We start from the raw sequence: 57,671 nt of genomic DNA, 5'->3' as shown, positions 1-57,671 counted from the left end.
CTGGGGCTGGAGGACGTCACGCCCGATCTGGAAACCAAGGTCCACATCTGCACGATCCAGGGGTTAGTGAAGCGCGTCCTTTATGCTGCCGACACCGCCGACGCTCCGCCCGTCGATCAGTATGATCTCATGGTCATAGATGAGTGCCATCGCGGTTACCTACTTGACCGGGAGATGTCCGACGCCGAATTGAGCTTCCGGGGCCAAGAGGACTACATCTCCAAGTACCGGCGCGTGCTCGAATACTTCGATGCCGTGAAGATCGGCCTGACAGCCACGCCCGCGCTGCATACCACCGACATTTTTGGCGAGCCGATCTTCCGCTACTCCTATCGGGAGGCAGTGATTGACGGCCACCTGATTGACCACGAGCCACCGATCCGGATCGAAACCGCTCTGGCCCGGTCGGGCATCGGCTTCTCGGAAGGGCAGCAGGTCGAGTATCTCGTCCCGGAGACCGGCGAGATCAACACGGCGACCCTACCCGACGAAATTCATTTCGAGGTGGAGCAGTTCAACAAGCAGGTGATCACGCCGGAGTTCAATCGCGTGGTCGCCGAGGAACTGGCGAAGCACATCGATCCGGCGCTCCCCGGCAAGACGCTGATCTTCGCCGCCACCGATGCCCACGCCGACATGGTGGTTGATGCGATCAAGAAGGCGTTTGGGGATGCCTATGGTGAGATCGACGATGCAGCGGTGAAGAAGATCACCGGCAGCGTCGACAAGGTGCAGAACCTGATCCGGTCCTTCCGCAACGATGCCAATCCACAGATCGTCGTCACGGTTGATCTTTTGACCACCGGCGTTGACGTGCCGAAGATCACCAACCTCGTATTCCTGCGTCGGGTGAACAGCCGCATCCTCTACGAACAGATGATCGGGCGCGCGACGCGACAATGCTCCGGGATCGGCAAGGAGGTGTTCCGTATCTTCGATGCTGTCGATCTCTACCCGCATCTGCAGAACCTGACAGACATGAAGCCGGTCGTCGTTAATCCATCGATCAGCTTCGAGCAGCTTGTCCGCGAGATCGTCGAGGCGACCGATGATCCCCATCGAGAGACCATTCGCGAGCAGATGGCCGTGAAGCTCCGCCGCCGCCTCAAGAGGCTACCGGAGGAAGCGCGGCAGCGGTTCGAGGCAGTCGCGGGCGAAACGCCGGAGGCGATGCTGCAACGGTTGCTGGCTGATGACGCGCCCGCGCTTTCTGCCTGGCTGAAAGTTCGCGTTGGAATAGGTCCGATCCTCGATTGGCAGGGCGATGCCGGCACCCCTCGTATCGTACCGATCTCTCCCCACAGTGATCAGGTCGTTACCGTTACACGAGGTTACGGCGAGGCGCAGAAGCCGGAGGACTTCCTCGATAGCTTCGTGGCCTTCGTCCGCGATAATGTGAACAGCATCGCCGCACTCAAGCTCGTCGTGACACGCCCACGCGATCTCACCCGTGCCGACCTGAAGGAGCTTCGCCTCGCGCTCGACCGCAGGGGCTATTCGGAAGCCAATCTACGCCGTGCCTGGGCGGATGCGAAAAACGAGGAGATCGCGGCCTCGATCATAGGCTTCGTGCGCCAGGCGGCGATTGGCGATCCGCTCACTCCTTACGAAGATCGCGTGAGGTCGGCGATGCGCGTCATTATCGCCAGCCGCCAATGGACCGAGCCGCAAAAGCGTTGGCTGAAGCGGATCGGAGAGCAGATCGAAAAAGAAGTGGTTGTTGATCGCGAAGCCATCGACAAGGAGCCTTTTATTGCCGATGGAGGCTTTAACCGCCTCAACAAGGTGTTCGGCGGGGAGCTTGAAGGCATCCTCGCCGGGATCAATGAAGAAATGTGGAAGAAAACGGCATAGGCATGAGCGTATTTGAGGAAATTTCGGAACCTGCAGACAATTCTACAGATGGAGACGGCTCCGTTTTTGGCGAATGGCTGCGCCATGAGATGCAGCAAAAGGGTCTCACAATCGGGGCTTTGGTGGATAAAACCGGGATCACCTACACCGGGATCTGGAACATCGTTAAGGGGAACACTGTGTCCCCTCGCAAAGAGACCCGTCAGAAGCTGGCAAATGCGTTAAATGAAGTCATCCCGGCGGCCGTAGAAGCTGAGATCGAGAGCCAGTCCATTCCCCTGCCAGGTTTCGAGTGGGTGGACTTTACGCCAACTGATCTAGAGACGGTGCCGCAATCAAGCGGTGTGTATGTCTTCTACGATATCACCGACCGCCCGGTCTATGTCGGGAAATCAAGTAAGAGCGTCCGCATTCGGGTCAAGGATCATCAAACGCGCTTTTGGTTCAAGGCACCTCTCGTTGTCCGAGGCGCCTTTCTTGCTGTGCCGGATGCAGACCTGTGCCTTAAGATCGAAACGATCTTGATCAAATTCCTGGGAAAGCACGCTCTCTTAAACACCAAGGGTGTGGTTCGTGACGGAGACGAAGCATGACCACCACCACTGATATCGTTGCCAAGCTCTGGAGCCTCTGCAACGTCCTGCGCGACGATGGCGTCACCTACAACGAGTATGTGACCGAACTCACCTACCTCCTATTCCTGAAGATGCTGGAGGAAACGGGACGCGAGGAGCGTTTACCTGAGGGCTATCGCTGGAGCGCCCTAGCCGCAGGCGAAGGCATCGAGCAGCTCGACTATTACAAGGCGATGCTGCTCGAATTGGGCAAGGCCAAGGACGGTCTCGTAAGTGCCATCTTCACAGATGCCCAGACACGGCTCAGAAAGCCGACCAACCTCAAGGCGCTGACCTCCAACATCGATCAGCTCGACTGGTTCTCCGCGCGCGAGGAAGGACTGGGCAATCTCTATGAAGGCCTTTTGGAGAAGAATGCCGCCGACAAGAAATCCGGCGCAGGGCAATACTTCACGCCGCGTCCGCTGATCGATTGCATCGTCCGTCTCATGCAGCCGCAACCTGGAGAAGTCGTGCAGGACCCGGCAGCGGGTACGGCTGGCTTCCTCGTCGGCGCTGACCGTTACATCAAGGATCACACCGACGATCTCTATAAACTCTCGCCGGAGGAGGCGCATTTCCAACGCAACAACGCCTTTGTCGGGGCGGAACTCGTCCCCGACACCCATCGCCTTTGCATGATGAACCTGTTGTTGCACGGGATCGAGGGCGGCGTGGTGAACGTCGACACGCTGTCGCCAGATGGCGAGGCGCTGTCAAAGGCCGATCTGATCCTGACCAACCCGCCCTTCGGCACCAAAAAGGGGGGCGGTCGTCCGACCCGTTCCGACTTCTCGGTGACGGCGGACACATCGAACAAGCAGCTTGCCTTTGTCGAGCATATCGTCCGTGCCCTGAAGCCCGGGGGTCGCGCAGCAGTGGTCGTTCCCGACAACGTGCTGTTTGAGGACAACACCGGGCGGCGGCTGCGCACCTGGTTGATGGAGCTTTGCGACCTGCACACGATCCTGCGGCTACCGACCGGCATCTTTTACGCGCAAGGGGTCAAGACCAACGTGCTCTTCTTCCAGCGCGGCAGGACCGACAAAGGCAATACCAGTGCCGTCTGGGTCTATGATTTGCGGGCGAACATGCCTGCTTTCGGTAAGACGCGTCCGCTGACAGTCGCCGACTTCGCTGACTTCGAGGCGGCTTACGGCGCGGACGCGAACGGCGAAGCGGAGCGTCAGGAACGGGGTGAGGATGGACGCTGGCGGTGTTTCAGCCGTGAGACCATCGCGGCTCGCAATGACAATCTCGACATTAGCTGGCTCCGCGACACAGAAGCCGAGGCTGAGGAAGCTTTGACCGAGCCGGAGGACATTGCTGCCGCTATCATCGGCCATCTCTGGGCCGCGCTGGAAGAGATCGAGGCGCTGTCGGAAGAATTGGAGCCGGATAGGGTCACAGAAGCCGCCGCCATCGTAGAGGCTGCGGAATGAGTGAAGAGCGGTGGGAAATTCCTCAAACCTGGTCTTGGGCATCCGTGGGGGAGATTGCCGATGTGGTTGGGGGCGGTACGCCGCCAACCGGAGATGAGAATAACTTCGCGGGCGAGGGAATTGCTTGGCTCACACCTGCTGACTTGACTGGATATTCAGAAACCTACATCGCTCGGGGTCGACGTGATCTGAGCGAAAGAGGCTATCGAGTATCTGCAGCCCGCATTATGCCAGCGGGCACAGTATTGTTTTCGTCTAGAGCACCCATCGGCTATTGCGCTGTTGCCTCGGGCGAAATCACCACCAATCAGGGGTTCAAGAGTTTTGTTCTGAAGGGCGGCATCCGTCCGGAGTATTTGAGGCACTATCTTCTTGCATCGGTGGACTATGCCGAGAGCAAAGCAAGCGGCACCACGTTCAAAGAGCTGTCTGGGAGCCGGGCGGCGGAAATTGCGGCCCCTATAGCCCCACTCCCGGAGCAGCAGCGGATCGTCACGAAAATCGACAGCGTTATCAGCAAAACCAAACGCGCCCGCGATCACCTCAACCACATCCCCCGTCTTGTGGCTAAATACAAACAGGCCGTGCTCGCGGCGGCATTCCGGGGGGATTTGACGAAGGAGTGGCGAACTGAGGGAGGTGGGGAACCGAGTGAGGCTTCGAGCAATCGGATAACTTTGCGCAGTTCCGCAAACACCGGAACGCGCGTACAGAAGACCGGAGATGTTACTCCAGATCAGATCGCCGGGATGTGGAGCGCGCCCGCACATTGGCATTGGCGGCAGGTTGGCGATTGCGCTTTCGTGACAAAGTTGGCGGGGTTCGAGTACACAAAGCACGTCAAGTACAGTCCAAACGGCGATCTTCGGGTAATCAAGGCTGAAAATGCAGGGCCCGAGGGTTTTCGCGAGACGGATTACTCTCGTGTAGCATCCGACGCTGTTGGAGGGTTGACCCGCTCCCGACTTCTTGGGGGCGAACTCCTAGTTGTTTTTGTCGGGGCCGGAACTGGAAATGTGGCAGTCGTGCCAGAAGCAGACGACTTCTTCCTCGGTCCAAACATAGCGATGGCTCGTCCATTCACAGACGTAGCAATTAGCCGCTATCTAGAATTGTTCTTCCGGTCATCGAAGGGAAGAGAACTACTTCTCATGACGTCGAAGGCGGTAGCTCAACCTTCCCTGTCAATGGGCGCCATACGGTCAACGCCTGTGCTGCTTCCTTGCGTGGCTGAGCAAGTGGAAATAGTTCGCCGCGTCGACGCCGCGCTTATATGGATCGACCGCCTAGCCTCCGACGCCACCAGCGCCCGTAAGCTGATCGACCATCTCGACCAGGCCGTACTCGCCAAAGCCTTCCGGGGCGAACTGGTGCCACAAGACCCGACCGACGAGCCCGCCAGTGTATTGCTGGATCGGATTAGGGCTGAACGTGGAACAACCACAAAGGCTGGACGCGGACGAAAGGCGACTACCACATGACCCGGCTCTATCGGCTCTCGGGCAGTGCGCTGGAACCCATCTCGCGCGGAAAACTCGTCAACGAGAACTTGATAGAGGGGTGGATTGAGCGTCAGCCTGATCTACTCGGTCTCGACCTCCTCGTCATCGGCAGGCAGGTCGTGACGGAGTTCGGTGGAAGGATCGACCTCTTGGGCATCGACGCGGATGGCAACCTCGTTATTATCGAACTTAAGCGAGACCGCACGCCGCGAGAGATCATTGCGCAGGTTCTCGATTATGCCAGCTGGGTGTCCGACCTTACAACCCGGCAGGTGCATGATCTCGCGACTGGGTATTTGAACGGGCAACTCGATACGACTTTTCGGGAGCGGTTCGGTGCTGCTCTACCGCAAACTCTCAATGAAACCCACTCCATGGTGATCGTTGCCAGCGCCTTCGACGCCTCTTCCCAGCGTATCGTCCGTTATTTATCGGAGAGGCACGATATTGCGATAAACACGGCCTTCTTTTCGGTCTTCGAGGACGAGGGCCGCACGCTGCTGGCAACGGACTGGTTGCTGGATCAAGCCGAAGTTGCCGAGCGGTCCGAGGCGCGCGTCCAAGCCCCATGGTCGGGCCTCTGGTATGTCAATGTAGGTGAGGGCAGCAACCGAGCATGGGAAGACATGCGTCGGCTGGGCTTCATCTCTGCAGGGGGCGGTGATTGGTACTCAGGCCCGTTGCAGCGACTGCAGATCGGAGATCCGATTTTTGCCTACCAGAAGCAGGCCGGATATGTGGGCTACGGAAAGGTCGCTTCGACTGCCGTCATGGCGCGGGACTTCGAGACACGCCAGGGACCACTTCTGGATCAGGCGCTGGTTCAGCCAAACCTCGCTCATGATCGGGATGATCCAAAGCGGTCGGAATACGTTGTAGGAGTGGAGTGGCTGAGGACGATCCCTCTCCCAGAGGCGAAGTGGGCAGAGGGTCTGTTCGCGAACCAGAACATCGTTTGTAAACTGCGGGATCCAAAGACGGTTGACTTCCTGAAAGAGCAGTTTGGGGTGGTGATCGACTGAAAATGCTAACGTCCTGGGCAGAGAGTTATCTCAGAGGCAAACTTCTCCTCACCCACCTCCTGCAACGTGTTGCAAAGTGCCGTGGCGTCACCGTGGAAGGCGCGCGGGAGCGTGAACCTATTCCCATTTATGCGCTCGGGCTCGATTTTGATGAGCATGGCGTTTCCGTCATAGAGGCCGTGGGAATTCCGGCGTAGACGGTGCCAAATGGTGCCAACTTAGTCCCCAAGTGGGGCACAAACAGGCCACAAACTCACCTCCAATTAGCACCGGCTAGCCCTTGCTGCTATCCCACGGAACACCTCTTATCTGATGATAGGTGATTGTTTTCATTGAATACAGTGGCGCCTTTTCATCTTTAGCAAAAGGCGGGCGGACGGCGGGCACGATTTTGACATCGTAGGGGTCACAAGTTCGATCCTTGTCACGCCCACCATCCCAGTTTCAAAAGGGCTTACGGGAGACCGCAAGCCCTTTTTCAATTCCCCCAGCCTCGCTGATCCGAGCAGAGCATTTTCCGCCCGTAACCGAAGCCCGGTCCGGAACCTCTAAACGGCGGCGATTCTGCCGGCTTGTCGAAAGCGCGCGGGTTTTCGAATCGTTGTCACATGGTCTTCATGTTCGCTTGTTAAGAGATACCCACCTCGCCATTGACCACGGATGTACTGGCATCGGCTGAAGGTGTTGAGGAAGGTCGGGTTCAGCCCGGCCTTTTTTCTTGCGCGGAGCCGAGCCGGTGCGAGCACGCGCCGCCGGAAATAATCTGGCGCGGAAGATGACGCGCGCGCAATTTTGCGCTACTACCCCCCTGCAACGGCGCTCTGCGATCGCCACATCCGCCTAATGACATTCGTCCGTGAAGGAACACGTTCATGCCTGCCTATCGCTCCCGCACCACCACCCACGGCCGCAACATGGCCGGCGCCCGCGGCCTCTGGCGCGCGACGGGCATGAAGGACAGCGACTTCGGCAAGCCTATCATCGCGGTGGTGAACTCGTTCACGCAGTTCGTGCCGGGCCATGTGCATCTGAAGGACCTCGGCCAGCTCGTCGCGCGCGAGATCGAGGCGGCCGGCGGCGTCGCCAAGGAATTCAATACGATCGCGGTCGACGACGGCATCGCCATGGGCCATGACGGCATGCTCTACTCGCTGCCCTCGCGCGAGATCATCGCCGACAGCGTCGAATATATGGTGAACGCCCATTGCGCCGACGCCATGGTCTGCATCTCCAATTGCGACAAGATCACCCCCGGCATGCTGATGGCGGCATTGCGCCTCAACATTCCGGCCGTCTTCGTCTCCGGCGGGCCGATGGAGGCCGGCAAGGTGGTGCTGCACGGCAAGACGCATGCGCTCGACCTCGTCGACGCGATGGTCGCTGCCGCCGACGACAAGATTTCCGACGAGGACGTCAAGATCATCGAGCGCTCCGCCTGCCCGACCTGCGGCTCCTGCTCCGGCATGTTCACGGCCAATTCGATGAACTGTCTGACCGAGGCGCTTGGCCTGTCGCTGCCCGGCAACGGCTCGACGCTCGCGACCCATGCCGACCGCAAGCGCCTGTTCGTCGAGGCCGGCCACCTCGTCGTCGATCTGGCGCGCCGCTATTACGAGCAGGAGGATGAGCGGGTGCTGCCCCGCAACATCGCCACCAAGCAGGCCTTCGAGAACGCCATGGCGCTCGACATCGCCATGGGCGGCTCGACCAATACGGTGCTCCACATCCTTGCCGCCGCCTATGAGGGCGAGATCGACTTCACCATGGACGATATCGACCGGCTGTCGCGCAAGGTCCCGTGCCTGTCGAAGGTCGCTCCGGCGAAAGCCGACGTGCACATGGAAGACGTACACCGGGCCGGCGGCATCATGTCGATCCTCGGCGAGCTGGACAAGGGCGGCCTTATCAACCGCGACTGCCCGACTGTCCACGCCGAGACGCTCGGCGCCGCCATCGACCGCTGGGACATCACCCGCACGTCGAGCGACACTGTCCGAAACTTCTTCCGCGCCGCTCCCGGAGGCATTCCGACGCAGGTCGCCTTCAGCCAGGAGGCACGCTGGGACGAGCTCGATACCGACCGCGAAAACGGCGTCATCCGGTCGGTCGAACATCCCTTTTCGAAGGATGGTGGCCTCGCGGTACTCAAGGGCAACATCGCGCTCGACGGCTGCATCGTGAAAACCGCGGGCGTGGACGAGAGCATCCTGAAATTCTCCGGCCCGGCGCGCGTCTTCGAGAGCCAGGACGCCGCCGTGAAGGGCATCCTCTCCAACGAGATCAAGGCCGGCGACGTCGTCGTCATCCGCTACGAGGGGCCGAAGGGCGGACCGGGGATGCAGGAAATGCTCTACCCCACGAGCTACCTGAAGTCGAAGGGTCTCGGCAAAGCCTGTGCGCTGATCACCGATGGACGCTTCTCCGGCGGCACCTCCGGTCTTTCGATCGGCCACGTCTCGCCCGAAGCGGCGAACGGCGGAACGATCGGGCTGGTGCGCGAGGGCGACATGATCGATATCGACATTCCGAACCGGACCATCAGTCTGCGGGTGGACGAGGCCGAGCTTGCCGCTCGCCGCGCCGAACAGGACGCCAAGGGCTGGAAGCCGGTCGAGCAACGCAAGCGCCGGGTGACGACCGCGCTCAAGGCCTACGCGGCCTTTGCGACATCAGCCGACCGCGGCGCCGTGAGAGATCTGGGCGACCGTTAAGCTAACGGCATTGCAGCTGTCGAACAGGCTCCCGCCGCGGCGGGAGCCTTTTCGTTTCGGAGCTGTCAATTCACATGTGCCGGGTCTCGGCCGGTGCATTCCACCAGTTGTTGTGGAGCCCGTCCATATATTGGATCGGCAGGGCCGCAAACTCGGCGGGATCGACCCCGTCGAGGCATGCGACATTGATGGAGACGAAGGCGCCGCCGATCTCTTCGACATAGCCGTGGCCATAGGGCGTCACGCCGCACGCCGTGCAGAACCGATGATGGCCGCTCATCGTGCCGAACTGATAATCGCCGATGCCTGCCTCCTCGCACATCAGCCGGAAATCCTCCGGCTTAACGCTTGCGCCCCAATAACGCAGTTTCGAGCAGTACGAGCAATTGCAGCGGCTGGTTCCCGCTTCGAGATCGATGTCGACCTCGAAGCGGATCCGTCCACAGTGGCAGCTGCCCTGATAGGTCTTTTGCATCTCGTTTCTCCCCGTTTGAACTTAAATCTTCCAGATTCCTTGATGTTCAATGATCGCAGGCTTGCCAAGCATCGAGCATAGTGACAACATGTTGTCATCTAAGCGAAACGACAATATGTTGTCAATATGAATCCAAGTTCTCGTACACCGCCCGGCGACGCCTTCGCAGAGTTCGCCATCTCGGTTCTTCGCCTCGCCGGACATCTGACCTCCGAAGGAGATAGGCTCGCGCAACCATCCGGCCAGAGCAGCGCCCGCTGGCAGGTTCTGGCCGCGGCTGGACATGCTGCCATGTCGGTTGCCGATACCGCGCGCGCGCTCGGGCTCGCCCGGCAGGGGGTACAGCGCATTGCCGACGTTCTGAAAGCCGAGGGTTTGATCGAGTACCGGGACAATCCCGCCCATCAGCGCGCGAAGCTGATTGTGCTCACTCCGCGGGGCGAAACGGTCCTCGCAGAGATCACCGCACGCCAGGCCGTCTGGGCGAATGAGCTTGGCAGCGAAGTCGGAGAGGAAAAGCTGCGGCGGGCGACTGTGCTCGTCGGAGAAATCATCGCGCTCTTCCGCGAGCGCGGTGCGGCGGCCCCGCCGTAAGCGCCTGCAAAACGGTTGTTGCAAACAAAAGACGGCAGCCGCGGTATCGCCGGCTATCGCTACGCTACCCTCGCGCTCCTCATACCCGTGCCTCCACGGGAATCCAGCCAGCCCAAGTCCTTGGGCTGGAAAGAACCCCCACGCCGCGAAGGCAGCGCTGCTGGTGCTTGTGACAAGCACAGAAATCAGAAATCAGGAAAACACGAACTCACAATGATTTAGGTCGGGCCGACCTGAAATCATGATCGGTTCCAAGAAGGCGCGGGATGCGTGCGGAAAACCGCACGCAATTTTCCTCGTCCCGCTACAAGCGCAAGCAACCGTCCGTCAGCCGCCGCGCTCGATTTCCGCGAAGATCTTCTCCGCGGCCGCCTTCGATTTTCCGGGATATTTGATGCCCTTGACCGCTTCGAGGTTCGCCGGCTCTCCGACCACGATGGCGCCGATCATGCCCATGCCCAGATGCGGCGTGCATTGATACATGTAGACACCGGGCTCGCTCAGCGTCACGCTGACCTCTTCGTTGATCTTGCCCTTCCAGCTCTCTACCCCTTCCGGCGCACCGCCCTTCATCAGAGCTGAATTGTGCCCCTTGTTCGTCGCCACGAAGGTGATGGTGTCTCCGGGCTGGGCACGCACGACTGCGGGCTCGAATGCCATTATCCGGCCGTCGGCGGCCTTGTTCAGCATTTCGATGCGAAATTCCGCGGCCTGTACCTGACCTGCGTACGCCGCCCCCAACATTGCCAAAAGCATCATTCTTGTCTTCAACGCACTCTCCTCTGCTTGACGAGCAACGCTCGCATGACGCCGATCACTCGGCCTTTCCGGCAACCGTCGAGACATAAAGCGCGACGGCCTCGATTTCTTCGTCCGTGAGGGTTTCGTTGGCCGGCATCGGGCCTATGCCGTTGATGACGGCCGTGCTCACCCTCTCCGCGTCCGGTGCGAGTTCGTCGAGGTTGGGTCCGACTTCCCCGACGGCCTCCGCATCCGCCAGCGTATGACAGAGCGCACATTGGGGTTCCGACCGTTCGAGGAATATCTCTTTACCGAGCGCAAGCTTGTCTTCTTCGGCGGATGCCGTGATCGTCGACAGGCCGATGGTTACGCAGGTGAGCACGGCCGCGATCCGGCGGCTTGAAGCATAGGTCATGTTCTGATCCGAAACTGATGGGAAAAGATCGTGAAACAGGGTTCCGCGGCATGCGCAGCGGAACCCTTCGTTTCATCAGGAGACAGTGAGCTTGACGCCCGGCGCACGCCAGCCGTTATGGCTGTAGCCGGCTCCATTCATTTCGCTTTCCTCGGGCTGTACGTTGCCCTCGGTGTCCGTCGCACGGCTGACGAGCGTGTAGGTCCCGGGCGCCAGGTCGGCCGAGAGGACGAAGACGCGCCAGGCGAAACGTCCAAGGTCGGGTCCGACGAACTCGGCTTCCTGCCACGTCTGGCCGCCGTCCACAGAGACTTCCACGCTCTTGCAGGCATTCATTCCGCCGAAGGCGACGCCGGCAATCTGAACCGGGCCCGCTTTTGCGGCCTCCTGCGCGGTGGTGATCCAGGACTTCACCGGCTGCTCCCAGACCGACGGCTGGTCGGGAGAGCCTTTCTCTCCGAGTGCGTGCACCCGATAGCTGGACTTCTGGATCTTCGCGTCCGTCTCGGCCTCGGTCAGGGCGACAGCCTTGACATATTTGATGTTGTTGACGCCGGAATAGCCGGGGACGACCATGCGCAGCGGGCCCCCATGGGCGAGGGAAAGAGGCCTCCCGTTCATTTCCCATGCCAGGATCACATTATCGAGGTTCGAGATCGGGACGGAGCGCTCGACCACCAGAAGCTTGGGGTCGAGCCCTGCCGGAAGCTCCTCACCGCCCGTCCCCGTGATGAAGCGGGCGCCTTCCGCCGGGCCGCCGAGGGCCTCGACAACGGCCTTCAGAGGGACGCCGCTCCAGATGACGCAGCCCGCAGCACCCACCGTCCAGGGCGTGCCGCTCATTTTCTGACCTTCCGTCAGTTGATCCTTGAAATATTTGCGCCCATTGCCTGAACATTGCAGAACAGTCGCCGCCGTCACCAGGCCCAGCGTCTTCAGTTCGGCGACCGTGAGCGTCCGCGGCTCCTTTACGCCTGATATCTCCACCTTCCATCCGTCGCGATCGGCAAGAATCGATTCCGGAGGCGTGTTGACGTTGTTGCGGATGTAGAGCTTCTCCTCGGGCGTGATGACGCTGGTGCCGAACTCGCTCCGCTTGGTCTCCAGTGTCTTGTCGCTATGGACGATCAGCGCATCGGCGTCCTTCCAGGCAAGATAGTCGGGCAGAGGCGTCGTCTCCTTGGCCTCTGCAAGCCCAGCGGTTCCGGCAGCAACGACAGCTCCGGCGCTCCCGGTCAGAAAACTCCGCCGCTTCATGGTCAGCATCTCAGTCAAGTCGCGTCTCCTTTTCCCGGATGGCAGCATGCCGATCCGATCGTCCCCGAAATGACTGGAAGAGACGAACGACGCACCGGAAAATTCCCTCCGGCTGATCATTTTTCTGAACTGGCAGCGTCGCGCGTCCGATCGGGCGCAGCGTCAGCCGATGCACGGCGCACGCGTCGCGCCGAGGCTTGCGATTATTTTCTGCTTTCCCCGGCCATCCCCTTCGCTCGCCAGTTTCAGAGCGCCGGCGAGAAGGGCGAAACGGGCTTCGTCCATTCCCCGGGCGACAAGCAGGAAGCTTGCGGCGTCACCCGACCAGGAGGCATGAAGCAGGCCGTTATCGATCGACATGTCGAAACCGTGCTCCGCGTCCGGGCGACCGATCCGGAAGAGGCTCAGCCGACAACCGGAGCTGCCGACATAGCCCGTATGCGATGCGGCCTCCCCATTCACGGAAGTTTCGCGCGTAAAGGCCGGCGTCAGTCCGGCCGCGAACATTTCCGGCACGAAAACATCGGGCGGTGAGGAGGCCGGGAGCATGGGCGGCGTGAAAGAGCCTCCGATCCAGGCCGCATGCTCCAGCGCGGCATCGCGAACCGCCGCGTCCCCGGGCAGCCCCGCCGGCACCCACACCGGTGCCCTTGCCAGGCCGAACCAGGCCACCGCAAAGACCAGCAGACTGGCACACGCACCCGCGGCAAACGACAGCATCCATCTGCTGGCCGGCCGCGGACGCGGCACCGTCACCACCACGATCTCGGGAGCCATTCCCGCAACTGCCGCCTTCATCTCGGACAGATTGGCCGCGCGCCGCGCCACGGCTTCATCGGATGCAATCAGACGTGCGACCCGCGACGCCTCCTCCGGCTCGAGTTCGCCGTCGATATAGGCGCTCAAAATATCGGGATCCAGGTCGTTTTCTCTCATTTCCGGCCTTCTCGATGCGGCGCGAGTGCGACGACATTGGCATCGCCGAGGTGTGACGCCAGCGCCCGCCTTGCGCGGCTGACCCGGCTCATGACGGTACCCTTGGGCACGGCGATCATCGTTGCCACCTCCTCGTAGCTGAAACCGGATATGTCTACCAACGCGAGGATTTCGCGATGCTCGGTGCTGAGGCGGGTAAACGCCTGGCGGACCGAAAATGCATCGACCAGCACGGTTTCAGGGGCGACCGGCGCGGGCACAAGGTCCGTGACGAACTCCTGTTCCAGGTCGGAGCGCCGGCGGCGCAAGCGCGACTGGTCGATAAAGATGTTCCGAAGGATGGCGAAGAGCCATGCGCGAAATGCCGGCTCCGTTTCGGGCACGCTTCGCGCATCCAAGGCGCGGGCGATGCACTCCTGGAAGATATCCTGTGCTCCGTCGCGATCGCGCGAAAGCGCGACGGCATAAGCGAAAAGCCGCGCATAATGCGGTTCCAGTCTCCGTTCAACGCGCGAGCGCATGATACCCGATCAGGGCTGCTCGCGTTCCCGCCTCGATGCTTCCGGTTCGTCCCATTTTTCCTCCGCGGCGTAGAGACGAGCGAGTTGCCCCGCTTATTCCATGATGCGCTCCCTCCGCTCGCGATTTCTCGGCGCGCTTGCCGGCCCCATCAGGTCAGTGCGAGCAGATCTGCCCGCAGACGTTGCGCGCCGCCCTCCCCCAGACCTTCGTCGAGCGCTTCATGGGTTGCCTTCCAGATCGGCAGGGCTTCGGCCAGCAGCCGGCCGCCCTCCGCCGTCAGCCGCACGCGTTTCAGACGCCTGTCGCCAGGGTCGGCGAACGCCTCTACAAGGCCTCGTCGCTCCAGCGGCTTCAGCGCCGCCGTCAAGGTCGTGCGGTCCATGGCGAGCACGGCGGCAACCGCGCTCATGCTCGGCGGGTCCGGCCGGTTGAGCGACATCATCAGCGAGAACTGACCATTGGTAATCTCGAGCGGCCTCAGCGCCTCGTCGAACCGGCGGGCGAGCGCCCGGGCGGCGCGCTGGACATGCAGGCACAGGCAGGTGTCCCTGACGAAGAGCGTGGTGGAAAAAGGTATCGGCAGCGGCTTTGACATAAAATAGTAATGTTGATATCAACATAATTAGTCAAGCGCCGGCGTGAGGCGAGCGCAAAGGAAGCACGGAAGGATCCTTCGGCCGCTGAGCGACGTTTCAGCGCCGCGCCCGGCGAAGGGGACGGCTGTGCACGACCATGGGAGGGAATCGTGAAAATAGAGCCGCAGGAAGAACACCGATGGCTGGAACAGCTGCTCGGCGAGTGGACCGTCACGTCGGAGGATTCGACGGGAAGCGGCGAGGACAGCCAGCCCTGGATCGAAAACGTCCGCTCGATGCACGGTCTCTGGGTCGTGTGCGAGGGACAGGGCATCATGCCCGGGGGAAGCCCCGGCCAGACTTTGATGACGCTCGGCTACAATCCCGACACCAAGCGTTATCTCGGCACCTGGATAGGATCCATGATGACGCATATGTGGGTCTATGACGGCGTGATCGAGGACGACGGGAAGACGCTTGCCCTCAATTGTGAAGGCCCCGACTTCGAAAATCCCGGCAAGACCGCACGATATCAGGATAGAATAACGCTCATCGACGCGAACCGCCGGACCCTTACGGCCCGCGTCCAGACCGAAAGCGGCGACTGGAAAGAAATGATGCGCGCGGAATACCGCCGCCGCTAGAGAGGAATCGAGGAAAAGTGCGCGCGGTTTTCCGCCCGCATTCCGCGCTGACTTACAGGCGATCACGTTCACGATTTCAGGTCGACAACGACATGAAGCGCGTGCGGACGGACCGGAACTAGCCTTCGATTGCGTTCGCGTTCCCCCACGCGACCGTCCGTCGCCGCCCGCAACGACACATCCAGAACAACCGGAGGACCGACAATGCATGGGAAATTCGTCTGGTACGAACTGATGACGACGGACGTGAAGGCGGCGGAAGCCTTCTACAGGGACATCGTTGGCTGGAGCGCGCGCGACGCGGGAGTGCCCGGCATGAACTACACGCTCTTTTCCGCCGGAGACCACCAGGTAGCGGGTCTCATGACGATGCCGGAAGGTGCGCTCGACATGCAGATACCGCCGGCATGGCTCGGCTATATCGCGGTCGACGATGTCGACGAGACCGCCGCCAAACTCGCCGCCGAAGGCGGAACGGTCCATCGAGCGCCGGAGGACATTCCGAATATCGGCCGCTTCGCGATCGTGACCGACCCGCACGGCGCCGCCTTCGCCCTCTTCAGGGGCGACGGCGATCCGCCACCGGCCATGGAACAAATGGCTGCCGGCAATATCGGCTGGCACGAACTGATGGCCGGCGACCTCGACACGGCCTTCAGCTTCTATTCCAAGCTGTTCGGCTGGACCAAGGACCAGGCGATGGATATGGGCGAGATGGGCATCTATCAGATCTTCGCCCATAATGGTCAGCCGATCGGCGGGATGATGACCAGACCGAGAGAGGTTCCCAATCCCTTCTGGCTCTACTACTTCAATGTCGAGGCGATTGACGCGGCAATCGACCGGGCGCAATCCGGCGGCGCGAAGCTGTTGATGGGTCCGATGGAAGTGCCCGGCGGAGCGTGGATCGCGCAGTTCACCGACCCTCAAGGGGCGCTCTTCGCGCTGGTCGCGCCGAAACGCTGAAGGTTGGCGCCTCTCGAAATGCGGGAAGGCGGCGAACATCTTCGCCGCTGTCCTGCTCCGGCGATCATCTCATGCCGGTGCCGGTACCGGCGAAGTCCGGCGCCTGCCCGCGTCCTGCCCCGGCGTGACGCGGGCATGGCGGGCGAGGAAATCAAGGACGGCGCGGACGCGCGCAGGCAGAGCGCCGCCCTGGCCGAGATAGACCGCGTGAACCTCCTCGAGATCGCCCGGATTAAGGTCTTCCAGAACCGGCACGAGCCGCCGGGCGCTGACGTCTTCCCTTACGGTGAACTCCGCAAGCCGTGCCAGCCCGGCGCCGGCAAGCGCCAATTGGCGCAACCCCTCGCCATCGCTCACCTGTACCGCCCCTGAGGCCGGCAGCACCACCGTTTCCCCGCCTCTCCTCAACGGCCAGCCGTCGACGGCGCGCGCGTAGCAGAAGCCGAGCCGCTCATGCTCCTTGAGCTCCTCGAGCGAGGACGGCATTCCGTACCGTTCTATGTAGGACGGTGCCGCCACGATCATCATCCGCGTCGCCCCGAGCTTGCGCGCAATCAGCGTCGAGCTCTTCAGCGGCCCCGCGCGGACAGCCACGTCGGCGCGCGCCTCCATCAGGTCCACGACGGCGTCGGTCATGACGATGTCGAGGCTGACGGCAGGAAAATGCGCCCGGAACTCGGGCACCAGCGGCATCAGGACGTGGGTGCCGAACGAGGCGTTGACGTTCAGCCGGACCCGGCCGACAGGGCTCTCGCCGGCCGATGCAGATCGCTCCGCCTCGTCGATATCGGCGAGGATGCGCACCGTGCGGTCGTAGAATGCATGTCCCTCCGGCGTCAGCTGCAGCTTTCGCGTCGAGCGGTTCACCAGCCTCACGCCAAGCCGCTCCTCGAGGCGCAGCACGAGCTTGCTGACGGCCGAAGGCGTCATCCGGTAATGGCGGGCAGCAGCCGAAAATCCGCCAAGCTCCACCGCCTTCGCAAAGATCTCCATTTCGCCCGAGCGATTGACCGAGGGTCTCGACATATGAATTCAGCTCACAGATAATATTCCCGGCGACAGTCTATATCCAAAGCGAGTACAGCTCCATCTTCATGTGACTGATTCATGGGCAAGAGTGGAGTTGCACCTATGGAATATCGACGGCTTGGTTCCTCGGGACTGAAAGTACCGGTCCTCAGCTTCGGAGCGGGCACCTTCGGCGGCAAAGGGCCGCTCTTCGGCGCCTGGGGCAGTACGGATGCGTCCGAGGCGCGCCGCCTCGTCGACATTTGCCTGGAGGCGGGCGTCAATCTTTTCGACACGGCAGACGTCTATTCCGACGGCGCTTCGGAAGAGGTTCTTGGCGCCGCGATCAAGGGCCGGCGCGACGACGTCATTCTGTCGACGAAGCTGTCGCTTCCTGTCGGCGAAGGGCCGAACGCCGCCGGCTCGTCGCGCTCGCGCCTGATCAGCGGTGTGGAAAAGGCGCTGAAACGGCTCGGAACCGACTATATCGACCTGCTGCAACTGCACGCCTTCGATGCCGGAACGCCCGTCGAAGAGGTGCTGTCGACCCTCGACACGCTCGTGCGCTCGGGCAAGCTGCGCTATGTCGGCGTTTCCAATTTTTCCGGCTGGCAGCTGATGAAATCCCTCGCCGCCGCCGACCGCCACGGATATCCGCGCTACGTCGCCAACCAGGTCTATTATTCGTTGGTCGGCCGCGATTACGAATGGGAACTGATGCCGCTCGGTCTCGATCAGGGCGTCGGCGCACTCGTCTGGAGCCCGCTCGGCTGGGGGCGGCTCACCGGCAAGATCCGCCGCGGCGAGCCCTGGCCCGAGGGCAGCCGCCTGCACGACACCGCCGCCTTCGGGCCGCCGGTCGACGAGGAAAAGCTCTACGACGTCGTTGAGGTTCTCCATGCCATCGCGCAGGAAACCGGCAAGACGGTTCCGCAAATCGCCATCAATTGGCTTCTCCAGCGCCCGACCGTTTCGAGTGTCATTATCGGCGCGCGCAATGAAGAGCAGCTCAGACAGAACCTCGGTGCCGTCGGCTGGTCGCTCACCGCCGAGGCGGTTGCCCGCCTCGACGCGGCGAGTGTGACGACCGCCCCCTACCCTTACTTCCCCTATTACCGGCAGGAGGGCTTCGCGCGGATCAACCCGCCGGTCGTCTGAAGAAACGGGACATGCACGCAAGCGGCGAAGCCGGCAGCTCAAACGGGCCTGCCGGCCATCTGCCGAAAGCTTCGCCAGCGAAACATTCCATATTTGTGATACATGGTCGAATCGAAATCGGCGGTTCAGCCGATGATGTTGCGCGAGCGGGGCGTCCGGCAGGAGTTGGAATGGCGAAGAGGCAGGCGGCAGGGCCGGAACAGATGAGCCGAATCGAGGGCGGCGGGGCCTTTGGCTATCGCGCCTTGCCCGGCGTCGCCGACGAAATGCTCGACGCGCGCGGCAACGTCCGGCCGGTATGGCAGCGACTGCTCGCGACGCTCGGCCGCATGGAAGAGACGGATCTTGCCAACCGCTTCGCCCGCGCGGACCGGTACCTGCGCGATGCCGGAGTCTTCTATCGCGCCTACGGCAAAGAGAATTCCGAGCGCGGCTGGCCGCTTTCGCACATTCCCGTATTGATCGACGAGGCGGAATGGGCCACGGTTTCCGCCGGCCTCGTCCAGCGGGCCGAACTGCTCGAGCGGGTGCTTGCCGACGTCTATGGCGAGAACCGGCTGGTCAAGGCCGGCCTTCTGCCCCCCGCGCTCATCGCTTCCAATCCGGAGTTCCTGCGCCCGATGGTCGGTCTCGAACCGGCGAACGGACATTTTCTGCACTTCTGCTCCTTCGAGATCGGACGCGGCCCCGACGGAAACTGGTGGGTGCTTTCCGACCGGACCGAGGCGCCCTCCGGCGCCGGCTTTGCGCTCGAGAACCGGGTGGCGACGACGCGCGCCTTTTCCGACCTCTATGCAGAAAGCCATGTCCATCGCCTGGCGGGATTCTTCGGCGCCTTCCGCGACACGCTGCAGGGGCACAAGCAGCATGCGGACGACCGCATTGCCGTGCTCTCGCCGGGCTTCGCCAACGAGACCTATTTCGAGCATGCCTACATTGCCCGCTATCTCGGTTTCATGCTGCTCGAGGGCGAGGATCTGACGGTTGTCGGAGGACGGGTCATGGTGCGCACGGTGGCCGGCCTGAAACCCGTCGGTGTGCTCTGGCGCCGCCTCGACGCATCGTTTGCCGATCCGCTGGAGCTCAACCAATCCTCCCATATCGGCACCCCGGGCATCGTCGAGGCGCTGAGGGCCGGCTCCGTCTCGATCGTCAATGCACTCGGATCCGGTATCCTGGAAACGCGTGCCTTCCTGGCTTTCATGCCGGCGATCTGCCGTCATCTGCTCGGCGAGGAGCAGAAGCTGCCGTCGATCGCCACCTGGTGGTGCGGACAGGAAGCCGAACGGCGGCATGTCGCCGGCAATATCGAGCGCATGGTCATCGGCCCGGCCTATTCGACGCGGCCCTTCTTCGACGACGAAGGCCAGTCGGTACTCGGCGCCTCCTTTCGCGAAAGCGCCGGGACCTCCGTCGGCGAATGGCTCGCCGCGGACGGCGGCAAGCTGGTGGGCCAGGAGGCCGTTACGCTGTCGACGACGCCGGCCTGGGTGCTTGGCCGGCTCACACCTCGACCGATGAGCCTCCGGGTGTTTGCCGCGCGCACGCGCGACGGCTGGCAGATCATGCCGGGCGGCTTCGCTCGCATCGGCTCCGGCGATGACGTGGCGGCAATAGCAATGCAGGCCGGCGGCACTGCCGCCGACGTCTGGATCGTGAGCGGCAAGCCCGTCGACCGCACGACTTTGCTTCCGGCGGAGGAGAGCTTCACCCGAAACCTGCCCGGCAGCCTGCCCAGCCGGGCTGCGGACAACCTCTTCTGGCTCGGCCGCTATATAGAAAGGGCGGAAGGCGCCCTTCGGGTTCTGCGCGCCTGGCACGGGCGTTTCGCCGAATCCGCCGATGCGAACATGCCGCTCCTGAAGGACGTGAGCGACTACCTCGCCGTACTCGGAATCAACACCGGAGAGCCGGTACCGGACAGCCTGCTTTCCAGTATCGACAGCGCCCTTTTCAGCGCCGGGAACATCCGCGACCGCTTCTCGCCGGACGGGTGGCTCGCGCTCAACGACCTCTCCAGAACGGCGCGGAAGTTCCACGCGACCGTTCAGGCGGGCGACGACGCCACGCACGCGATGACGGTCCTTCTGCGAAAACTCGCCGGCTTCGCGGGCCTGGTGCACGAAAACATGTATCGCTTCACGGGATGGCGGTTCCTGTCGATCGGACGCTATCTCGAACGCGGCCTGCATATGACGGGACTGCTCGGCCACATGTCCGGGCCGGAGGCTCCCGACGGCGCCTATGACATGCTGCTGGAGATCGGCGACAGCGTCATGACGCACCGCCGGCGCTACAACGTCAACACGGCGGCACCGACGGTCACCGACCTTCTGGCGCTCGATCCGCTCAATCCGCGCTCGGTGCTTTATCAGCTCAACGAGATCAAGAAAGAGGTCGAGCTCCTGCCGAATGCCTTCGTCAACGGGCAGATGTCACCGTTCTATCGCGAGACGATGCGGCTTCATTCCGGGCTTGCGATCATGACGCCGGAGCAGATGGATATGGCCGTCTACAGGCGCCTGATGCAGGATCTCGAACGGCTGTCCGAACTGCTGGCGCAGACCTATCTCGGCTGAAGGATGGCTGCCGTGCTCTACGACATCAGCCTGAAGATCACCTACGGTTACGAAGCTCCGGTAAGCGGCGGAAGACATCTCTTACGTGTCCTGCCGGTATCCATTCCCGGGCGGCAACGTCTTGTAGCCGGATCCGTGACTTGCCAGCCGGTGCCCTTCGAACGCCGGGAAGGCAAGGATTTCTTCGCCAATCACACGACGTCGATCCTGTTCCGCTCCGTGCATGACCATCTCGTCATGCGGATGCAGGCGCGTGTCCAGGCCGAGGCGCCGGCGCTCACGGCCGACCTCTCGCCTCCGCTCGGCAGTCTTGCGTCCGAGCTTGCCGCCTGCTGGTCGGTCGACTCCGAATCCCCGCATCATTTCCTGGGTCCGAGCCCGCTCCTTCCCGCCGTGCCGGAGATCGCCGCCTATGCCCGCGCGATCGCCGGCAACGCTATGACGGTCGAGCAGATCGGAGCCGCCGTCTGCGATCGCATCCACCGCGACTTCGCCTACGACCCCGAAGCGACCACCGTGAGCACCACCCCCGGCGAGGCCTTCGAGCTGAAGCGCGGCGTCTGCCAGGACTTCGCCCATGTGATGATCGTGGCGCTGCGCAGCCTCGGGATCCCCGCCGGCTATGTCAGCGGGTTCCTGAGAACCCTGCCGCCGCCGGGCCGGGACCGGCTGGAAGGCGCCGACGCGATGCATGCCTGGGTCCGCTTCTGGTGCGGCACCACGGGCGGCTGGATGGAGCTTGATCCTACCAACAATATTCCGGCTGGCATCGACCACATCGTCGTCGGCCATGGCCGCGACTACGGCGATGTCGCCCCCGTGATCGGGGTGCTGAAGGGCTATGGCCGTCACACGACGGAGCAGGCCGTCGACGTCGTACCCGTCGGCTGACCCGAAACGGCACATATGTCCTGCTTCGGCACGGCCGCACCGGGCGAAATTCCATTAGTAGCCATGGGTTTTTCAGGAGCTTCGCTAAAATTCAACCGATTTCCTGAACTTGAGAGCAAGGTATCGCCGCTAATTGTCGCCTCGGGCTTGCAATGTATTTGCTGGGGTGTTCACAGATGCGAAGACGTTCAATCATAAGCCGATCCTTCTTGGCGATGCTGCGCGATCGGGGCGGCAATTTCGGAATGATGACGGCGCTGCTCGCGCCACTGCTCCTGGCCGTGGGCGGCGTGTCCGTCGATGTCGCCAACATGCTGATGACAAAGAACCAGCTTCAGGACGCAACCGACGCGGCAGCGCTCGCGGCGGCTTCCGCGCTCGTATCCGATGCGAAACCGGACATCGAAGAAGCGAAGGCGATCGCACGCAAGTTCCTGAAGACCCAGACGGCAGTGGCCTCCGCGACCGACATGCCGGGCAAGGAACAGCAGGTTGGTACCCGCCAGGCTTCGGAGAGCGAGGGACCGGCGGCCGCAGCACCACAATGGGACGACATCAACACGACGGAGATCAATATCGCCGCGACGGCGAACGGCGCGAAGGGGATGTCGTTCCAGGTCACGGTCGCCAACAAACACCGCCTCCAGCTCAATGCGATGACACGCTTGCTCGGCCAGGAGTCGGTCGAGATCGAAACTCAGTCGACCGCCCAGAGCGCAACGGAGAGCAAGAACGCCCTGTCCATGTATCTGGTGCTCGACCGCTCCGGTTCGATGGCGTGGAAGACCAACACGGTCAACACGGCAAAGGCGAAATGCCAAAACTACACGGAAGCGAACTGGAGCACGTATCCTGACCTGAAGGCGACCAGCCCCTGTTACGTCACCAAGGTCGACGCCTTGAAGGCAGCCGTCGCCGACCTCCTTCGCCAGCTTGTGACGGCGGACCCGGAATCGATCTATGTCCGTACCGGCGCGGTTTCCTACAACTCCGCTCAGGACACGGCGAGCGGTCTCTCCTGGGGCACGAAGGGTGCAGCCGACTATGTCAACGCCCTCGTGGCAACGGGCGGAACTGCCTCCGGCAGCGCCTTCAAGACCGCCTACCAGAAGGTGACAGCCCTGACCGAAGACAGCGCGCACGGCGCCAGGAACGGACAGGTGCCGACGAAGTACATCGTCTTCATGACCGACGGCGAAAACAACTACGCCAATGACGATACCGTCACGAAACAATGGTGCGACACGGCCAAGGCGAGCAAGGTTCAGATCTACAGCGTAGCTTTCATGGCGCCGGACCGCGGCCAGAAGTTGCTGAAATACTGCGCCTCGTCCTCCTCGCATTATTTCGAAGCCGACGAGGCGTCCGATCTGGTCGCCGCCTTCAAGGCGATCGGCGAACGCGCCTCTGCACTGGCTTCCCGCCTGACGAAATGACTCGGGAGTCCGGCTGAAGTGCCGCCCGGTCCTGCCGGGCGGCCTTGATGTTCAACTGCTGCCGGAAGCGGGGGCTGACAAGCATCTGCTGTTTTAATCCTTTTAAAAACACCTGTTGCAAGCGCTTCGGATCGATGCATAAATTGCCCTTGAACCTGGTCGGTTCCGACCTGGGGCTTTCCGAAATGCAATAAGGGTATGACAGTTCTCATGATGACTCGGCTCTCAACCACCGAACTGCCGCAACCCGCCCTCAGATCCTCGGAACCCAGCCAGCTTGCAGTCGAGATCCTCGAGCGTCTGAAATACCGCATCGGCAAGGACCCGAAAGTCGCCAAGCCGCACGACTGGCTGACGGCCGCCATCCTCGTGGCGCGTGACCGCATCACCGACAAATGGATGGACTCCACCCGCAAGACCTATTCGACCGGCGCCAAGCGCGTCTACTACATGTCGCTCGAATTCCTCATCGGCCGTATGATGCGCGACGCGATGACGAATCTCGGCCTCATGGACGAGATGCGCGATGCGCTCGCCTCGCTCGGCGTCGACATCGACGTGGTTGCGGCTCTGGAGCCGGATGCGGCGCTCGGCAATGGCGGTCTCGGCCGCCTCGCCGCCTGCTTCATGGAATCCATGGCGACCGTCGACGTGCCTGCATACGGCTATGGCATACGCTACATGCACGGCCTTTTCCGTCAGCAGATGGCCGACGGCTGGCAGGTCGAACTGCCGGAGACCTGGCTCGCTCACGGCAACCCCTGGGAATTCGAGCGCCGCGAAAGCTCCTACGAGATCGGTTTCGGCGGCAGCGTCGAAACGGTCAACATCGACGAGGAAGTGCAGCGCTACGTGTGGAAGCCGGCCGAGCGCGTTATCGCCACCGCCTTCGACACGCCGGCCGTCGGATGGCGGGCAACGCGCGTCAACACGCTTCGCCTCTGGGCCGCGCAGCCGATCGACCCCATCCTGCTCGACGCCTTCAATGCCGGCGACCATATCGGGGCGCTGCGCGAAAGCAACAAGGCGGAAAGCCTGACGCGCGTGCTCTATCCGGCCGACGCCACTCCGGCCGGCCAGGAACTCAGGCTCCGGCAGGAATATTTCTTCTCCTCCGCCTCGCTCCAGGACATCCTGCGCCGTCATCTGCAGCAATATCCGGACTTCACGTCGCTGCCGGACGCCGTCGCCATCCAGCTCAACGATACGCATCCGGCGGTCTCCGTCGCCGAGCTGGTGCGCCTCTTGACCGATGTCCACGGGCTCGATTTCGAACAGGCCTGGGACATCTCTCGGCGGACCTTCTCCTATACGAACCACACGCTGCTGCCCGAAGCGCTCGAGAGCTGGCCCGTTCCGCTCTTCGAGCGATTGCTGCCGCGCCACATGCAGATCGTCTACGCCATCAACGCCAAGATCCTGATCGAGGCACGCCGGGAGAGGCACGCGACGGACGAGGCGATCCGCAACATCTCGCTGATCGACGAAACGGGCGACCGGCGCGTGCGCATGGGCAATCTCGCCTTCGTCGGCTCGCACTCGATCAACGGCGTATCGGCTCTCCACACCGAACTGATGAAGGAAACGGTCTTCGCCGACCTTCACGGGCTCTATCCGGACCGCATCAACAACAAGACCAACGGCATCACGCCGCGCCGGTGGCTGATGCAGTGCAATCCGGGTCTTTTCGGCCTGATCCGGGAGGCGATCGGCGACGAGTTCATGGACAATACCGAGGCACTTCAGGCCCTCGACGCCTTTGCCGACAAGGCGGATTTCCAGGAGCACTTTGCAGCCGTCAAGCGCGCCAACAAGGTGCGGCTGGCAAAGCTGGTCCAGGCGAATCTCGGCATCCGGATCGACCCCTCGGCGATGTTCGACATCCAGATCAAGCGAATCCACGAATACAAGCGGCAGCTGCTGAATCTCATCGAAGCGGTGGCGCTTTACGACCAGATCCGCTCCCATCCCGAGCTCGACTGGGTGCCGCGCGTCAAGCTTTTCGCCGGCAAGGCGGCACCGAGCTATCATAACGCCAAACTGATCATCAAACTTGCCAATGACATCGCCCGCGTCATCAACAACGATCCGGCCGTCCGCGGGCTCTTGAAGGTCGTCTTCGTCCCCAACTACAATGTGTCGCTTGCGGAAGTCATGGTGCCGGCGGCCGATCTCTCCGAGCAGATCTCGACGGCGGGCATGGAAGCCTCGGGCACCGGCAACATGAAGTTCGCGCTCAACGGAGCGCTGACCATCGGCACGCTCGATGGCGCCAATGTCGAAATGCGCGACTGGGTCGGTGAGGAAAACATCAAGATCTTCGGCATGACCGCCGAGGAGGTGGGCAAGGCGCGAGCGGAAGGACACAATCCGCGCGCCGTCATCGAAAATTCGCGCGAACTCTCGCAGGCGCTCGATGCGATCGCTTCCGGCGTCTTCTCGCCCGACGACCGCAATCGCTTCTCCGGCCTCGTGGACGGGCTCTACAACCACGACTGGTTTATGGTTGCAGCCGATTTCGAGGCCTATGCCAAGGCCCAGCGCGAGATCGACCAGCTCTGGACCACGCCGTCCGCCTGGTATTCGAAGGCGGTCCGCAACACCGCCCGCATGGGCTGGTTCTCGTCCGATCGCACGATCCGGCAATATGCCGGAGAGATCTGGAGAGCCGGATGACGGTTCCGCCCGGCAAGGACCCAGCCCCCGCCCCGCCAGGCATGCTGCCAGCGCCGGAAATCGCGGCAATACTTTCCGGTACCCACAACAACCCCTTCGCCGTCCTTGGCGTTCATGCCGCCGGCAAGACCTATGTCGCCCGGTGTTTCGTGCCGGGCGCGGACACGGTGGTCGCGGAAACGCTCAGCGGCAAGGAACTCGGCACGCTCGAGCGGCGCGACGAGGCCGGTTTCTTCGAGGGTCCGGTGGCGTTGCGCAAGGAGCAGCCCATCCGCTACCGCGCCCGCAACGACGGCGGCGAGTGGACCGTCATCGATCCCTACAGCTTCGGCCCCGTGCTCGGGCCGATGGACGACTACTATATCCGCGAGGGCTCGCATCTTCGCCTCTTCGACAAGATGGGCGCGCACCCGATCAGCCATGACGGCGCCGAGGGCTTTCACTTCGCCGTCTGGGCGCCGAACGCCCGCCGCGTGTCCGTGGTCGGCAGTTTCAACGACTGGGACGGACGCCGGCACGTCATGCGCCTGCGCGCCGACACGGGCATCTGGGAGATCTTCATTCCCGGCGTGCCCGTAGGCACGCCCTATAAATACGAAATCGTCGACAGCAATGGCACGCTGCTGCCGTTGAAGGCCGACCCCTTTGCCCGACGCTCGGAGCTCAGGCCCGAAACGGCTTCGATGACCGCAGGCGAGATCGCGCAGGACTGGGAGGACGAGGCGCATCGTCGTCACTGGGCCGAGATCGATCCGCGCCGCCAACCGATCTCGATCTACGAGGTCCATGCCGCCTCATGGCAGCGCCGCGACAATGGCGACATGCTCACCTGGGACGAACTGGCGGAAAGGCTGATCCCTTATTGCGTCGATATGGGCTTCACGCACATCGAGTTCCTGCCCATTTCGGAATATCCCTATGATCCGTCCTGGGGCTATCAGACCACGGGTCTCTATGCGCCGACCGCACGCTTCGGCGAGCCGGAGGGCTTTGCCCGTTTCGTCAACGGCTGCCATAAGGTCGGGATCGGTGTCATCCTCGACTGGGTGCCGGCGCATTTTCCGACCGACGAACACGGGCTTCGCTGGTTCGACGGCACCGCGCTTTACGAGCATGCGGATCCGCGCCAGGGTTTCCATCCCGACTGGAACACGGCAATCTACAATTTCGGCCGTCAGGAGGTCGTCGCCTTTCTGGTCAACAACGCTCTTTACTGGGCGGAAAAATTCCATGTCGACGGCCTGCGCGTCGATGCGGTCGCCTCGATGCTCTATCTCGACTATTCGCGCAAGCATGACGAATGGGTGCCGAACGAATATGGCGGCAACGAAAATCTCGAGGCCGTGCGTTTCCTGCAGACGTTGAACACCCGCATCTACGGCATTCACCAGGGCGTACTGACCATCGCCGAGGAATCGACGTCCTGGCCGAAGGTCTCGCACCCGGTGCATGCGGGCGGGCTCGGCTTCGGCTTCAAGTGGAACATGGGTTTCATGCACGACACGCTGCAATATCTCTCGCGCGAGCCCGTGCACCGGAAGTTCCACCACAACGACATGACCTTCGGGCTGCTCTACGCCTTCAGCGAGAATTTCGTGCTGCCGCTGTCCCATGACGAGGTCGTCCACGGCAAGGGGTCGCTGATCGCCAAGATGGCCGGCGACGACTGGCAGAAATTCGCAAATCTCCGGGCCTATTACGGCTTCATGTGGGGTTATCCCGGTAAGAAGCTCCTTTTCATGGGACAGGAATTCGCCCAATGGCGCGAGTGGTCCGAGGACCGCGGCCTCGACTGGAATCTGCTCGAATACAATCTGCATGAGGGGATGCGCCGTCTGGTGCGCGACCTGAACGGCACCTATCGCTCGAAGCCGGCGCTGCATGCGCGCGACTGCGAGGGCGACGGCTTCGAATGGCTGATTGCCGACGACCGCGAAAATTCCGTCTTCGCCTGGCTCAGGAAGGCGCCCGGAGAAAAGCTGGTCGCCGTCGTCACCAACTTCACTCCGGTTTACCGGGAGCGTTACGACATACCGCTTCCCGTGGCAGGGCGCTGGAAGGAAGTTCTCAACACCGACGCGGAAATCTATGGAGGCAGTGGCAAGGGCAACGGCGGCGCCGTCCAGGCAGAGAAGAGAGCGAACGGAGAGACAATCGCCACCATCACGCTGCCGCCTCTGGCGACGCTGATGCTGGAGCAGGATTAGAGCGTCCCGCCCGACGGGGACTGGCTCGACGGGCGGAACAGGAGGAAATCGTTTGGGCGCGAGGCGTCGAAGAGACGCCAAGCAGTCCCCCGAAATGATTTTGGGGAGGAAAAATGGTGGAAAAACGTACGCAACCCCTGGCCCGTGATGCCATGGCCTATGTTCTCGCCGGCGGCCGCGGCAGCCGGCTCAAGGAACTCACCGACCGGCGTGCGAAACCTGCCGTCTATTTCGGCGGAAAGGCGCGGATCATCGATTTCGCGCTTTCAAATGCGCTGAATTCCGGCATCCGGCGCATCGGCGTCGCCACGCAGTACAAGGCCCACTCGTTGATCCGGCACCTCCAGCGCGGCTGGAACTTCTTCCGGCCGGAGCGTAACGAGAGCTTCGATATCCTGCCGGCGAGCCAGCGTGTCTCCGAAACGCAGTGGTACGAAGGCACCGCCGACGCGGTCTATCAGAACATCGACATCATCGAGGACCATGGCGTCGAATACATGGTGATTCTCGCCGGCGACCACGTCTACAAGATGGACTACGAACTGATGCTGCAGCAGCACGTCGATTCGGGCGCCGACGTGACCGTCGGCTGCCTGGAGGTGCCGCGCATGGAGGCGACGGGCTTCGGCGTCATGCATGTGGACAATGCGGACCGCATCATCGCCTTCGTCGAAAAGCCGGCCGATCCGCCGGGGATCCCCGGCAATCCGGACATGGCACTCGCGTCCATGGGCATCTACGTGTTCCACACGAAATTCCTGATGGACATGCTGCGTCGGGATGCCGCCGATCCCAAATCGAGCCGCGACTTCGGCAAGGACATCATTCCCTACATCGTCGAACACGGCAAAGCGGTGGCCCACCGCTTCACCCATTCCTGCGTCCGATCCGACTTCGAGCGCGAGGCCTATTGGCGCGACGTCGGCACCATCGACGCCTATTGGCAGGCCAATATCGATCTCACCCATATCACGCCCGAGCTCGACATCTACGACAGCACCTGGCCGATCTGGACCTTCTCTGAAATCAAGCCGCCGGCCAAATTCGTCCATGACGACGAGAACCGCCGCGGCTCGGCCACGTCCTCGCTCGTATCGGGCGATTGCATCATCTCGGGTGCCGCTCTCAACAGGAGCCTGTTGTTCACCGGCGTCCGGGTGAATTCATACTCCAGACTCGAAAATGCCGTAGTTCTCCCCGACGTGACGATCGGTCGGCATTCGATTCTGCGCAATGTCGTCATCGACAGCCGCGTCGTCATTCCGGAGGGCCTGGTCGTCGGTGACGATCCGGAACTCGATGCTAAACGCTTCCGCCGCACGGAGAGCGGCGTTTGCCTGATCACGCAAACGATGATCGACAAGCTGGGAATGTAGCCGCGTATGAACATCCTGTCAGTTGCGTCCGAAGTCTACCCGCTGGTGAAGACGGGGGGCCTCGCCGATGTCGTCGGCGCGCTGCCCTCCGCACTTCTCCCGCATGGTGTGCGGACGCGCACGCTGGTGCCCGGCTATCCCTCGGTGCTGAAGAAGCTGAAGAAGAAAAAAACGGTCGGCCGCTTCGACAACCTCTTCGGCCATCCAGCCACGGTGCTTGCCGCCGAGGTCAACGGAATGGACCTGCTGGTCCTCGACCAGCCCGCTCTCTATGCCCGGGACGGTGGCCCTTATCTCGATTCGACCGGGCGGGATTATCCCGATAATTTCCGGCGCTTCGCCGCGCTCTCGCTGGCGGCTGCGGAGATCGCGGGGAACGGCATCATCTCCAACTGGAAGCCGGACATCGTTCACGCTCACGACTGGCAGACGGCGCTCACCCCCGTCTATATGCGCTTCGGCCCGGCGCCGGACCTGCCGACGGTGATGACGATCCACAACATCGCCTTTCAGGGTCAGTTCGGCGCCTCGGTGTTCCCTGAACTGGCGCTGCCGCCGGATGCCTTCTCCACGCAATTCGTGGAATATTATGGAGATGTCGGCTTCCTCAAAGGCGGCCTGCAGACGGCAAGCGCAATCACGACGGTCAGCCCTTCATACGCGCAGGAAATCCTGACGCCCGAATTCGGCATGGGTCTTGACGGGCTCCTGTCGAGCCGTGTCGCGGACCTGACGGGCATCGTCAACGGCATCGACGGAGACACGTGGGATCCGCAGACGGACCCGCACCTTCCGGCGCATTACGGGCCCGGCACGCTCAAACGGCGCGCCGGCAACCGCAAGGCGCTGGAAGAGCGTTTCGGCCTCGAAAAAGGTCCGGGGCCGATCTTCTGCATCATCAGCCGCCTCACCTGGCAGAAGGGCATGGACCTCGTCGCCGAAGCCGCCGACGATATCGTGGCTCTCGGCGGCAAGCTCGTCGTGCTCGGCTCCGGCGATCCGGCGCTGGAAAGCGCGCTTATGGCAGCCGCGTCGCGCCACCGCGGACATATCGGCATGGTGACCGGTTATGACGAGCCGCTGTCGCATCTCATGCAGGCAGGCGCCGATGCTATCCTCATTCCGTCACGTTTCGAGCCTTGCGGCCTGACGCAGCTCTATGGCCTGCGCTATGGTTGCGTTCCGGTCGTGGCCCGCACCGGCGGTCTCACCGACACGATCATCGACGCCAACGAGGCGGCGCTGTCGGCGAAGTGCGCGACCGGCTTTCATTTCCTGCCGGTGAACACCGACGGGCTAAAACTTGCGATCCGGCGCGTCCTGCGCGCATACAATGAACCCAAGCTCTGGGCACGCCTGCAGAACCAGGGCATGAAATCCGACGTTTCCTGGGCCAAAAGCGCGGAACGCTACGTCTCGCTTTACTCCGCTCTTCTCGCGAAAGGCTAAACAGATGACAAGAACCGTCTCGACCAACCCCTATGGGGACCAGAAACCCGGCACCTCGGGCCTGCGCAAGAAGGTCCCGGTATTCCAGCAGAAGAACTATGCCGAGAACTTCATCCAGTCGATTTTCGACTCGCTCGAGGGCTTCGAAGGCCAGACGCTGGTGATCGGCGGCGACGGCCGCTATTACAACCGCGAGGTCATCCAGAAAGCCGTCAAGATGGCGGCGGCGAACGGCTTCGGCCGCGTGCTCGTCGGCCGCGGCGGCATCCTCTCGACGCCAGCCGCATCCAATATCATTCGCAAATACAAGGCCTTCGGCGGCATCGTGCTTTCGGCAAGCCACAATCCCGGCGGGCCGACCGAGGATTTCGGCATCAAGTACAATGTCGGCAATGGCGGCCCGGCTCCCGAAAAGGTGACGGATGCGATCTTCGCCCGAAGCAAGGTGATCGACAGCTACAAGATCGCCGACGCGCCGGACGTCAATCTCGATGTCGAAGGCAGTCAGCAGGTCGAGGACATGACCGTGACGGTCATCGATCCCGTCTCCGACTACGCCGAATTGATGGAGAGCCTGTTCGACTTCGATGCGATCCGCAAGCTGATTGCCGGCGGCTTCCGTGTCGTGTTCGACGCGATGAGCGCGGTCACCGGGCCCTATGCCAAGGAGATCATCGAAAAACGGCTCGGCGCCCCGAAGGGCTCGGTCATGAACTTCATACCGCTGCCCGACTTCGGAGGCCATCATCCCGACCCGAACCTCGTTCACGCCCGAGCGCTCTACGAGACGATGATGGCGCCGGACGCCCCGGATTTCGGCGCCGCATCCGATGGCGACGGCGACCGGAATTTGATCATCGGCAAGGGAATCTTCGTCACTCCGTCCGACAGCCTCGCCATGCTTGCCGCCAATGCGCATCTGGCGCCGGGCTATGCCAAGGGGCTTGCCGGGATCGCTCGCTCCATGCCGACGAGCGGCGCGGCCGACCGTGTCGCCGAAAAGCTCGGCATCGGCATTTATGAGACGCCGACCGGCTGGAAATTCTTCGGCAACCTGCTCGACGAGGGCTTGGCGACGATCTGTGGCGAGGAAAGCGCCGGCACCGGATCGAACCATGTACGCGAGAAGGACGGGCTCTGGGCCGTGCTGCTCTGGCTCAACATCCTTGCCGCGCGCAAGGAAAGCGCACTCGAAATCGCCCGCAAGCACTGGGCGACCTACGGCCGCAACTATTATTCCCGGCACGACTACGAAGAGGTCGACACCGATGCGGCCAACGGCCTGGTTGCCGCGCTCCGCGACAAGCTCGCCGCGCTGCCCGGCAAGAGCTTCGGCGCGCTCACGGTCGAGACTGCCGACGATTTCTCCTACCACGATCCGGTCGACAAATCGGTCAGCAAGAACCAGGGCATCCGCATCCTCTTCGAGGGCGGATCCCGCGTCGTCTACCGCCTGTCGGGCACGGGGACGTCGGGGGCGACGCTGCGCGTCTATATCGAGCGCTACGAGCCGGATCCGGCGCGCCACGATCTCGATACGCAGGAAGCGCTTGCCGATCTGATCGCCGTTGCCGACGAGATCGCCGAGATCAAGGAGCGTACCAACCGCGACCAACCGAGCGTAATCACCTGAGGGTGCTGTACCAAGCGCCACTTCCTGCGCCCCCTCTTATCCCCCCTCTGCCCTGCCGGGCATCTCCCCCACAAAGGGGGAGATCGACTCGTGGCAAACCCATGCGATACTAGACTTCGAAAGAGGCCCCCATGCCGACGACCGGAATTTCACCTCTCGGCGTGACGCGCACACCCGACGGGAGGCGCTTTGCGGTCTGGTCGCACAATGCCGCCCGCATCGATCTCTGCCTGTTCGACGAAGCGGGCGACACCGAACTCAGCCGCCTGCCTATGCTGCGCGAGGGCGATGTCCACAGCATCGCGCTGCCCGACATAGCTGCCGGCACCCGCTACGGCTTTCGCGCCGACGGGGTCTACTCGCCGGACCATGGGCTTTGGTTCGATCCGTCGAAACTTCTGGTCGACCCCTATGCGGTGAGGCTCGACCGGCCCTTTCGTCACGACCAGCGGCTGACGGTCTTCGGCGAAGAGACGGCGCACCTCGTGCCGAAGGCCATCGTCACCGAGGCAAGACCGCTGGAGCCGAAGCCGCCGCTATTTCAGGCCGGGGGACTGATCTACGAGATTGCAGTCAAGCCGTTCACCATCCTTCATCCGGACGTGCCGGAAAGGAAGCGCGGCACGGTGGCTGCTCTCGCCGAACCCGTCGTCATCGATCACCTTACGAGGCTCGGCGTTTCCGCGGTCGAACTCATGCCGATCACGGCCTGGATCGATGAGCGGCACCTGCCTCCGCTCGGTCTCCACAATGGCTGGGGCTACAATCCGATCGCGCCGATGGCGCTCGATCCACGCCTGGTGCCGGGCGGCATCGAGGAGTTGCGCATGACCGTGGAGGTCCTGCACGAGGCCGGTATCGGCGTCGTCCTCGATCTCGTCTTCAACCACTCCGGAGAGAGCGATCGCTTCGGTGCCACGCTCTCGATGCGCGGGCTCGACAACCTGACCTATTATCGCCACGCGACGGGGCGCCCGGGCGAGCTCATCAACGACACCGGCTGCGGCAACACGATCGCCTGCGACCATCCGGTCGTCCAGCGTCTGATCCTCGACAGCCTGCGCCATTTCGTCCTTGCCGCCGGCGTCGACGGCTTCCGCTTCGACCTCGCATCGATCCTCGGCCGCGACATGGAGGGCTTCCGCCGCGATGCCGCGCTCTTCTCGGCCATCTGCGCCGACCCCGTCCTTTGCGACCGCGTGCTCATCGCCGAGCCCTGGGACACCGGCCCCGGCGGCTACCAGCTCGGCAATTTCCCCCATTCCTTCCTCGAATGGAACGACCGTGCCCGCGACGACATCCGCCGCTACTGGCGCGGCGACCGGCACGCGATCGGCGTCCTTGCAACCGCGCTCGCCGGCTCCTCGGACAGCTTTTCCCGCTGGGGCGAGACGGCCACGCGCAGCGTCAACTTCATCGCCGCCCATGACGGCTTCACGCTGATGGATCTCGTTTGCTACGCCCGCAAGCACAATGAGGCGAACGGTGAAGGCAATCGGGACGGCCACGACGAGAACTTCTCGTGGAACAACGGGGCCGAGGGTCCGATCGACGATCCGGAGATCGCCGCCTTCCGGCAACGCGATGTCATGGCGCTCCTCGGCACGCTCTTCACCTCGCGCGGCGCAATCATGCTGACGGCCGGGGATGAAGGCGGGCGCAGCCAGGGTGGCAACAACAACGCCTATGCGCAGGACAATGCCGTGACCTGGCTCGACTGGAGCAAACTCGACGGCAAGCTCGTCGAGCATACCGCCAGGCTTTCCGCCATGCGCCGGCGCTTCTCGGTCTTCGGCGAGACCGGGTTCTTCACCGGCAGCGGCGACGTCGCCTGGCTTCGCCTCGACGGGGAGCCGCTTACGGTGGAGGATTGGGAGCATCCCGCAACCGACAATCTCGTCGTGATGCTTGCGACCGACGACCGCCGTCAGGGGCGCCCGACCCGACTTGCGGTGGTCATCAACCGCAGCCACTCGCCGCATCCGTTCCGCCTGCCTTCGAGCCTTATGGGCGAATGGCGCGACGCACTCTCGGACCTTAGCGCTCCTTCTCTCGCACCGGCCCGTTCGGTCACCTTTCTCGCCGAGGTTTTCGAGAGCGCTCCGAAGAAAAGGGTCTGACGGTTTTCTGCCCGGAAGTGCCCGGCTCCAGAGAGTTGGATGGTTTCGCTGTTTCAAGAAAACAGTGAACCATCTCAAGACTTAGGACCACTTGCTAGACCTTGCCGAGCCGGCCTATAGATCAGCGGGGAGGCCCCATTTTCAGGAAAATCATATGCCGCAGGATATTTCACTTTCGGATATCAAGGATCTGATCGGCAAGGAGCTCGGCGTCTCCGACTGGATCACCGTGACGCAGCAGACGATCGACCGTTTTGCCGAGGCGACGAGTGACTTCCAGTTCATCCATACCGACCCGGTGCGCGCCGCGGCGGAGACGCCTTTCGGCGGCACCATTGCGCATGGTTTCCTCTCGCTGTCGCTGCTTTCGGCGATGAACTACAATTGCCTGCCCAAGATCCGCGAGCAGACGATGGGCATCAATTACGGCTTCGAGAAGGTGCGCTTCGTGGCGCCGGTCAAGAGCGGCGCGCGCGTGCGCGGCCGCTTCACCATGGCAGACGCACGCTTCCGCGGGGCCGGCATGCTGATGATCACCTATGACGTCACGGTCGAGATCGAAGGCGAAAGAAAGCCCGCCCTGACAGCCACCTGGCAGACGATCATCCAGTTCGACCCGAAGGATCGGCCGGACGATGTCTGAGGGGAGACCGGACGGGACCCACGTTCGCCATGCCTTCCGCGGCCAGGCGAAGTCCTGTGACGAGCTGGGATCGCCATTTACGGCCCGACTCTGCCGTCTCGTCGCCGACCGGATCGATGCGGACTCGCCGGTGGGCGAGCGTGTTCTCGGCTGGTCCGGCGACCCGACTTCGAAGGGCGATTCCGTCGCGCTCCGCCTTGCCGGTGCTCTGCACGCGCTGGTTCTGTCCGGCCGCAGCGCGGCCCTCGGCGCGTGTTATCCGCCGAACCGGACGGACGACGACACTCTCTGGCAGGCGATCGCTCAGGCTATGGAGCGGGAAGCCCCCTTCATCCTCGACCGTCTCACCTCCGCGCCGCAGACGAACGAGGTGCGCCGCTCGGGCGCCCTGCTTCCCGGTTTCCTCACCGTGGCACAGCTTTTCGGGAAGCCGTTGATCCTTTCCGAGATCGGCGCCAGCGCCGGCTTGAATCTCCATTGGGACCGCTACCGCTACGATCTCGCGAACAGCCATTGGGGCGATGCAGCCAGCCCCGTGAGCATAGCCCCCGAGTGGTCGGGAGCAGCGCCGCCTCTGCGACCCGTCGAAGTGATCGAACGCGCCGGCTGCGACATCAACCCCCTCGATCCGGCCGATAGCGAGGATCGGCTACGGCTCCTCTCCTACGTCTGGGCCGATCAGCAAGACCGGATCGACCGCACGCGGCAGGCGCTGGAGCTTGCCGCCTCCCAAAGGAGCCTTGTCGAGCAGGCGGACGCGATCGACTGGCTGAAAACACGGCTGGCGCACGTCCATCCGGGCGCTGTCCACGTCGTCTATCATTCGATCGCCTGGCAGTATCTGCCGGAAGCTGCGCGGGAAGAGGGCGAGGCCCTGATCGCTACCGCCGGGGCGACCGCGACATCCGAGGCCCCGCTTGCCCGTTTGCAGATGGAAGCCGACGGACAGGCGCCGGGTGCCGCATTGTCATTGCAGATTTGGCCGAAGGGCGAAAGGCATCTCGTCGGCCGCGCCGACTTCCACGGACGCTGGATCGCCTGGCAGGGATGGCCGGCGGACGGCTGACCGTGTGGCGGCCGTATCAGAACGTGATCACGTGGCGTATCACGCGGCCCTGGTCGAGAAGATCGAATGCCTCATTGATCTCCTCCAGCGGTCCGGTGCTCGACAGCAGCCGGTCGACCGGCAGCCTGCCGCGTTCGTAGAGCGCAATGAAACGCGGGATATCGCGGGAGGGCACGCAGCTTCCCATGTAACTGCCGCGCACGCTACGCTCTTCCGCAACCAGGCTCACCGCGGGGATCGCGATCTGGCTTGAAGGATGGGCGAGCCCTGCGGAAACCGTCAGCCCGCCTCGCCGCGTAATTCGATAGGCGAGCTCGAAGGCTTTTACGGAGCCCGCGGCCTCGACCGCATGGTCGACGCCGCCGCGGGTCGCCTGTCGGACAGTCTCGGCCACATCCGGATCGGCTGCAAGGAACGTGTCCGTCGCGCCCAGCGCGCGGGCAAGCTTCAGCTTGTCCTCGGCGAGATCGATCGCGACGACGCGCTGGGCGCCGGCGGCAACGGCACCCAGAAGGGCTGCCAATCCCACCCCGCCCAGCCCGATGACGGCAACGGATTCGCCCGGCCGAACCCGGCACGTATTGACGACCGCTCCCACGCCGGTCAGCACCGCACAGCCGAACAGCGCTGCCTCTACCATCGGCAGGTCCGTCTCGATCTTGACCGCGGAATGGCGCGAAACCACCGCATAATCGGCAAATCCGGAGACGCCGAGGTGATGGTTCACGGGGACTTCGCCGCAATGCAGCCGGCGTTCCCCCGAAAGCAGCGTGCCCTTGCCGTTTGCTTCCGCTCCGGGAACGCATAGCGCCGGCCGGCCTTCCGCGCAGGGGAGGCAATGGCCGCAGCTCGGCATGAAGCTCATCACCACCCGGTCTCCCGGGACGATGTCACCTACGCCGCTTCCGACCGCTTCCACGGTGCCGGCGGCCTCGTGGCCGAGCGCCATCGGCACCGGCCGCGGCCTGTCGCCGTTGATGACCGAGAGGTCGGAGTGGCAGAGTCCGGCGGCGCCGATCCTCACCAGCAACTCGTCCGGTCCCGGCGGATCGAGATCGGTCGTTTCGATCGAGAGCGGCCTCGTATGGGCATAAGGCCTTCCGACCGGTGACTTCCTCAGCACCGCCGCACGCGTCTTCAAGGTCGCTCCTCCCGTTCCCGAATCCCGGTTCGACCGGCAGAACTTAGCGCGATCGCTCCTGAGGAGGAAATGGCCCTCATCCGGCTGCCGCAACCTTCTCCCCGTTTTACGGGGAGAAGGAACATGCGGGCACCGCCTCGCCCTCTTTCCAGGGCGGCGAAGAGGACTGGAGCTTGCCGCGAGTCACCTTCGCCCGGCGGGGATAGGGTGGCCGGCAGGCCGGATGAGGGGCCGGAAATTGCCTCCTCAGTGCCCGGCGTCTTCCGCGCCTTCGGCCAGCAGCCCAAACACGAAGGACGAGAACGACCGCCAGCACTCGACGCGGAACGTATCCTCGGCGGTTCGGAAAAGAACGATTTCCGCCTTGCCGAAGATCGTGCGAGAGCAGGCACCGACGGGGAAAATCGCGAGCGACAGGTCCTGCGGGCAGCCGCTGTTGATCGCCGCTTCCGCGCCCGCCCCGCTGACGATGACGGCAGTGTTCCGGTGCGAAACGTCGACGGCCGAATGCACGGTCCCGCTCGATGCGGCCGCCGCCATCAGGTCGGCGCCGTCCTCGTCGATCACCAGCCACTCATCGGGACCGAGCCAGAGGACATGACGCCGGCCGGTCGAGGCGGACGTCTTCGACCGCACGGGAATGGTCACGCCGAGAGCTGCCGAGAGTGCGGGAACCGCGTCGGGCCCGGCGCGCAGCGATATCCGCGAAGCGGGTTCCGCAGGGGTAAGGATCGCCGCCGGCGAGCCGCCACGGCGGCCGGCAAGCGGAGCTTTGCGTGTAGCGATTGCGTGGTCAGCCATGGAGGCGACCTCCTTCCTTGTCAAAGAACACCATGTCGCTCACCTCGACGGCGATCGTCCGGTCGGCCATCGGCACGTAGAGCGTCTGCCCGAGGCGTGCGCGGCCGCCGGCGACGACCGCGAGCGCGATCGAGCGGCCGCAGTTCGGCGACCAGTAGGACGAGGTCACATGACCGAGCATGGTCATCGGCTTGGCTTCGTTCGGATCGGCAACGATCTGCGCCCCTTCCTCCAGCACCACCTGCGGGTCCTTCGTGAGGAGGCCGACGAGCTGCTTGCGGCCTTCCTTGACGAGGTCGGGCCGCTTCATGCCGCGAATGCCGACGAAGTCCTGTTTCTTCTTCGATACCGCCCAGGAAAGGCCGGCATCGTCCGGCGTGAGGGTTCCGTCCGTGTCCTGGCCGACGATGATGTAGCCTTTTTCGGCGCGCAGCACGTGCATGGTCTCGGTGCCGTAGGCGCAGGCGCCCATCGGCTCGGCCCGAGCCCAGATCGCCTCCCACACGGCTTGGCCGTAGTCGGCCGGTACGTTGACCTCGAAGCCGAGTTCGCCGGTGAACGACATGCGGAAGAGCCTGGTCGGCACACCGCATATGCTGCCTTCGGCAACGCTCATATGGGGGAAGGCTTCGTTCGAGAGATCGATGCCCTCGACGAGCGGCGCGATGATCTCGCGCGCCTTCGGACCCTGGACCGCGATGACGGCCCATTGCTCGGTCGTCGACGTCAGCCACACCTTCAGATGCGGGAACTCCGTCTGGAGATAGTCCTCCATGTGGTGGAGGACGCGCGGCGCGCCGCCGGTCGTCGTCGTCACATGGAAGCGATCGTCGGCAAGCCGGCCGACGACACCGTCGTCATAGACGAAGCCGTCGTCGCGCAGCATGATCCCGTAGCGGCAGCGGCCGGGCTTCAGGTTGTCCCAGGCGTTGGTGTACATGAGGTTCAGGAACTTGGCGGCATCGGGGCCGACCACTTCGATCTTGCCGAGGGTCGATGCGTCGAAGACGCCGGCCACCTCGCGAACCGTCTTGCACTCGCGCGCGACCGCCTCGTGCATGTTTTCGCCCGCTTTCGGATAAAACCAGGCACGCTTCCAGTTGCCCACATCCTCGAATTCGGCGCCCTGCGCCTCCTCCCAGGCATGGATCGGCGTCTTGCGGGCCGGATCGAAGAGATTTCCGCGCGAATGGCTGACGATCGCTCCGAAGGTCACCGGCGTATAGGGCTGGCGGAAGGTCGTGAGCCCCACCTGCGGGATTTCCTTGCCGAGCGCTTCCGCCGCGATCGCCAGGCCGTGCATGTTGGAAAGCTTGCCCTGGTCGGACGCCATGCCATTGGTGGTGAAGCGCTTGATGTGCTCGATCGAATGCATTCCTTCGCGCACGGCGAGGCGGATATCCTTAGCGCAGACGTCGTGCTGGAAGTCGATGAAGGCCTTGACCGTCGTGTCTCGCCCCGCGCCTTCCGCCGCGCCGATCATGCCGCCTGTCCATTCGAAAGCGTTGCGGCCGGAGAGCGCGACCTGACCGCCGCCTTCCGCACCCGCGGCACGGGCCGCCAGTTCACCGGCGGCGAGTGCCTCGTCGATCGTCGCCTGCAGGTCGTCCGTGCCATTGCAGGCGCCGACGGAGAGGCATTCCTGTGCATAGGTTCCCGGCAGGAACCGCTCCGTCGCCGCATCGAACGTCACCTTGCCCCGCGACTGGGAGAAGAGATGCACCGAGGGGGTCCAACCGGCCGAGACGAGCAGGGCGTCGACCGCGATCTTGCGCGATGCTCCGCCGCCGTTGCGAGCCACACTCATGGATGCAATCCTGAGCTTGCCGGCGGTATTGACGACCGAGTGGCCGCTCAATACCTCGATGCCGAGGCTGCGGGCTTCGGCGAGTACCATGTCGCCCGGCCTGTCGCGGCAGTCGACGATCACGGGGACGTCGACGCCGGCCTTCCTCAGGTCGAAGGCCGCCTCATAGGCGGAATCATGGGCCGTGTAGATGCCCACCTTCTTGCCGACCGCGACGCCGAAATGGTTGAGATAGGTGCGGCCGGCCGAGGCCAGCATGATTCCAGGACGGTCGTTGTTGGCGAAGACCATGTGGCGCTCGATCGCGCCATTGGCGAGGATCACCTTCTTCGCGCGCACCTGCCATAGACGCTCGCGCGGAAGCCCCTTGTCGGGGGCCGCGAGGTGATCGGTCACGCGTTCGACGAGGCCGACGAAATTGTGGTTGTAGTAACCGAAGGCCGTCGTGCGGGTCAGCAGCGTGACATTGTCCATCGCCGCAAGCGCCTTGCCCGTCGCCAGCGCCCAGTCATAGCCGGGCTGGCCGTCGATCACGGTGCCGCTGTCGTAATGCAGGGCTCCGCCGACTTCAGGCTGTTCGTCACACAGTATCACCTTCGCACCGGCATTCGCGGCCGCGAGTGCGGCCGCAAGTCCGGCAGCGCCGGCGCCGACCACCAGCACGTCGCAATGGACGTAGCGGCTTGCGTAATGGTCCGGATCGGTCTCCGTGGGCGCCACGCCAAGACCGGCTGCGCGGCGGATGAAGGGCTCGTAAATCTTGTGCCAGGCGGCCTTCGGCCACATGAAGGTCTTGTAGTAGAAGCCCGCCGCGAAGAAGGGCGACAACAGATCGTTGAAGCCGCCGACGTCGAAGGCGAGCGACGGCCAACGGTTCTGAGACGACACCTTCATGCCGTCGAAGACTTCCTGCACGGTGGCGCGCACGTTCGGCTGCCGGCGCGCGGCATCGCGCGAAACGTCGAGCAGCGCATTCGGTTCTTCGGCGCCTGCCGAAAGGATGCCGCGCGGGCGGTGATATTTGAACGAGCGGCCGACGAGATGGATGTCGTTGGCGATGAGCGCGGAGGCGATGGTGTCGCCCTCGAGCGCCGTCAGCGTCCGGCCGTCGAAGGTGAAGCGGGCGGTGCGCGCCGGCGTCAGGCGCCCGGCGCCCGAAATTCGATTGACCCCGGTCATTCTGCCACTCCTTCCAGCGCCTCGTAGGTCTCGACCGTTTCGCTCGTCTTCGGCTCGGCGTTGAGATCGGGCTTCGGCTCACCGGCCTTGTAGGTCACGTGGAAGCGGTCGCTCACCGTATCGCGAGCCGCATTGAAGAAGCGACCGCAGCCGTGGATATGCCGCCACCTTTCATAGATCAGCCCTTTCGGATTCTGACGGAGGAAGAAGTACTCCTCGAACTCCTCGTCGCTGATCTCGGCGATGTTGGCCGGTCTGACGATGTGGGCATCGCCGGCATTGCGGAATTCGAGCTCCGAGCGCTCTTCCTCGCAATAGGGGCAGTAAATCAGAAGCATCTGGAATGTCCTCGATCAGAGCGCCGCGCCTTCCTTGGAAGGCGCAAGGCCGCTCTCCGTTCTTTCTCTGAAGCGTAATCCTATCGATCTTCGCTCCGTCGGATCATGCTTTAGTGCGCAACGGCGGCCGCGGCCGCCTCGTCGATGAGCCGCCCGGTGCGGAAGCGCTCGAGCGTGAGCCCCGCGGCAAGCCGGTGCGGCTCGCCGCGCGCGATGAGATGGGCAAAGAGATTGGCCGAACCCGGCGTCGCCTTGAAGCCGCCCGTCCCCCAGCCGGCATTGAGGTAGAGCCCGGGCACCGGCGTCACGCCCTGGATCGGCGAACGATCCTGGGTGACGTCGACGATGCCGCCCCATTGCCGCATCATCTTGACGCGGCGGAACATCGGGAAAAGTTCGCAGATCGCATCCAGCGTATGCGTGATGATCTGCAGGCCGCCGGTCTGCGAGTATGAATTGTACTGATCGGTGCCGGCGCCGATGACGAACTCGCCCTTGTCCGACTGCGAAATATAGGCATGCACGGAGTTCGACATGACAACGCAGGGGAAGATCGGCTTCAAGGGCTCGGAAACGAGCGCCTGCAGCGGCTGGCTCTGCAGCGGCACGCGCACATCCGCCATCTGCATCAGGACCGACGAGTGGCCCGCAGCGGAGATGCCGACCTTCTTCGCGCCGATGAAGCCGCGGTTGGTATCGACGCCGGTCACGCGGCCGGTTTCGTCGCGGCGGATGCCGGTCACTTCGCAATTCTGGATGATGTGGACGCCGCGATCCGAGGCCGCGCGCGCATAGCCCCAGGCGACCGCATCGTGGCGCGCAGTGCCGCCGCGGCGCTGCAGTGCCGCGCCGTTGATCGGGTAGCGGGCAGTCTTCGCTATGTCGAGCGGCGGGCAGTAGGCCTTGGCCTGCTCCGGCGTCAGCCATTCGTTGTCGATGCCGTAGAGCCGGTTGGCATTGATGTGACGCTTGAAAGACTGCTGGTCATGGATGTTGTGCGACAGCATCATCACGCCGCGCGGCGAATACATGACGTTGTAGTTCAGGTCCTGCGACAGGTTTTCCCAGAGCTTCAGCGAATGCTCGTAAATGTCCATGCTCTCTTCATAGAGATAGTTGGACCGGATAATCGTCGTGTTGCGGCCGGTGTTGCCGCCGCCGATCCAGCCCTTCTCGAGCACGGCGACGTTGGTGATGCCGTGCTCTTTGGCGAGATAATAGGCGGCGCCGAGGCCGTGGCCGCCGCCGCCGATGATGATTGCGTCATATTGCTTGCGCGGCTCAGGCGAAGCCCAGTGCGGGCCCCACCCTTTGTGGCCGCGCAGCGCCTCGCGCGCCACGGCAAAAACAGAATATTTGCGCATCAGCCTGCTACTCCATGAACCCGGTAACGTTCGTTGGCGTTAGAAATCGCAAATCCGAGGACCACGCAACGTTTCTTTTGCGACGCGATCAGGCGGACTTGCGCGGTCTTGCGACATCGACGGCCCGCCGCCGCAGAGGTATTGGCGCTTTTTCCCCACGCGCTTTCTCTCGCCGCTGGACTTTCGGCACGCGATCTGTTATCCGCTCTTTCAATCGTAGGGTTCTCGCCCAGCGAACGCAAATTTATTGCCTCTCCAAACCTGATGGTGAGGCTTGCCAACTCGAAGCAAAGGAACGGGATTCACGTGCAGGTACTTGTCCGCGATAACAATGTCGATCAGGCGCTCCGCGCTCTTAAGAAAAAGATGCAGCGCGAAGGCATTTTCCGCGAAATGAAGATGCGTGACTTCTACGAAAAGCCGTCCCAGAAGCGTGCGCGCGAAAAGGCAGAAGCCGTCCGCCGCGTTCGCAAGCTGGCCCGCAAGCGGGCGCAGCGCGAAGGCCTCGTGGCCCGCTGATCGTCTTTTTTTCGACGCTTTCCAATGCAAGTGGCGGAGGCGAGGGATCGCCGCCGCCATTTTGGTATGGACACCCAGTCCGTCGACAGTCTAGCGTGACAGCTGGCGACGGTCAGCCGCCGCACTTGCGTGCTCTGTAAACGGAAAGCCGATGGCTTTCGGGCCTTGTCGCATTGAGGGATCGACTTTGACACTTGCTGCCATGACTGCGGACGTCTCCGGCCTCATCACCGAGGAGGCGAACCGCCGCCACCAGCGCAAGCCGAAGCTTGCCGCCTTTCTCGTGCTCGGCTCGGCCCTGCTGATCGCAGGATGCCAGACCGACAAGCCCGAATCGATGTTCCGCGTCGAACGGGCACAGGGCTCGGAAGAAAACATCGCCTCGCTCTCGAGCGTCATCGCGTCCAATCCGAGCGACCCCGAGGGCTACAATGTGCGCGGCTCGGCCTACGGCCGCGCCGGCGAATTCCGCCGCGCGGTCGCCGATTTCGACCAGGCTATCCAGCTCAACCCGCGCTTCTATCAGGCCTATGCCAACAGGGCGCTGGTTCAGCGCAACCTGGGCAACCAGCAGGCCGCTCTTGCCGATTACAATGCGGCGCTGCAGATCAATCCGAATTACGATGTCGCCTATATCGGCCGCGGCAATCTCTACCGTCAGGCGAACCAGCTCGACGCCGCTTTCAACGATTTCAACAAGGCGATCGAACTCGATACGGCGGACCCCCGCGCCTACCACAATCGTGGCCTGATCTATCAGGCGCGCAACCAGCACGCGCAGGCTATCGAAGATTTCTCCAAGGCAATCTCGCTCTCGCCGAGCTCACCCGAACCCTATAACGGCCGCGGCATCTCCTATGTGGCCCAGGGCGACGACGACAATGCCTTCTCCGACTTCAACACGGCCATCAACCTGAATGGCAAGCTGGCGGAGTCCTGGGCAAACCAGGCGCTGATCTACGAGCGCCGCGGTGACAAGGCCAAGGCGGCGAAGTCCTATTCGCATGCCTTGTCGCTCGATCCCAAATACGAGCCGGCGCGTGCCGGCCTTGCCCGCGCCAAGGCGATGTCCTGACGTCGCCCATTCTCCGTTAGACATCAGACGCCCGCGCCTGTCGCGGGCGTAGTCGTTTCATCAAAGCCGAACAGGGTCGCGGAACCATCCTGAATTCAATCCGTTTGACCATGGCCTAGAAGCACTTCCAGGAAAAGTGCGTAGCGGTTTTCCGTCCGGAAGTGCCTGGTTTCAGCGGGTTTAGAGCGTTTCGTAGTTGGAATGAACAGTGGAACGGTCCAGCACGGAGATCCGAGCCATGATTCGACAGACCCTCATTACGGCAATCGCCTTTGCGGCGCTCACCGGAGCTGCCAGCGCCCAGAATTACGTCACGCTCGGGCGTCTCACATGCGGCTCGGAAGGCGGCACCGGGCTGATCGTCACCTCTACCAAGAACCTGATGTGCACCTTCTCGCCGGCGGATGGCTCGCCTGGAGGAGTCTATGCGGGCAAGATCACCAAGATCGGCCTGGACATCGGCTCCACCGGCAAAACCGTCATGATCTGGGACGTGCTGGCGAAAACCGGCACTCCGCTGAACGAATATGCACTGGCTGGCGAATATGTCGGCGTCGGCGCCGATGCGAGCTTCGCAGTCGGTGGCGGAGCGAAGGTCATTGCCGGCGGCACGAACAAGGCTTTCATGCTGCAACCTGTCAATGTCCAGGTGCAAGAGGGCCTGAATGTCGCCCTTGGCGTGGATCATCTGGTCCTGGCGCCGGCGGGTTGATCGCGGGGCGAGCGGTGAGGCCGGCTCCTCTCCCCTTCCCCGTCCGCGCCACATTGCGTGATGCGCACGGCCCACCTTGCGCGGCGCCACAAGTCGCTGCACTGTGATGGTGATGATCGTTGCCGGACGCGGTAACGCCGGCACGACGGGATGCAGGATGAAGGAACAGCTGATCCGCGACATCGTTGTGTGGATGTCGGACGAGGGAATTCGAGGCCTGAAGGAGCAGGACCTTCTTGCCGGCTTCTGTGAACGGTGCCACGCCGCGGGCCTAGCCATAGATCGTGCGCTCGGCATCATCGATACGCTGCACCCGGAGTTCGAGGGACGCGCCTTCCAGTGGAACAGCGAAAGCGGCGAGGTTCCCGAGGTCGTGCAATACGGCTCGACCAGCGGCGGCGAGGCCCAGACCAACTGGCAGCGTTCCGTCTTCTTCCATATGCTCAAGAACAATGAAACCGAGCGCCGCACCCGCCTTGCCGGAGAGAAACATATTCCCTTCACCATGCTCGACACGCTCAAGGCAGAGGGCCACACCGACTGCGTCAGCATGATTCATCACTTCACCGACCGCGGCCGCATAGGGCAGATGGATTGCCTGTACTCCTATTGGACCACAAAGAAGCAGGCCGGCTTCCGTGAGGAGGACATCGCGGCACTGAGAGTGTTGCTGCCCACCCTCGCGCTCGCGGTGAAGGCAGCTTCGTGCATGCGCATCATCGGGACGCTTGCGGATGTCTATCTCGGCCCTGACGCCGGCCGCCGCGTCGTCGAGGGCAGCATCGAACGGGGCTCGGCCGAGCGGATCGAAGCAGTCATGTGGTTCTCCGATCTGCGGAACTACACGCGCATAGCCGACAGCGTCGCGCCGGAGGATGTCATCCCCTTTCTGAACGACTATTCCGGCATGGTGATCACCGCCGTCCACGATCATGGCGGCAGCGTATTGAAGCTTATCGGCGACGGAGTGCTTGCCATCTTCAACGGCCGCAAACCGGCCGAGGACTGCGGCGCCGCCATCGCGGCGGAGCGTCAGCTGCGGGTCATGCTCGCGGAATTGAACGCAAGGCGGCTCGACGAGGGGAAGCCGACTACCGACGTCTATCTGGGCCTGCACATCGGCGAGGTCTTTTACGGCAATATCGGCAGCCAGAACCGGCTGGATTTCACCGTCGTCGGACCGGCCGTCAACGAGGTGAGCCGTATCTCCGCCATGTGCCGCTCCGTCGAGCGGCACGTGATCATGTCTTCGGAATTCATCGCCGCCTGTCCGCCCGAGCATCGGGCAAATGCCGTTTCGCTCGGGCGCTTCGCGTTGCGCGGCATCGCCAGGGCGAAGGAGCTCTTCACCTGGGATCCGGAGGTCGCCTCCAGTTAACTGGAGCCGATATCCTCAGTGATTGATCGCCTTCACGATCTCCTCGGTCATCTTCTTGGCGTCGCCGAGCAGCATCATCGTGCCGTCCTTGTAGAACAGCGTGTTGTCGATGCCGGCATAGCCGGAGCCGAGTGAGCGTTTGACGAAGAGGCAGGTCTTGGCCTTGTCGACGTCCAGGATCGGCATGCCGTAGATCGGCGAGGACTTGTCGTCCCGGGCCGCGGGATTGGTGACGTCGTTGGCGCCGATGACATAGGCGACGTCGGCCTGGGCAAATTCCGAATTGATGTCCTCCAGTTCGAACACCTCGTCATAGGGGACATTCGCTTCGGCGAGCAGCACGTTCATATGGCCCGGCATGCGGCCGGCGACCGGGTGGATCGCGTATTTCACCTCGACGCCGTTCTCCTTGAGCTTGTCGGCAAGCTCCCGGAGCGCGTGCTGTGCCTGGGCGACTGCCATGCCGTAGCCCGGCACGATGATCACCTTAGAGGCGTTCTGCATCAGGAAGGCGGCGTCGTCGGCCGAGCCCTGTTTCACCGTCCTCTGGACCCCGTCGTCGCCGCCGGCAGCCGCCGTCTCGCCGCCGAAGCCGCCCAGGATCACCGAGATGAAGGACCGGTTCATGCCCTTGCACATGATGTAGGAGAGGATCGCGCCCGACGAGCCGACGAGCGCCCCGGTGATGATGAGCGCCAGGTTGCCGAGGGTAAAGCCGATGCCGGCCGCGGCCCAGCCGGAATAGGAGTTCAGCATCGACACGACGACCGGCATATCCGCGCCGCCGATCGGAACGATGATCAGCACGCCGAGCGCCAGCGACAGGGCGACAATCGCCCAGAAATCGAAATGGCTTTCACTGAGCGCCAACCCGACGATGAAGAAGACGACGAGTGCGGCAATCGCGAGATTGATCGCGTGGCGGTAGGGCAGAAGGATAGGCTTGCCGGACATGCGGCCGTCGAGCTTCAGGAAGGCGATGATCGAGCCCGTGAACGTGACGGCGCCGATCGCCACGCCGAGCGCCATTTCGACCAGCGCCTGGGCGTGGATCGAGCCGACCTCACCGATACCGAAGGAGGACGGGGCATAGAGTGCGGCGGCCGCCACCAGAACGGCAGCGAGACCGACGAGCGAGTGAAAGCCGGCCACGAGCTGCGGCATCGCCGTCATCGGGATGCGCTTTGCGATATAGGCGCCGGCACCGCCGCCGGCGGCCAGACCTAGGACGATCAGGAGAAACCCGCCGATCGACGGCTGTGCCAGGAACAGCGTCGTGACGATCGCGATGCCCATGCCGACCATGCCGTAGGTATTGCCCTTGCGGCTGGTGGTCGGATGCGACAGGCCGCGCAGCGCCATGATGAAGAGCACGCCCGAGACGAGATAGAGGAAGGCAGCGAAATTAGCGTTCATCGGCCCGCCTCACTTTTCTTTTTTCTTGTACATGGCGAGCATGCGCTGGGTGACCAGGAAGCCGCCGAAGATGTTCACCGAAGCAAGCACCAGTGCGACGAAGCCGAAGCCGGTGGCAAGCCCCGAGGCGGAAATCCCGACCGCGAGCAAGGCCCCGACGACGATTACCGACGAGATCGCATTGGTCACCGCCATCAGGGGCGTATGCAGCGCCGGCGTCACCGACCAGACGACGTAATAGCCTACGAAGATCGCCAGCACGAAGATCGCGAGGCGGAAGACGAAGGGATCGATCGCGCCGCCGGTCGCGCCATGCGCCACCGCTCCGGCCGCATCGGGGACGTATTCGGCGGCGGTCTTCACCGCCTCGACCGCCCGTTCCAGATCGGTCAGTGCCTTGTCCAGAAGTTCGTTCGCCATCTTACTTCTCCCCCCTCATGGCGCCGCCGAAGGCCGGATGCACGACTGCCCCTCCATGGGTCAGCGCCGTGGCCTTGACGAGCTCGTCCTCCATGTTCAATGCCAGCGCCTTCGTCTCCTTCGAGACCATCGTCTCGAGGAAGGTGACGAGGTTCTTGGCATAGAGCAACGAGGCGGAAGCGGCGATGCGGCCCGCCACGTTCAGATGGCCGACGATCCTGATGCCCCCGACCTCCGTCACCTTGCCGGCTTCGGCTCCTTCGACGTTGCCGCCGCGCTCGACTGCAAGGTCGACGACGACCGATCCGGGCTTCATGGAATCGAGCATTTCGCGGCTAACGAGCCGCGGCGCCGGGCGGCCGGGGATCAGCGCCGTGGTGATGACGATGTCCTGCTTGGCAATGTGCTCGGCGACGAGCGCCGCCTGCTTGGCCCGATACTCCTCAGACATTTCCTTGGCATAGCCGCCGGCGGTCTCGGCCGCCTTGAACTCCTCATCCTCGACGGCGATGAACTTGGCGCCGAGGGAGGCTACCTGCTCCTTGGCGGCGGGGCGAACGTCCGTCGCCGAGACGACCGCGCCCAGGCGGCGGGCGGTAGCGATCGCCTGCAGGCCGGCAACGCCTGCGCCCATGACGAAGACCTTGGCCGCCGGTACGGTGCCGGCCGCGGTCATCATCATCGGCAGCGCGCGGTCATATTCGTACGCGGCGTCGATCACCGCCTGATAACCGGCAAGGTTTGCCTGGCTGGAAAGCACGTCCATGGATTGGGCGCGGGTGATACGCGGCATCAGCTCCATGGCGAAGGTCGTGAGGCCCGCGCCGGCCATGGCCGATATCGCTTCCTCGTTACCGTAGGGATCCATGATGGCGATGACGACAGCGCCCGACCGGTAGCCGGAAATCTCCTGCGCAGTCGGCCGACGGACCTTGAGGACCACGTCGGCGGTTTTCGCATCCGCCGCCGTACCGATCCGCGCACCGGCCTTCTCGTATTCCTGATCTGGTATGCGTGAACTGAGGCCCGCACCCGCTTCGACAACCACGTCGAAGCCAAGCGCCTTCAGTTTTTTCACGCTCTCGACGGAGCCGGCAACGCGTCCCTCGTTCGGATCCGATTCCTTGGCGATAAAGACGATCTCGCTCACAAATCCCCCTCCCCGGTCCGCCCCGGCTGGCCGGGTTGCGGACGTTGTCCTCCAGACGACAGCATTGCACGCCGCCTCTTCACTCACACGGTCCCCGAATCGAGCCGATTTCGGAAGAGAACCATGCGGCACCTCGATGCGCTACAGCGACCTTAGTGCACCTTACGGGCGTCGTCGCAGCGACAGAAACTCCTCCTGCGGGGGCGGAAACATCCGCCGCCGAGACGATACTCCCACGTGGTGCGGGAAAAACGCGATGGGCCCGCGACAAAGATGGGGACCCCTCCCCATCTTCGGCGGGACGGATCAGCGACGCCGGTCAGCGAAGAAAGAAGTAACCGGCGACGTTGATGAGAATGAAAAGAACAAGCGAGCTGAAGAAGCCCATCATCGTAAAGAAAGCAGCTGCCATCGCAATCAGCAGCGCGACGCAAAACAGAGTGCCGTATTTCGTGGCGCTGATGAAGAAATCATATGTCTTCTCGTGCTCGGAATAGTCCATCGGAGCGCCCGTTTCGACCGGTCCCGAATGATGCTCTGCCATCGTCCAATTCTCCAAAATTCTGCGGCGCCGCCGATGGCGGCCCTGTCTTATCCACCCATGACCGCTTGCCCGCGAGGCGCAACCGGTTCCTTTAGCTCCGCATACACAATGCGCCGGCCCTTCGCAACGAAAACCGCCCCGCAAGCCTGCGGCATAATCGAATGAGCACTTTCAGGAAAAGTGCATGGCGGTCCGTCGGAAGTGCGCAGGCTCGTCTGTCCATTGCCCAAGCCGTTCCGCCGGAGACGAGGGAGTACCGCGCGTCTCCCCGTTGACTTTTTAAAGGTTCTGGCGGCATGGCTTTTGCGGATAATAACCGGAGTCTGACGATGTCGAAACCTGTCGTTGCCATCCCCTGCGATTTCCGCGAATTCGACGGCAATGTCTGGCATGTTGCCGCCCACCAATATGTCCGCGCGGCGGTCGAGGGCGCCGGGCTGATGGTGTTTCTCGTTCCCGCACTGCAGGCCGGGAACGATGTGGACGAGATTCTCGACCGCGTCGACGGGGTGCTCGCCAGCGGCGCTCGCTCCAACGTCCACCCTTCGCTCTATGGCAGGGAGGCGACCGAAGCGGACGGGCCTTTCGACCCGGGCCGCGATGCGACCAGCCTGCCGCTGATCCGCCGCGCAATCGATCGCGGCGTCCCGCTGTTTGCGATCTGCCGCGGCATACAGGAGCTCAATGTCGCGCTTGGCGGCACGCTTGCGAGCGAGATCCAGGAGCAGCCCGGCATCTGGGACCATCGCAAGCCGGAGGTTCCGGATCTCGATGTCGCCTATGGCATTCGCCAGGATGTGGTCGTGAAGGAAGGAAGCTGCCTTGCCCCGGTCCTCGGCACCGGCCGCGTAAGGGTCAATTCGCTGCATCGCCAGGCGATCGGCGCCGCTGCTCCGCGCCTCGCAGTCGAAGCCGTGGCCGACGACGGGACCATCGAGGCGGTCTCGGTCATCGGCGCCAAGGCCTTCGCCGTCGGCGTGCAGTGGCATCCCGAATACTGGGTGCGGACCGACGCCCCGTCAGCCGCCCTGTTCAAGGCCTTCGGAGATGCCGCGCGCGCCTATCGTGAGAGCAAGGCCGATTAGTTAGACCACTCTGCGCCGGAACGGCGTCTCGACCACCGGCGTCAAAGCCTCGCCGGTCGAGAACCATGCCTTCAGATTGTCGACCACGAGATCGGACATCGCGTTGCGCGTGACGACCGACGCCGACGCCACATGCGGCAGCAGAGAGACATTCGGAAACGAAAGCAGCGCTTCGGGAACATGCGGCTCGTTTTCGAAGACGTCGAGGCCGGCTCCGGCAATGGTGCCGTTCCGAAGCGCGGCGATGAGCGCCGCCTCGTCCACGGTCGATCCCCGGCCGACATTGATCAGCACGCCCTTCGGGCCGAGCGCCGAAAGGACATCCGCATCGACAGCCCTCAGCGTGCTCGCCGTCCCGGGTACGATGACGATGAGCGTGTCGACGGCCTCGGCCATACCCGAAAGGGTCGGATGATAGGTGAAAGCGAGCCCTTCGCGCGGCGTTCGCGTGTGGTAGGCGATCGAGACGCCGAAGGCTTCGAGCCGCCGTGCGATCGCGAGGCCGATCCGGCCGAGGCCGAACAGCCCGACCGTACGGCCGCGGAGCGATAGCGGCGATAGCGGGAAGGCGCCCTCGCGCGCCCAGCGGCCCTGGCGCAGCCATTGCTCGGCCTGCGGCAGGAGGCGCAGCGTGTTGAGGAGGAGGCCGATGGCCGTGTCGGCGACTTCCTCCGTCAGGACATCAGGCGTATTGGTGACGACAATCCCTCGGGCTGCCGCGCGCGAGACATCGACGCCGTCGTAGCCGACGCCGAAATTCGCAACGATCTCGAGGCTGGGGAATGCATCCATCAGCGGCACCGGCAGCTTGCCCGAAACGGCGATGCCGGAAACGTCGCGCATGTCGGCTGTCACGAGAGCCGCATCGGCGCGCTCGATGCACACGGTCTCGAACATTTCCGGCAATCGTTCGAGGACCCTCGGGTTGATCTTGCCGGGCACGAGAATTCTGGGACGACTCATCGGGTTTCCTTTCCGGACATAGCGGGAATGCGGACGAACACTCACGCATCCTGTTCAGACTCGGAGGAATCGATCAAGCCGTTACCCGCAGCGGGCCGGTCGACTGGCGGATGCGCATTTCCGGCTTGATCAGATGGATGCCGTCCGGTTCATGGCTGCCGGAAAGCTTGTCGAGGAGCGCGCGCGCAGCGCTGCGGCCCACCTCCGCCTGGCCGTTCCAGACGGTCGTCAGCGCGGGCGTCGCGATCGACGCTTCCTCGAGGTCGTCGTAGCCGGTGACCGAGATGTCGACGCCCGGCACGAGGCCGGCGCGGGCAATGCCGTTCATCATCCCGATGGCGACCAGATCGTTCCAGCAGACGACCGCGGTCGGCTTCTGCGGCAGTGAGAGGAGATGCACGGCGGCCTCGAAACCGCCCTGCTTGGAGCGCGGCCCCGGGATGCGCAGGTCCGGATCGACCTCGATATTCGCCTTGCGAAGCGCATTGACGTAACCCTGATAGCGGTCGCGGCCGGTCGAGGTCTGGTCGGTTCCCCCGACCATCGCGACGCAGCGATGGCCGAGCCCGATGAGGTGATTGGTCGCGAGCGAAATGCCATAGGCGTCGTCGCCGCGGAAGATCGGGACGTCGAGCCCCTCGATCGAGCGGGCGATCAGGATCGCCGGCATGCCGTTGTCCTCGGCAAGCTGAATATCCTGCGGCGGCGTGCCGATGGCGGGCGACATGATGACGCCGTCGCCGCCGAGCTGCAGCAGCGTCTCGATGAAATCCCGCTGCTTTTCGACGGAATCGTAGTGGTTGGACAGAATGAAGGTTTGCTTGTCGCGGTCGAGCTCAGCCTCGATCGCTTTGAGGATCTCACCGTAGAACGGGTTCATGATGTCGTGCACGACGACACCGATGATGCCCGAGCGCGACGTCCTGAGACTTGCGGCACGGCGGTTGTAGATATAGCCGAGTGCGCGCGCCTGCTCCTTGATCTTGTCGCGGGTGACCGCCGCCACCAGCGGGCTGTCGCGCAATGCCAGGGATACCGTCGCCGTCGAAAGGCCGAGTGTTTCCGCGATTGTCGAAAGCTTGACCTTTTGCGCCACCATATCCCCCGTTGCAGTCGCTACCGTCAGCCAGTTTAAATTCCTTTAAACTGTTTAAAATATCGCTGCAATCGGGAAGTTCAAGCTGCCCTGTTCTCACACCGCGGCTCAATCCGCAGCTCTGGCGGCCTGCAGATTGCTGTCGACAGCGCGCAGGAGCTTCATGAGAGTGCGTACCTGCTTGTCGGTCAAACCGCGTGTTGCGAGCTTCTCGGAATGCTGGCCCGCTTCCGCGATGATCTGCAGGCGATCACGGCCGAGCTCTGTCAGATAGACCTTGGTCAGCCGGGCATCGTCCCTGTCCGGGCGGCGTTCGAGGAAGCCTTGCGCTTCCATGCGGCCGATCGTGCGCGTCATCGTCGGTGCCTTGACCCCGAGCTTGCCCGCCAGCGCCCCGGCCGTGAGCCCGTCGGTTTCGGCAAGGGCGAGCATGACGCCGTCCTGCCCGGCATAAAGGCCGCTCGCGACGAGGTTGCGAGAGAGCACGGTGCGCATCGAGCGGGCCGCCTGGACGAGAACCGAAGCCAGATCGTGATCGTTCGCCTCGGCGACGATCTCGTCCTTCTTCTTGCCGTTCTTGCCCTTCCTTTCGGCTTTGCTCTTCTTGCCCATTGGACCTCCCGCCGAATCCCCTACACTACACTTATAGCAATAAGGCTTGAGTTTACGAACTGTATGACTCAAATAACGATTTTACGACAAACCACGCCGAGGTCCGAGTAGAAATGTCGCTGCCGAAGCCCCGATGGACCGACAATTCCGCCGCACTCGAACCTGTCGAGCGGCGGGACTGGATCGCGGTGCTCCCGCTCGGCGCACATGAACAACACGGGCCGCATCTCCCGTTCGAAACCGACCGGCTGATTGCGGCGGGCATCGTCGAGCGCGTTATCGCCGCACTCCCCCAAGCCCTGCCCGTGACCTTCCTGCCTGTCGAACCGGTCGGCTATTCGATCGAACACATGGACGTGCCCGGCACCCGAACGCTCGCCTATGACGAGGCGGTCGAACGTTGGCTCGGCATCGCCGAGGGCCTCGCCGGACTCGGCATCCGCAAATTCGTGATGCTGAACGCGCATGGCGGCAATTCGCCCCTGATGACCATCGTAGCGACGGAGGCGCGGATACGCTTCCGGATGCTTGCCGTGGCGACGAGCTGGACACGCTTCGGACAGCCGGATGGCTGGATCGGCGCCGAGGACAGGGCAGTCGACATCCATGGCGGCGATATCGAGACCTCGGTCATGCTGGCGCTCCATCCGGACAAGGTGGACATGGCGAAGACGCGCGACTTCGCCTCGCGCCAGAGCGAGTTCGCGCGTTCCTTCAAGCATTTGCGCGCCTACGGCCCGCACGCCTTCGGCTGGAAGATGTCGGATCTGAGCCCGGACGGCGTCGCCGGCAATGCCGCCGCCGCCACCGCCGAGCGCGGCGAAGCGCTGCTTGCGCATGCTGCGAAAGGCATCATCGAACTGCTCGAGGATGTGAACGCCTTCGATGCCGGCGAGCTCGACTGATTTTTTCTTTCGCGTCGATCGCGACACAGGTCTGTATTTGCGCATCGCCACCTCATCTCTTATATGAGAACCCAACCATCGATGCCCGCGGCGCATCCCCAACCCTCGAGGTTCCCATGACCGAAACATCCGCGCTGAAGCCGATCCCCGTCACCGTGCTCACGGGCTATCTCGGCTCCGGCAAGACGACGCTTCTGAACCGCATCCTCAGCGAGAATCATGGCCGCAAATATGCGGTCATCGTCAACGAATTCGGCGAGATCGGCATCGATAACGACCTGATCGTCGAGTCCGACGAGGAAATCTACGAGATGAACAACGGCTGCGTCTGCTGCACCGTTCGAGGCGACCTGATCCGGGTCGTCGAAGGACTGATGCGCCGTCCCGGACGCTTCGACGCGATCATCGTCGAGACCACCGGGCTTGCCGACCCGGTGCCGGTCGCGCAGACCTTCTTCATGGATGACGACGTTCGCGCCAAGACGGAACTGGACGCGGTCGTGGCGCTCGTCGACGCCAAGCACCTGCCGCTGCGTCTGAAGGACAGCCGCGAGGCCGAGGACCAGATCGCCTTCGCCGATGTGGTGCTTCTCAACAAGACCGACCTCGTGACGCCGGAGGAACTGGAGCGCGTCGAGGCAACCGTGCGCGTCATCAATCCGTCCGCCCGCATCTATCGCACGCAGCGCTCCGAGATCGACCTCGGAAAGGTGCTCGACCAGGGTGCCTTCAATCTCGACAGGGCGCTCGAAAACGATCCCCACTTCCTCGATCAGGACGATCACGACCACGTCTGCGGTCCCGATTGCGACCACGATCATCACCATCATGATCACCACCATCACGATCATGACCATGAGCATGATCACGAGCACCATCACCATCACGACGGCCCCTCGCCGATCCATGACGTGACGGTGCAGTCGATTTCGCTGCGCGGGGGCGAAATGAATCCGGATCGCTTCTTCCCCTGGATCCAGAAGATCACCCAGACCGACGGTCCGAACATCCTGCGCCTCAAGGGCATCATCGCCTTCGCCGGCGACGCGGAGCGTTATGTCGTCCAGGGCGTTCACATGATCATCGAAGGCGATCACCAGCGCCCGTGGAAAGACGGCGAGAAGCGCGAAAGCAGGCTCGTCTTCATCGGTCGCGATCTCGATCGCGAGAAGATCGAGCGCACCTTCAAGGCGTGCGAAGTCCCGGCATGATCCCGGATAAGTCCATGATGAAAAAAGAAAGTCCGTCAAGCTGATGCCGACCGTCGCTCCGCTCGATCTCGAAGGTCACGTCGTCGGCGTGGCTTTCCTCAAGGATGTTCCCTTCTTCGCCGGGGCCGCCGGCACGATCCACCGGCTCGATCACGGCCACAAGACGACCGAAGCACATGACGGGCTGCTGTCCCTCGTTGTCGACGAGGCGAACGACACGCTGCTGACCGGCGGCGAAGACGGCAAGGTAATGCGCATTTCGGCAGACGGGACGGCGAGCCTCGTTGCCGACACGGGTCGCAAATGGATCTCGCAAGTTGCGGCGGGACCGCAGGGTGCGGTCGCTTACGCCTACGGCAAGACGACGCATGTCCGCCTTTCCGACGGTACCACCAGGGACTTTCCCGAGCAGCGGACCGTCGAAGGCATCGCCTTCGCACCCAAGGGCCTGAGGATCGCCTCCGCGCGCTACAACGGCGTCTCTCTGCACTGGGTGGCCATGGCAGGCCAGCCGGTCGATCTCGAATGGAAGGGCGCCCACACCGCCGTCACCTTCTCTCCCGACGGACGCTTCGTCGTCACCGCAATGCAGGAAAATGCGCTGCATGGCTGGAAGCTCGACGCGAAGCCCGGCGCCGAGGCGCGCCACATGCGCATGACCGGCTATCCGGCCAAGGTGAAGTCGCTTTCCTGGTCAGCGAAGGGCAAGTGGCTCGCATCGTCCGGGGCGCCGGCGGCGATCGTCTGGCCATTTCAGGGCAAGGACGGGCCGATGGGCAAGGCGCCGCTCGAGCTCGGCACCCGCGCCAACATCATGGTGACGACGGTCGCCTGCCACCCGGCGGACGATATCGTCGCCATCGGCTATGAGGACGGCATGATCCTTGCCGCCCGCTTCGCGGACAGCAAGGAAGTCCTGTTGCGTCGCCCGGGCAATGGCGCGATCACCGCCATGGCCTGGAACAAGAGCGGCCGCCAACTCGCTTTTGGATCGGCGGCGGGCGATTGCGGTGTGGTGGATATCGCCGGGTAGCGGGGGTGAATGCATGCCCCCGCTGCGGCGAAAGGCGGGGTAGCCGGATGGGGCCGGCTCCGCCTGTTCTCACCATTCCAGTTCCAGATGCGGCCGCCCGTCCGATGTCGTCTCGACGGTCCGCCCGCTCTCATCGATGGTGGCGGTGACCCGCTGGCGGAAGGCGGAGAAGCTCTCGAACGTGACGACGTCGACAGGCTCGTCGAACTTGAACGTCAGACGATAACGTCCCGGCTTCGCACCGATCGCCTGGGCCGAGAGGACTTCCGCTTCGAAAGGCTGGCCGAGGTAACGGCCTTTGACCCGCGCCCCGAGCATCCATGGATTGAAAGCAGGTCGGTTGCCGACAGCCGCGTGCAGCGTGTTCCAATCGCGATAGCCATACTGGGCGGCGATCAGCTCGAGCGACT

The 57,671-nt window shown here is 63.2% G+C and carries 50 protein-coding genes (2 of these 50 only partly in view); 29 read left to right on the top strand and 21 right to left on the bottom strand.

Annotated elements, in window-relative coordinates; translation table 11 throughout:
* The 6 genes from hsdR to ilvD all read left to right on the top strand — a co-directional run.
* A protein-coding gene (gene hsdR / locus ACFHWW_RS08290) for a type I restriction-modification system endonuclease (protein ID WP_379937956.1) crosses the window boundary here: on the top strand, positions 1-1,854 show its 3' portion. The gene continues 1,527 nt to the left of window position 1, outside the view; 1,854 of the gene's 3,381 nt are visible here — the last part of the coding sequence; the start codon falls outside the window, past its left edge; its stop codon occupies positions 1,852-1,854.
* Complete coding sequence (locus ACFHWW_RS08285; RefSeq protein WP_379937955.1) at positions 1,836-2,447, top strand: hypothetical protein; 612 nt, start codon at positions 1,836-1,838, stop codon at positions 2,445-2,447. The genes hsdR and ACFHWW_RS08285 overlap by 19 nt, the downstream gene beginning before the upstream one ends.
* Positions 2,444-3,910: an N-6 DNA methylase gene (locus tag ACFHWW_RS08280; RefSeq protein ID WP_379937954.1), complete on the top strand. Its 1,467-nt coding sequence runs from the start codon at positions 2,444-2,446 to the stop codon at positions 3,908-3,910. The genes ACFHWW_RS08285 and ACFHWW_RS08280 overlap by 4 nt, the downstream gene beginning before the upstream one ends.
* On the top strand, positions 3,907-5,391 hold the full coding sequence (locus tag ACFHWW_RS08275; protein WP_379937953.1) for a restriction endonuclease subunit S: 1,485 nt from the start codon (positions 3,907-3,909) through the stop codon (positions 5,389-5,391). The genes ACFHWW_RS08280 and ACFHWW_RS08275 overlap by 4 nt, the downstream gene beginning before the upstream one ends.
* The gene (locus ACFHWW_RS08270) at positions 5,388-6,434 is read left to right on the top strand and encodes an endonuclease NucS domain-containing protein (RefSeq protein ID WP_379937952.1); all 1,047 of its coding nucleotides are present in this window, start codon (positions 5,388-5,390) and stop codon (positions 6,432-6,434) included. The genes ACFHWW_RS08275 and ACFHWW_RS08270 overlap by 4 nt, the downstream gene beginning before the upstream one ends.
* A gap of 872 nt (positions 6,435-7,306) precedes the next feature.
* Entirely contained in the window at positions 7,307-9,145 is a 1,839-nt protein-coding gene (gene ilvD, locus ACFHWW_RS08265; protein ID WP_018096750.1) for a dihydroxy-acid dehydratase, read from the top strand.
* A gap of 70 nt (positions 9,146-9,215) precedes the next feature.
* Here the strand turns inward: ilvD and ACFHWW_RS08260 are convergent, their stop codons facing one another.
* Positions 9,216-9,620: a GFA family protein gene (locus ACFHWW_RS08260; RefSeq protein ID WP_018096749.1), complete on the bottom strand. Its 405-nt coding sequence runs from the start codon at positions 9,618-9,620 to the stop codon at positions 9,216-9,218.
* 126 nt (positions 9,621-9,746) lie between these two features.
* Here ACFHWW_RS08260 and ACFHWW_RS08255 point away from each other — a divergent pair, with 126 nt between their 5' ends.
* Positions 9,747-10,214 carry a MarR family winged helix-turn-helix transcriptional regulator gene (locus tag ACFHWW_RS08255; protein WP_379937951.1) on the top strand — a complete coding sequence of 156 codons (468 nt, stop codon included), beginning with the start codon at positions 9,747-9,749 and terminating at the stop codon, positions 10,212-10,214.
* A gap of 327 nt (positions 10,215-10,541) precedes the next feature.
* On the opposite strand, the gene ACFHWW_RS08250 is transcribed toward ACFHWW_RS08255, so the two are convergent.
* From ACFHWW_RS08250 to ACFHWW_RS08225, 6 genes are all read right to left on the bottom strand, one after another.
* Positions 10,542-10,985: a pseudoazurin gene (locus ACFHWW_RS08250; RefSeq protein ID WP_026168789.1), complete on the bottom strand. Its 444-nt coding sequence runs from the start codon at positions 10,983-10,985 to the stop codon at positions 10,542-10,544.
* 43 nt (positions 10,986-11,028) lie between these two features.
* Complete coding sequence (locus tag ACFHWW_RS08245) at positions 11,029-11,370, bottom strand: c-type cytochrome (RefSeq protein ID WP_379937950.1); 342 nt, start codon at positions 11,368-11,370, stop codon at positions 11,029-11,031.
* Positions 11,371-11,445: 75 nt separating this feature from the next.
* Positions 11,446-12,645, bottom strand: coding sequence for a sulfite oxidase (locus tag ACFHWW_RS08240; RefSeq protein ID WP_018096745.1), 1,200 nt, complete (start codon positions 12,643-12,645; stop codon positions 11,446-11,448).
* Positions 12,646-12,789: 144 nt separating this feature from the next.
* Positions 12,790-13,563: an anti-sigma factor gene (locus tag ACFHWW_RS08235; RefSeq protein ID WP_018096744.1), complete on the bottom strand. Its 774-nt coding sequence runs from the start codon at positions 13,561-13,563 to the stop codon at positions 12,790-12,792.
* Positions 13,560-14,084: an RNA polymerase sigma factor gene (locus tag ACFHWW_RS08230; RefSeq protein WP_379937949.1), complete on the bottom strand. Its 525-nt coding sequence runs from the start codon at positions 14,082-14,084 to the stop codon at positions 13,560-13,562. The genes ACFHWW_RS08235 and ACFHWW_RS08230 overlap by 4 nt, the downstream gene beginning before the upstream one ends.
* Before the next feature lie 149 nt (positions 14,085-14,233).
* Positions 14,234-14,680: a MarR family winged helix-turn-helix transcriptional regulator gene (locus ACFHWW_RS08225; protein WP_018096742.1), complete on the bottom strand. Its 447-nt coding sequence runs from the start codon at positions 14,678-14,680 to the stop codon at positions 14,234-14,236.
* Between the two features lie 150 nt (positions 14,681-14,830).
* Here ACFHWW_RS08225 and ACFHWW_RS08220 point away from each other — a divergent pair, with 150 nt between their 5' ends.
* Complete coding sequence (locus ACFHWW_RS08220) at positions 14,831-15,304, top strand: DUF1579 domain-containing protein (protein WP_338277111.1); 474 nt, start codon at positions 14,831-14,833, stop codon at positions 15,302-15,304.
* Positions 15,305-15,508: 204 nt separating this feature from the next.
* A complete protein-coding gene (locus tag ACFHWW_RS08215; RefSeq protein ID WP_379937948.1) occupies positions 15,509-16,270 on the top strand; it encodes a VOC family protein in 762 nt (253 codons plus the stop codon).
* A 69-nt stretch (positions 16,271-16,339) separates the two neighbouring features.
* Here ACFHWW_RS08215 and ACFHWW_RS08210 read toward each other — a convergent pair whose 3' ends face one another.
* On the bottom strand, positions 16,340-17,296 hold the full coding sequence (locus ACFHWW_RS08210; RefSeq protein WP_379937947.1) for a LysR family transcriptional regulator: 957 nt from the start codon (positions 17,294-17,296) through the stop codon (positions 16,340-16,342).
* 105 nt (positions 17,297-17,401) lie between these two features.
* Between ACFHWW_RS08210 and ACFHWW_RS08205 the strand changes: the two genes are divergently transcribed.
* From ACFHWW_RS08205 to ACFHWW_RS08150, 12 genes are all read left to right on the top strand, one after another.
* Entirely contained in the window at positions 17,402-18,436 is a 1,035-nt protein-coding gene (locus tag ACFHWW_RS08205; RefSeq protein ID WP_324762350.1) for an aldo/keto reductase, read from the top strand.
* Positions 18,437-18,606: 170 nt separating this feature from the next.
* Complete coding sequence (locus tag ACFHWW_RS08200) at positions 18,607-21,015, top strand: circularly permuted type 2 ATP-grasp protein (RefSeq protein WP_379937945.1); 2,409 nt, start codon at positions 18,607-18,609, stop codon at positions 21,013-21,015.
* Positions 21,016-21,018: 3 nt separating this feature from the next.
* On the top strand, positions 21,019-21,906 hold the full coding sequence (locus ACFHWW_RS08195) for a transglutaminase domain-containing protein (RefSeq protein ID WP_379937944.1): 888 nt from the start codon (positions 21,019-21,021) through the stop codon (positions 21,904-21,906).
* A 176-nt stretch (positions 21,907-22,082) separates the two neighbouring features.
* Complete coding sequence (locus ACFHWW_RS08190; RefSeq protein ID WP_379937943.1) at positions 22,083-23,342, top strand: VWA domain-containing protein; 1,260 nt, start codon at positions 22,083-22,085, stop codon at positions 23,340-23,342.
* A gap of 198 nt (positions 23,343-23,540) precedes the next feature.
* On the top strand, positions 23,541-26,018 hold the full coding sequence (locus ACFHWW_RS08185) for a glycogen/starch/alpha-glucan phosphorylase (protein ID WP_379937942.1): 2,478 nt from the start codon (positions 23,541-23,543) through the stop codon (positions 26,016-26,018).
* Between the two features lie 41 nt (positions 26,019-26,059).
* Complete coding sequence (gene glgB / locus ACFHWW_RS08180; protein WP_379938062.1) at positions 26,060-28,225, top strand: 1,4-alpha-glucan branching protein GlgB; 2,166 nt, start codon at positions 26,060-26,062, stop codon at positions 28,223-28,225.
* Positions 28,226-28,338: 113 nt separating this feature from the next.
* Complete coding sequence (glgC, locus tag ACFHWW_RS08175; RefSeq protein ID WP_003533906.1) at positions 28,339-29,601, top strand: glucose-1-phosphate adenylyltransferase; 1,263 nt, start codon at positions 28,339-28,341, stop codon at positions 29,599-29,601.
* A gap of 6 nt (positions 29,602-29,607) precedes the next feature.
* On the top strand, positions 29,608-31,050 hold the full coding sequence (glgA, locus tag ACFHWW_RS08170; RefSeq protein WP_379937941.1) for a glycogen synthase GlgA: 1,443 nt from the start codon (positions 29,608-29,610) through the stop codon (positions 31,048-31,050).
* Positions 31,051-31,054: 4 nt separating this feature from the next.
* Positions 31,055-32,683: an alpha-D-glucose phosphate-specific phosphoglucomutase gene (locus tag ACFHWW_RS08165; protein WP_100672903.1), complete on the top strand. Its 1,629-nt coding sequence runs from the start codon at positions 31,055-31,057 to the stop codon at positions 32,681-32,683.
* 131 nt (positions 32,684-32,814) lie between these two features.
* Entirely contained in the window at positions 32,815-34,803 is a 1,989-nt protein-coding gene (gene glgX / locus ACFHWW_RS08160; protein ID WP_379937940.1) for a glycogen debranching protein GlgX, read from the top strand.
* Positions 34,804-34,957: 154 nt separating this feature from the next.
* Positions 34,958-35,446: a MaoC family dehydratase gene (locus ACFHWW_RS08155; RefSeq protein ID WP_018096729.1), complete on the top strand. Its 489-nt coding sequence runs from the start codon at positions 34,958-34,960 to the stop codon at positions 35,444-35,446.
* Entirely contained in the window at positions 35,439-36,512 is a 1,074-nt protein-coding gene (locus ACFHWW_RS08150) for a DUF2332 domain-containing protein (RefSeq protein WP_379937939.1), read from the top strand. The genes ACFHWW_RS08155 and ACFHWW_RS08150 overlap by 8 nt, the downstream gene beginning before the upstream one ends.
* Positions 36,513-36,528: 16 nt before the next feature.
* Here the strand turns inward: ACFHWW_RS08150 and ACFHWW_RS08145 are convergent, their stop codons facing one another.
* The 5 genes from ACFHWW_RS08145 to ACFHWW_RS08125 form a co-directional block, all read right to left on the bottom strand.
* Positions 36,529-37,653, bottom strand: a complete 1,125-nt coding sequence (locus ACFHWW_RS08145) for a zinc-dependent alcohol dehydrogenase family protein (RefSeq protein WP_379937938.1) — start codon at positions 37,651-37,653, stop codon at positions 36,529-36,531.
* Between the two features lie 246 nt (positions 37,654-37,899).
* Positions 37,900-38,454, bottom strand: a complete 555-nt coding sequence (gene soxG / locus ACFHWW_RS08140) for a sarcosine oxidase subunit gamma family protein (RefSeq protein ID WP_100672901.1) — start codon at positions 38,452-38,454, stop codon at positions 37,900-37,902.
* The gene (locus tag ACFHWW_RS08135) at positions 38,447-41,440 is read right to left on the bottom strand and encodes a sarcosine oxidase subunit alpha (protein WP_275597328.1); all 2,994 of its coding nucleotides are present in this window, start codon (positions 41,438-41,440) and stop codon (positions 38,447-38,449) included. The genes soxG and ACFHWW_RS08135 overlap by 8 nt, the downstream gene beginning before the upstream one ends.
* Positions 41,437-41,778 carry a sarcosine oxidase subunit delta gene (locus ACFHWW_RS08130; RefSeq protein ID WP_003533888.1) on the bottom strand — a complete coding sequence of 114 codons (342 nt, stop codon included), beginning with the start codon at positions 41,776-41,778 and terminating at the stop codon, positions 41,437-41,439. Before ACFHWW_RS08130 ends, ACFHWW_RS08135 begins: the two co-directional genes overlap by 4 nt.
* A gap of 110 nt (positions 41,779-41,888) precedes the next feature.
* A complete protein-coding gene (locus ACFHWW_RS08125; RefSeq protein ID WP_018096724.1) occupies positions 41,889-43,142 on the bottom strand; it encodes a sarcosine oxidase subunit beta family protein in 1,254 nt (417 codons plus the stop codon).
* Between the two features lie 306 nt (positions 43,143-43,448).
* Here ACFHWW_RS08125 and rpsU point away from each other — a divergent pair, with 306 nt between their 5' ends.
* From rpsU to ACFHWW_RS08105, 4 genes are all read left to right on the top strand, one after another.
* Positions 43,449-43,661 carry a 30S ribosomal protein S21 gene (gene rpsU / locus ACFHWW_RS08120; protein ID WP_025424858.1) on the top strand — a complete coding sequence of 71 codons (213 nt, stop codon included), beginning with the start codon at positions 43,449-43,451 and terminating at the stop codon, positions 43,659-43,661.
* 151 nt (positions 43,662-43,812) lie between these two features.
* Positions 43,813-44,736: a tetratricopeptide repeat protein gene (locus tag ACFHWW_RS08115; RefSeq protein ID WP_013844854.1), complete on the top strand. Its 924-nt coding sequence runs from the start codon at positions 43,813-43,815 to the stop codon at positions 44,734-44,736.
* A 238-nt stretch (positions 44,737-44,974) separates the two neighbouring features.
* The gene (locus tag ACFHWW_RS08110; RefSeq protein WP_100672898.1) at positions 44,975-45,448 is read left to right on the top strand and encodes a DUF992 domain-containing protein; all 474 of its coding nucleotides are present in this window, start codon (positions 44,975-44,977) and stop codon (positions 45,446-45,448) included.
* A gap of 106 nt (positions 45,449-45,554) precedes the next feature.
* Positions 45,555-46,826, top strand: coding sequence for an adenylate/guanylate cyclase domain-containing protein (locus ACFHWW_RS08105; RefSeq protein ID WP_379937937.1), 1,272 nt, complete (start codon positions 45,555-45,557; stop codon positions 46,824-46,826).
* A 15-nt stretch (positions 46,827-46,841) separates the two neighbouring features.
* On the opposite strand, the gene ACFHWW_RS08100 is transcribed toward ACFHWW_RS08105, so the two are convergent.
* The 4 genes from ACFHWW_RS08100 to ACFHWW_RS08085 form a co-directional block, all read right to left on the bottom strand.
* Entirely contained in the window at positions 46,842-48,242 is a 1,401-nt protein-coding gene (locus ACFHWW_RS08100; protein WP_018096721.1) for an NAD(P)(+) transhydrogenase (Re/Si-specific) subunit beta, read from the bottom strand.
* Between the two features lie 9 nt (positions 48,243-48,251).
* Entirely contained in the window at positions 48,252-48,662 is a 411-nt protein-coding gene (locus ACFHWW_RS08095; RefSeq protein WP_003528932.1) for an NAD(P) transhydrogenase subunit alpha, read from the bottom strand.
* Between the two features lies 1 nt (position 48,663).
* The gene (locus ACFHWW_RS08090; protein WP_018096719.1) at positions 48,664-49,812 is read right to left on the bottom strand and encodes a Re/Si-specific NAD(P)(+) transhydrogenase subunit alpha; all 1,149 of its coding nucleotides are present in this window, start codon (positions 49,810-49,812) and stop codon (positions 48,664-48,666) included.
* 319 nt (positions 49,813-50,131) lie between these two features.
* Positions 50,132-50,356: an aa3-type cytochrome c oxidase subunit IV gene (locus ACFHWW_RS08085; protein WP_379937935.1), complete on the bottom strand. Its 225-nt coding sequence runs from the start codon at positions 50,354-50,356 to the stop codon at positions 50,132-50,134.
* A 329-nt stretch (positions 50,357-50,685) separates the two neighbouring features.
* Between ACFHWW_RS08085 and ACFHWW_RS08080 the strand changes: the two genes are divergently transcribed.
* Entirely contained in the window at positions 50,686-51,441 is a 756-nt protein-coding gene (locus ACFHWW_RS08080) for a gamma-glutamyl-gamma-aminobutyrate hydrolase family protein (RefSeq protein ID WP_275597324.1), read from the top strand.
* Here ACFHWW_RS08080 and ACFHWW_RS08075 read toward each other — a convergent pair whose 3' ends face one another.
* The 3 genes from ACFHWW_RS08075 to ACFHWW_RS08065 form a co-directional block, all read right to left on the bottom strand.
* Positions 51,442-52,404 carry a 2-hydroxyacid dehydrogenase gene (locus ACFHWW_RS08075; protein ID WP_100672893.1) on the bottom strand — a complete coding sequence of 321 codons (963 nt, stop codon included), beginning with the start codon at positions 52,402-52,404 and terminating at the stop codon, positions 51,442-51,444.
* Between the two features lie 73 nt (positions 52,405-52,477).
* The gene (locus ACFHWW_RS08070; protein ID WP_026168787.1) at positions 52,478-53,500 is read right to left on the bottom strand and encodes a LacI family DNA-binding transcriptional regulator; all 1,023 of its coding nucleotides are present in this window, start codon (positions 53,498-53,500) and stop codon (positions 52,478-52,480) included.
* Between the two features lie 108 nt (positions 53,501-53,608).
* Positions 53,609-54,112, bottom strand: a complete 504-nt coding sequence (locus ACFHWW_RS08065; RefSeq protein ID WP_003528917.1) for a MarR family winged helix-turn-helix transcriptional regulator — start codon at positions 54,110-54,112, stop codon at positions 53,609-53,611.
* 113 nt (positions 54,113-54,225) lie between these two features.
* On the opposite strand from ACFHWW_RS08065, the gene ACFHWW_RS08060 reads away from it, so the two are divergent.
* From ACFHWW_RS08060 to ACFHWW_RS08050, 3 genes are all read left to right on the top strand, one after another.
* Positions 54,226-55,017 carry a creatininase family protein gene (locus ACFHWW_RS08060; RefSeq protein WP_100672892.1) on the top strand — a complete coding sequence of 264 codons (792 nt, stop codon included), beginning with the start codon at positions 54,226-54,228 and terminating at the stop codon, positions 55,015-55,017.
* 116 nt (positions 55,018-55,133) lie between these two features.
* The gene (locus ACFHWW_RS08055) at positions 55,134-56,228 is read left to right on the top strand and encodes a CobW family GTP-binding protein (protein ID WP_379937934.1); all 1,095 of its coding nucleotides are present in this window, start codon (positions 55,134-55,136) and stop codon (positions 56,226-56,228) included.
* Between the two features lie 43 nt (positions 56,229-56,271).
* Positions 56,272-57,261 (top strand): WD40 repeat domain-containing protein, encoded by a 990-nt coding sequence (locus ACFHWW_RS08050; RefSeq protein WP_018096713.1) that lies wholly within the window; start codon positions 56,272-56,274, stop codon positions 57,259-57,261.
* A gap of 69 nt (positions 57,262-57,330) precedes the next feature.
* On the opposite strand, the gene ACFHWW_RS08045 is transcribed toward ACFHWW_RS08050, so the two are convergent.
* Positions 57,331-57,671 carry the 3' portion of a glyoxalase superfamily protein gene (locus ACFHWW_RS08045; protein WP_100672890.1) on the bottom strand. Its footprint extends 106 nt past the window's final position, so the window shows 341 of its 447 coding nt (coding positions 107-447); the start codon falls outside the window, past its right edge; the stop codon is at positions 57,331-57,333.

This window comes from Sinorhizobium sp. P24N7 (genome assembly GCF_042436655.1).
GTDB lineage: Bacteria > Pseudomonadota > Alphaproteobacteria > Rhizobiales > Rhizobiaceae > Sinorhizobium > Sinorhizobium meliloti_A.
This window is presented reverse-complemented; position numbering and strand designations above follow the sequence as displayed.

Excerpts from the sequence above, each read along its gene's own strand:
- ACFHWW_RS08280 (WP_379937954.1), top strand. The coding sequence starts at position 2,444 with ATGACCACCACCACTGATATCGTTGCCAAGCTCTGGAGCCTCTGCAAC.
- ACFHWW_RS08275 (WP_379937953.1), top strand. The coding sequence starts at position 3,907 with ATGAGTGAAGAGCGGTGGGAAATTCCTCAAACCTGGTCTTGGGCATCC.
- ACFHWW_RS08270 (WP_379937952.1), top strand. The coding sequence starts at position 5,388 with ATGACCCGGCTCTATCGGCTCTCGGGCAGTGCGCTGGAACCCATCTCG.
- ilvD (WP_018096750.1), top strand. The coding sequence starts at position 7,307 with ATGCCTGCCTATCGCTCCCGCACCACCACCCACGGCCGCAACATGGCC.
- ACFHWW_RS08260 (WP_018096749.1), bottom strand. The coding sequence starts at position 9,620 with ATGCAAAAGACCTATCAGGGCAGCTGCCACTGTGGACGGATCCGCTTC.
- ACFHWW_RS08255 (WP_379937951.1), top strand. The coding sequence starts at position 9,747 with ATGAATCCAAGTTCTCGTACACCGCCCGGCGACGCCTTCGCAGAGTTC.
- ACFHWW_RS08245 (WP_379937950.1), bottom strand. The coding sequence starts at position 11,370 with ATGACCTATGCTTCAAGCCGCCGGATCGCGGCCGTGCTCACCTGCGTA.
- ACFHWW_RS08235 (WP_018096744.1), bottom strand. The coding sequence starts at position 13,563 with ATGAGAGAAAACGACCTGGATCCCGATATTTTGAGCGCCTATATCGAC.
- ACFHWW_RS08230 (WP_379937949.1), bottom strand. The coding sequence starts at position 14,084 with ATGCGCTCGCGCGTTGAACGGAGACTGGAACCGCATTATGCGCGGCTT.
- ACFHWW_RS08225 (WP_018096742.1), bottom strand. The coding sequence starts at position 14,680 with ATGTCAAAGCCGCTGCCGATACCTTTTTCCACCACGCTCTTCGTCAGG.
- ACFHWW_RS08215 (WP_379937948.1), top strand. The coding sequence starts at position 15,509 with ATGCATGGGAAATTCGTCTGGTACGAACTGATGACGACGGACGTGAAG.
- ACFHWW_RS08210 (WP_379937947.1), bottom strand. The coding sequence starts at position 17,296 with ATGTCGAGACCCTCGGTCAATCGCTCGGGCGAAATGGAGATCTTTGCG.
- ACFHWW_RS08205 (WP_324762350.1), top strand. The coding sequence starts at position 17,402 with ATGGAATATCGACGGCTTGGTTCCTCGGGACTGAAAGTACCGGTCCTC.
- ACFHWW_RS08200 (WP_379937945.1), top strand. The coding sequence starts at position 18,607 with ATGGCGAAGAGGCAGGCGGCAGGGCCGGAACAGATGAGCCGAATCGAG.
- ACFHWW_RS08195 (WP_379937944.1), top strand. The coding sequence starts at position 21,019 with ATGGCTGCCGTGCTCTACGACATCAGCCTGAAGATCACCTACGGTTAC.
- ACFHWW_RS08190 (WP_379937943.1), top strand. The coding sequence starts at position 22,083 with ATGCGAAGACGTTCAATCATAAGCCGATCCTTCTTGGCGATGCTGCGC.
- ACFHWW_RS08185 (WP_379937942.1), top strand. The coding sequence starts at position 23,541 with ATGACAGTTCTCATGATGACTCGGCTCTCAACCACCGAACTGCCGCAA.
- glgB (WP_379938062.1), top strand. The coding sequence starts at position 26,060 with ATGCTGCCAGCGCCGGAAATCGCGGCAATACTTTCCGGTACCCACAAC.
- glgC (WP_003533906.1), top strand. The coding sequence starts at position 28,339 with ATGGTGGAAAAACGTACGCAACCCCTGGCCCGTGATGCCATGGCCTAT.
- glgA (WP_379937941.1), top strand. The coding sequence starts at position 29,608 with ATGAACATCCTGTCAGTTGCGTCCGAAGTCTACCCGCTGGTGAAGACG.
- ACFHWW_RS08165 (WP_100672903.1), top strand. The coding sequence starts at position 31,055 with ATGACAAGAACCGTCTCGACCAACCCCTATGGGGACCAGAAACCCGGC.
- glgX (WP_379937940.1), top strand. The coding sequence starts at position 32,815 with ATGCCGACGACCGGAATTTCACCTCTCGGCGTGACGCGCACACCCGAC.
- ACFHWW_RS08155 (WP_018096729.1), top strand. The coding sequence starts at position 34,958 with ATGCCGCAGGATATTTCACTTTCGGATATCAAGGATCTGATCGGCAAG.
- ACFHWW_RS08150 (WP_379937939.1), top strand. The coding sequence starts at position 35,439 with ATGTCTGAGGGGAGACCGGACGGGACCCACGTTCGCCATGCCTTCCGC.
- soxG (WP_100672901.1), bottom strand. The coding sequence starts at position 38,454 with ATGGCTGACCACGCAATCGCTACACGCAAAGCTCCGCTTGCCGGCCGC.
- ACFHWW_RS08135 (WP_275597328.1), bottom strand. The coding sequence starts at position 41,440 with ATGACCGGGGTCAATCGAATTTCGGGCGCCGGGCGCCTGACGCCGGCG.
- ACFHWW_RS08130 (WP_003533888.1), bottom strand. The coding sequence starts at position 41,778 with ATGCTTCTGATTTACTGCCCCTATTGCGAGGAAGAGCGCTCGGAGCTC.
- ACFHWW_RS08125 (WP_018096724.1), bottom strand. The coding sequence starts at position 43,142 with ATGCGCAAATATTCTGTTTTTGCCGTGGCGCGCGAGGCGCTGCGCGGC.
- ACFHWW_RS08115 (WP_013844854.1), top strand. The coding sequence starts at position 43,813 with ATGGCTTTCGGGCCTTGTCGCATTGAGGGATCGACTTTGACACTTGCT.
- ACFHWW_RS08110 (WP_100672898.1), top strand. The coding sequence starts at position 44,975 with ATGATTCGACAGACCCTCATTACGGCAATCGCCTTTGCGGCGCTCACC.
- ACFHWW_RS08105 (WP_379937937.1), top strand. The coding sequence starts at position 45,555 with ATGGTGATGATCGTTGCCGGACGCGGTAACGCCGGCACGACGGGATGC.
- ACFHWW_RS08100 (WP_018096721.1), bottom strand. The coding sequence starts at position 48,242 with ATGAACGCTAATTTCGCTGCCTTCCTCTATCTCGTCTCGGGCGTGCTC.
- ACFHWW_RS08095 (WP_003528932.1), bottom strand. The coding sequence starts at position 48,662 with ATGGCGAACGAACTTCTGGACAAGGCACTGACCGATCTGGAACGGGCG.
- ACFHWW_RS08085 (WP_379937935.1), bottom strand. The coding sequence starts at position 50,356 with ATGGCAGAGCATCATTCGGGACCGGTCGAAACGGGCGCTCCGATGGAC.
- ACFHWW_RS08080 (WP_275597324.1), top strand. The coding sequence starts at position 50,686 with ATGTCGAAACCTGTCGTTGCCATCCCCTGCGATTTCCGCGAATTCGAC.
- ACFHWW_RS08075 (WP_100672893.1), bottom strand. The coding sequence starts at position 52,404 with ATGAGTCGTCCCAGAATTCTCGTGCCCGGCAAGATCAACCCGAGGGTC.
- ACFHWW_RS08065 (WP_003528917.1), bottom strand. The coding sequence starts at position 54,112 with ATGGGCAAGAAGAGCAAAGCCGAAAGGAAGGGCAAGAACGGCAAGAAG.
- ACFHWW_RS08060 (WP_100672892.1), top strand. The coding sequence starts at position 54,226 with ATGTCGCTGCCGAAGCCCCGATGGACCGACAATTCCGCCGCACTCGAA.
- ACFHWW_RS08055 (WP_379937934.1), top strand. The coding sequence starts at position 55,134 with ATGACCGAAACATCCGCGCTGAAGCCGATCCCCGTCACCGTGCTCACG.
- ACFHWW_RS08050 (WP_018096713.1), top strand. The coding sequence starts at position 56,272 with ATGCCGACCGTCGCTCCGCTCGATCTCGAAGGTCACGTCGTCGGCGTG.